This window comes from Kluyvera sp. Awk 3 (assembly GCF_028069715.1).
GTDB classification, from domain to species: Bacteria; Pseudomonadota; Gammaproteobacteria; order Enterobacterales; family Enterobacteriaceae; genus Kluyvera; species Kluyvera georgiana_A.
In genome coordinates, this window is the sequence record NZ_JANEWH010000017.1 from 1 (window position 1) to 53,623 (window position 53,623).

Here is a 53,623-nt window from a genome sequence, read left to right on the forward strand (position 1 = left end):
GGATTGTGGTGGGGGCCGGGGCGGCCGCCAGGCTGGTCACGCTGGAAACGGTGGCGCGCTGTATGCCTGCCGGGGTGTTGATTGGCGTGGTGGTGGCGATTTTCGCCCTTCAGCACGCGATTTTACCGGCTTATGTGCTGCTGTTTATCATCGGCATCTGCGGTGGCTTCTTTATCGTGCCGCTGAACGCGCTGTTGCAGGATCGCGGCAAGCATACCGTTGGGTCGGGCAATGCGATTGCAGTGCAAAATCTCGGTGAAAATAGCGCGATGCTGTTGATGCTGGGGCTGTACTCGCTGGCGGTGGCGGTGAATATTCCGGTTGTCGGCGTGGGCGTAGGCTTCGGTGTGTTGTTTGCGCTGGCGATTATCGTGCTGTGGCTGTGGGGTAAGCGGCGCTGATTTTCCCGGGGTCGCAAGCGACCCCGGAAGAGCACAATCTTAAGGTGCCGGGTAAGTATATACCTGATGCACCGCTTCAATTTCGGCTAATACCTCTTCACTCAATTCCAGGTGCAGACTTTCCACGTTAGTTTTCAACTGCTCCATCGTCGTCGCGCCCAGCAGCGTGCTGGCGACGAACGGCTGACGGCGGACGAACGCCAGCGCCATCTGCGCCGGGTCGAGGTTATGGCGTTTGGCAATCTCCACGTAGGCGGCGACCGCTTTTTGCGTCTGCTCACCGCTGTAGCGGGTAAAGCGGCTAAACAGCGTATTGCGCGCGCCAGCCGGTTTGGCACCGTTCAGGTATTTACCTGTCAGGGTGCCGAACGCCAGGCAGGAATAGGCCAGCAGCTCAACGCCTTCAAACTGGCTCACTTCTGAGAGCGCGACTTCGTAGCTGCGGTTGACCAGGCTATACGGGTTCTGAATGGTCACAATACGCGGCAGATCGTGTTTATCGGCCAGATGCAGGTAACGCATTACGCCAAACGCGGTTTCGTTCGAGACGCCGATATAGCGAATTTTCCCGGCGCGCTGATACTCGGTGAGCGCTTCCAGCGTTTCCAGCAGGGATACGACCGGTGCGGAATCAGCCCAGGTGTAGCCCAGCTTGCCGAAGCAGTTGGTTGGGCGCTGAGGCCAGTGCACCTGGTAGAGGTCGAGATAGTCGGTTTGCAGACGCGTCAGACTGTTGTGCAGCGCGTCGCGAATGTTCTTGCGGTCCAGCGCCTGATTGGGGCGGATGCCGCTGTCGTTATTGCGTGACGGGCCGCTAACCTTAGAGGCAATCACCAGTTTTTCACGGTTGCCGCGTTTCGTCAGCCAGTTGCCAACGTAGGTTTCAGTCAGACCCTGGGTTTCCGGGCGCGGCGGCACAGGATACATCTCCGCGACGTCGATCAGGTTGATACCCTGACTCACGGCGTAATCAAGCTGTGCATGGGCGTCGGCTTCGCTGTTCTGTTCACCAAACGTCATTGTGCCAAGCCCGAGGGTGCTTATCTCAAGAGAGCTGTGGGGGATACGGTGGTACTGCATAAGCCGGCTTCCTTTTATCAACAGCGTCGGGAAAGAGTCCCGACAAAGGAATATAAAAATGGCAGAGGGGAAGAAAAAGGGAAAGCAGAAAATGAAAAAAGGCCAGCAAGCGGCTGACCTCTCTGTCTTTATCGTTTAATAATCTGTGAGACGTCGTCGCGATTGATCTGCATTCTGTTGCCCTGCTGATCTTCGTAGCTGATAAGCCCGGTGTCGTCGTCGACTTCTGGTTTTCCGTCGGTAAGAATCATTCGGCCATCTTTGGTCGCCATGACGTAATCGCTGCTACAGCCGGAAACTGCAAAGGCTAAACCTACTGCGGAAATCAATACTGCCCATTTTGTCATCGTCATCCCCTTTATCGCCGCACTCTTAATAGTCTAGTAATAACCGACTCTTGCGTTAGCATAAAGCAGTAAAATCTGAAAAAAATCAGACATGGCCCTCAAAAGAGGGCCAAAAACGACAGATTAGAGCGGATTTTTTTTGTTTCTCAGCAGATTGAGGCTTTCTACTGCGATAGAGAAGAACATGGCGAAGTAGATGTAGCCTTTCGGCACGTGGACGTCAAAGCTCTCGAGGATCAGCGTAAAGCCGACCAGAATCAGGAATGACAGCGCCAGCATTTTCACCGATGGATGGCGATCGACAAATTCGCCGATTGAACGTGCGGCAAACATCATCACGCCCACCGCAATCACCACCGCCGCCATCATGATAAACAGATGGTCAGAGAGACCAACGGCAGTAATGACCGAGTCGAGGCTGAAGATAATATCCAGCAGCATGATCTGCACAATCGCGCCGAGGAACGAATGCACGTTGGTTTTCAGCCCTTCCTCATCGCCTTCGATCGACTCGTGAATTTCCTTACTGGCCTTCCAGATAAGGAACAGCCCGCCCAGCAGCAGGATAATATCGCGCAGCGAGATGGCCTGATCGAACACGGTGAACAGCGGGTTGGTGAGCTTCACCACCCAGGCGATAGAAGCCAGCAGCCCCAGACGCATCACCATCGCCCCCATCAGCCCTAAACGACGGGCATGGGCGCGTTGCGCGGTAGGAAGCTTAGCGACGACCAGAGAGAGAAAAATAATATTATCGATCCCCAGAACGATCTCCAGCAGCGTCAGCGTACCGAGCGCAAGCCAGGCGTTGGGGTCGGTGATCCATGCAAATAACATTAGATAAGTCCTGCCAAAAAAAGCGAAAGCGTCAATAGATGTACTTTGTGGGTGCTGTAGGGCAATCCTGCCGCCAGCAGCACGAGGAGTATAATCCCGGTGGGCGGCAGGGCAAAAAAATTAATGCGTTTGCAGCATAAAGTGGCGCGCCAGCAAGGCGGCGGTGAAGTTCTTTTTGAGATAGAAACCGCGCGGCAGCGTCATAATCGGTTCACCGTGCGCGCCGATGGCTTCGGTGAGCGCTTTGCTGTTGGCGGCCTTTGGGCGGAGCTGCAGCACTTCGCCGTGTCGGGCGGTAATGCGCTCGACCTGTCCCAGAACAATCAGATCCATTAACTCTTCCCAGTCCATTTGCAGCTGATGCTCTTCTTCCGGGCTCGGCGTCCACAGCAGCGGCGCGCCGACGCGGCGCTCGGCGAGCGGGATCGTTCTTTCGCCCTCTACCGGAATCCACAATACCCGCTTGAGCTTATGGCGAACGTGGCTGTTTTCCCAGGTGACGCCGGAATTGCCGGTCAGCGGGGCGACGCAGACGAACGTGGTCTCCAGCGGGCGTCCCTGGCGGTCAATGGGAATCGTTTTCAGCTCGACCCCCAGCGCGGCGAAATCCTGCTCTGGCTTACTGCCGGCGCTGGCGCCGAGCCAGATTTCCAGCAGCACGCCAATCCAGCCTTTATCACGCTTCAAATCTTTGGGCGGGACGATTCCGGCCATCGCCGCCAGTTCGCCCAGCGAATAGCCCGCCAGACGCTGCGCTTGCGCGAGCAGCTCGGCCTGGGTTTTGGGCGATTCGGGAAGCGGGGCGAGCATTGACATGATAAAGCGCCTTCTGGTGAAAAAATGTACGACTGTTTTGCCGGGTGTGGATAGAGTTTAACTTTTTCTGAGTAAATATATCAACGTGATGATTATAATGGATTTTTTAAGCTATTTTTCAGCGTAAAAAGGCCGCGAAAAAAGGTTTTCCAAATCTGGTCACTGACAATGAACAGGATCTTACACCATGTTATCCACAGAAAAATGGGATAACTGGGGAAAAGCCCCACTACTGTTTCAATTTACAGCCTTGACGTGCGACGAAAATCGAATTTTCGCACAAAAGATGTCTAAGATGTTGGCACAATCTGTGGATAAAATCGGCGTTGCTCGATCTTTCATCAGTTGGAGGATCCCCTATGTGATGATCATCACGTTATGCGCTAATGCAAGAGGATTAACTATAATAACTTAATGAAAAATATCATTTTACTGTGAACGGCTTGCATGCGATTATTCAGAGTAGTCTGGGTTTTCCCTGGGTAATTCCGTACTTCTTCACAACTCTATCCACAGAAAAAGTGAATAAAATCGCGGATGAACGCGGCTCTCTGTTTATAACTCTGATGATTACTGTGAGTTATTCAAATGTTATTCGATGGTCGTGCTGTAATAGAGTGGTTTACCGTTTCCAGCGAGTGTGAAACAATCATTCACATTGAAGCTTATTTTGAGGTAGTCCGGTGATTGATGACGATGGCTACCGCCCAAATGTTGGTATTGTAATTTGCAATCGTCAGGGCCAGGTTATGTGGGCCCGACGCTACGGTCAGCACTCCTGGCAATTCCCGCAAGGGGGTATAAACCCCGGTGAGACAGCAGAACAGGCGATGTATCGGGAACTGTTCGAAGAAGTTGGATTAAGCCGTAAGGATGTACGGATCCTCGCTTCGACCCGAAACTGGTTGCGTTACAAATTGCCTAAACGTTTGGTGCGTTGGGACACAAAGCCGGTTTGTATCGGCCAGAAACAAAAATGGTTTCTCTTGCAGTTGATCGGCAATGACGCGGATATCAATATGCAAACCAGCAGCACGCCGGAGTTCGACGGCTGGCGCTGGGTGAGTTACTGGTATCCGGTGCGTCAGGTCGTGTCGTTTAAACGTGACGTCTACCGCCGGGTGATGAAAGAGTTCGCCAGCGTAGTGATGGCGCTTGCGGAGAGCGCGCCAAAACCGCAAAGCGCGCCTGCTTATCGACGTAAAAGAGGTTAAGCCACGCATATTATGCTCACTCGCTTACGCGAAATTGTTGAGAAGGTCGCGAGTGCGCCTCGTCTGAACGAGGCGCTGGATATTCTGGTCACCGATGTCTGCCTGGCTATGGAGACCGAGGTTTGTTCCGTCTATCTCGCCGACAACGATCGACGCTGCTTCTATTTAATGGCGACCCGCGGCCTGAAAAAACCGCGCGGTCGTACCATTACGCTCGCCTTCGATGAAGGGATCGTCGGGCTGGTCGGCCGCCTGGCCGAACCGATTAACCTCGCCGACGCGCAAAAACACCCCAGCTATAAATACATTCCCTCAGTGAAAGAAGAGCGCTTCCGCGCGTTTCTGGGCGTGCCGATCATTCAGCGCCGCCAGCTGCTGGGCGTGCTGGTGGTGCAGCAGCGCGAGCTGAGGCAGTACGACGAAAGCGAAGAGTCATTCCTGGTCACGCTTGCCACTCAGATGGCGGCTATCCTCTCGCAGTCTCAGTTGACGGCGCTGTTCGGGCAGTATCGTCAGACGCGTATCCGCGCGCTGCCGGCTTCGCCAGGCGTGGCGATCGCCGAAGGCTGGATGGACGCCACCCTGCCGCTGATGGAGCAGGTGTATGAAGCGTCATCGCTGGATACGCAACTGGAGCGCGAGCGTTTAACCGGCGCGCTGGAAGAGGCGGCGAACGAATTTCGTCGTTACAGCAAACGCTATGCCGCTGGAGCGCAAAAAGAGACGGCGGCGATTTTTGACCTCTATTCGCACCTGCTCTCTGACGCCAGCCTGCGCCGCGCGCTGTTTGCTGCGGTGGATAATGGCTCGGTGGCCGAATGGGCGGTAAAAACGGTTATTGAGAAGTTCGCCGAACAGTTTGCCGCGCTCAGCGACGGCTACCTGAAAGAACGCGCGGGCGACCTGCGCGCGCTGGGGCAGCGTCTGCTGTTCCACCTTGATGACACCACCCAAGGCGCCAATGCCTGGCCGCCGCGCTTTGTGCTGGTGGCGGATGAACTCTCCGCCGCTACGCTCGCGGAAGTGCCGCAGGATCGTTTAGCCGGCGTGGTGGTACGCGACGGTGCCGCCAACTCTCATGCCGCGATCATGGTACGCGCGTTGGGGATCCCTACGGTGATGGGCGCCGATATTCAGCCGTCGATCCTCCATGGGCGTACGCTGGTGGTGGATGGCTACCGCGGCGAGCTGCTGGTGGATCCTGAACCGATCCTGCTACAAGAATACCAACGGCTTATCAGCGAAGAAAACGAACTCAGCCGCCTGGCGGAAGGAGACGTTGAGCGCCCGGCAGAGCTGAAAAGCGGCGAGCGCGTGAAGGTGATGCTCAATGCCGGTCTTAGTCCGGAGCATGAGCAGAAGCTGGGGCGGCGCATCGACGGCATTGGCCTGTATCGCACTGAAATTCCGTTTATGCTGCAAAGCGGTTTCCCTTCCGAAGAGGAGCAGGTGGCGCAGTATCAGGGCATGCTACAGATGTTCAACGACAAGCCGGTGACTCTACGTACGCTGGACGTCGGGGCAGACAAACAGCTGCCGTATATGCCGATCAGTGAAGAGAACCCCTGCCTGGGCTGGCGCGGGATCCGCATCACGCTCGATCAGCCGGAGATCTTCCTTATACAGGTGCGCGCGATGCTGCGCGCCAACGCGGCGACCGGCAATCTGAGCATTTTGCTGCCAATGGTCACCAGTCTGGAAGAGGTTGACGAAGCGCGCCGTCTCATCGACCGCGCCGGTCGCGAAGTGGAAGAGATGATCGGCTACGCCATTCCGAAACCGCGCATTGGCATTATGCTGGAAGTGCCGTCGATGGTCTTTATGCTGCCGCATCTGGCGAACCGCATCGACTTCATTTCCGTGGGCACCAACGATCTCACGCAATATGTGCTGGCGGTGGATCGTAACAATACCCGCGTTGCCAGCATCTACGATAGCCTGCATCCGGGGATGATTCGCGTGCTGTTGATGATTGTGCAGGAAGCGGAACGCTATGGCATCGATTTACGTCTGTGTGGCGAAATGGCGGGCGACCCGATGTGCGTCACCATCCTGATTGGCCTGGGATTCCGACATCTGTCGATGAACGGTCGTTCGGTACCGCGCGTGAAGTATCTGCTGCGTAATATCGATCTTGAAGACGCGCAAACGCTCGCCCAGCGCAGCCTTGAGGCGCAGATGGCCACCGAAGTGCGCCATCAGGTTGCGGCCTTTATGGAACGTCGTGGTCTCGGTGGCCTGATTCGCGGCGGCCTGTAGGCCGAATAAGCGCAGCGTCATCAGGCAACCCGATGCCCATTGCCGGATGTCAGTGTCGCCGGGAGTCTCCGGCGACCTTCGCTTATACATATCTTTTACATCTTCCCCGCATCACCTCTCAGCCCCCTTATGCTATCATTCGCACCTTTGGAGCGCCTGAAGCCTACGGCGCGCATCTCTACCGCTGTCCACTTTCGGCGGAATAACAAGCATTTGTGGTGACAGATGAATAGTGGTTATCTGCGTTTCCCGGACTTTGATCCGGTAATTTTCTCCATCGGACCGGTCTCCCTGCATTGGTACGGCATGATGTACCTGGTGGGCTTTATCTTTGCCATGTGGCTGGCGACGCGTCGCGCGAACCGCCCGAACAGCGGCTGGACGAAAAACGAAGTTGAAAACCTGCTGTATGCAGGCTTCCTCGGGGTCTTCCTCGGTGGGCGCATCGGCTACGTGATGTTCTACAACTTCGACTCTTTCCTGCAGGATCCGCTGTATCTGTTCCGCGTCTGGGACGGTGGGATGTCCTTCCACGGCGGCCTGATCGGCGTGATCGTGGTGATGATTATCTTCGCCAAACGCACCAAGCGGACCTTCTTCCAGGTGTCTGATTTCATTGCGCCGCTGATTCCGTTCGGCCTGGGGTGTGGTCGTCTGGGTAACTTTATCAACGGCGAACTGTGGGGCCGCGTTGATCCGAGCTTCCACTACACTATGCTGTTCCCGGGCTCCCGTGCGGAAGACCTGGCGCTGTTGCCGTCGCACCCGGAATGGCAAACGCTGTTTGATACTTACGGTTCCCTGCCGCGCCACGCGTCGCAGCTGTATGAACTGGCGCTGGAAGGGGTTGTCCTGTTCCTGATCCTGAACTGGTTTATCCGTAAGCCGCGTCCGGCAGGGTCAGTTTCCGGCCTGTTCCTGATTGGCTACGGTCTGTTCCGCATCATCTCTGAATTCTTCCGCCAGCCGGACGCGCAGTTCACCGGTGAATGGGTACAGTACATCAGCATGGGGCAGATTCTTTCGATTCCGATGGTGCTTGCGGGTATCATTATGATGGTCTGGGCGTTTCGCCGTCCGCAGAAACAGATCTCCTGAGGAAGCATGAAACAGTATCTCGAACTGATGCAGAAGGTGCTCGATGAGGGCACCCAGAAAAATGACCGCACCGGCACCGGTACGCTCTCTATTTTTGGCCACCAGATGCGCTTTAACCTGCAAGAAGGTTTCCCGCTGGTGACCACCAAGCGCTGCCATCTGCGCTCTATCATCCACGAACTGCTGTGGTTCCTGCAGGGCGACACCAATGTTGCCTACCTGCATGAAAATAACGTCAGCATCTGGGATGAGTGGGCCGATGAGAACGGCAACCTTGGCCCGGTCTACGGCAAACAGTGGCGCGCCTGGCCGACGCCGGATGGCCGTCATATCGACCAGATCACCACCGTCATGAACCAGCTGAAAAACGACCCGGACTCGCGCCGTATCATCGTTTCGGCGTGGAACGTCGGCGAGCTGGATAAGATGGCGCTGGCGCCGTGTCACGCCTTCTTCCAGTTCTACGTGGCAGACGGCAAACTCTCCTGTCAGCTCTACCAGCGCTCTTGCGATGTGTTCCTCGGCCTGCCGTTCAACATCGCCAGCTATGCGCTGCTGGTGCATATGATGGCGCAGCAGTGCGACCTGGAAGTGGGCGACTTCGTCTGGACTGGCGGGGATACCCACCTTTACAGCAACCACATGGAACAGACCGCGCTGCAGCTGACGCGCGAACCACGCGCGCTGCCGAAGCTGGTGATTAAACGCAAACCTGATTCTATTTTCGACTACCACTTTGAAGACTTCGAAATCGAAGGCTACGACCCGCATCCGGGTATCAAAGCGCCGGTGGCGATTTAATCTTCCTGACCGAAAAACGGCGCTGCTCTCAGCGCCGTTTTTTATTTTCTGAATGCTGCTTCCCGTATATTTGTAACCCGCTGCAACTCGTTCACCTTTTTCCGAAGCCCCACGTAAAACGCGTAATCCGCGCTCGCGCTTTGTTGCCCATCGCAGGAAACTGCCGCCATGAACAGAGAACAGGGTTACACCCTTATCGAAACCTTAATCGCCTTGACGCTGGTGCTCATTCTTGGCGCTTCTGGCCTGTATGGCTGGCGCAGCTGGCAGCAAGAACAGCGTTTGTGGCAAACCGCCAGTGCGCTACGGGACTATCTGCTTTATCTGCGTAACGATGCCAACTGGCATAACCGAGACCGTCGGCTACGGGTTAACCACGAAGCGGAGGGCTGGTGCCTCATCGCGGACGATGCGGTACTGGAAGGCTGCCCTACCGGAAACCCGGCTATTTTCAAGCCGCCGTGGACCGAGGTTTCACTCAGCAAAATGACGCCAAACCTGACTTTCTTTGGCCTGCGAAATACCGCGTGGGCGGGGAGCCTGATGGTGTCGGGCGAGGCGGGGAGCTGGACGATTGTTATCTCCAGTTGGGGGCGAATTCGCCTGTGTGAGGGGGCCACATGCTGATGCGAGGTTTCTCATTGCTGGAAGTATTGATCGCCATGGCTATCAGCAGCGTATTGCTGCTTGGCGCGTCACGCTTTCTCCCCGCGCTCCAGCGGGGCGTACTGGCGCAGACGCAGCAGCAAACGCTGGAAGACGATCTCTGGCAGCGAGTGTTCACGGTCGCGAAGCATTTGCAGCGCGCTGGGTACTGTGGGGATGACGACTGCGGCGGCGAAGCATTGCAGATTGCGCAGCAGGGGCAGTGCGTGATTGCCCGCTGGGATGGCGACAGCAATGGTCTCTGGCAAACGTCGCCCGCCGACGAGGCTGACAGCATCGGCTTCCGGCTACAGTCCGGCGTGCTGGAAACGCTACGTGGCGCGACCACCTGCGAAGGAAAAGGGTGGGACAAAATGACCGATCCCGCAGCGCTCACGGTGACGAGCTTTCAGGTGGTGCGCCATGCATTTAGCGGTTTTCCGCCCGAGCTTGCTATTACGTTGTCGGCAACCGGTACGCGCGGCGGCAGGGTCACCGCGCAGTACGGCGTGACGGGATACAACCAGTGAATGCCGAGCGCGGCGTTTCGTCGCTGGCCATGGTGCTGATGCTGCTGGTGCTCGGCAGCCTGATGCTACAGGGGCTGAATCAGGCGCAGCGCCAGCGGTTGGCGATGGTGAACGACGAAAGCCTGGCTATACGGCGCACGGCGCAGGCGCATTCGGCGTTGCAGTGGGGGATGCGCCAACCATGGGGAACTGAAGCGGGAACCCAGTGTATGACCTATGCCGCAGACACCCGCGTTTGCCTGCGCTTATTGACCGACGGCAGGTTGTTGCTGATAGCACAAAGCGACGGTTTCTCGCTATGGCAATCGGGACGTTGGGCCGCCGGTAGCCTTCAGTTTTCAGCCCATGGCTGGAGTGATTTTTGTCCCCTGAAGGAGGCGCTACTATGCCAGATACCCTGAAATCACGCGGTTTTAGCCTGCCGGAGGTGATGCTGGCCATGTTGTTAATGGTAATGGTGGTGACGGCGCTTGGCGGATACTACCGCGCGTTGGCCGCCGGTAACACTCAGCTTAATCAGTATCGTCAGATGTGGCGCTATGCATGGGCGCAAACGCAGCAACAGGCCGCGCCGCTGCCGGAAGGCTGGAACAGCCAGCGGGTACAGACATCGTCACAACGTTGTGTCAGCATCAATGCTACTATTACCACCCCCATGGGCAGGCAAGGGCGTTTAACGCGTCTGCATTGCCCGGTCAGTCAGTAGTCAGGAGCGAATATGTTAAGGGTCTACCACTCCAACCGTCTGGACGTGCTGGAAGCGTTAATGGAATTTATCGTGGAGCAGGACCGGCTGGCTGACCCCTTCGAGCCTGAAATGATCCTCGTGCAGAGTACCGGGATGGCGCAATGGCTACAGATGACGCTCTCCCAGCGATTTGGTATCGCCGCTAACATCGATTTCCCGCTGCCCGCGAGCTTTATCTGGGACATGTTTACCCGCGTTTTGCCCGAGATTCCCGGCGAGAGCGCCTTTAATAAGCAAAGCATGAGCTGGAAGCTGATGACGCTGCTGCCGGGCATGCTGGACGACGAGGCTTTTACGCCGCTGCGCCACTATCTGACTGACGATGCCGATAAACGCAAGCTGTTCCAGCTGGCCTCACGCGTGGCCGATCTGTACGACCAGTATCTGGTCTATCGCCCGCAGTGGCTCACGAAGTGGGAAGCCGGAGAGTTAGTGGATGACGTCGGTGAGGCGCAGCAGTGGCAGGCTCCGCTATGGAAAGCGCTGGTGGAGCACACCGCAGCGCTGGGGCAGCCGCAGTGGCACCGCGCCAATCTCTACCAACGCTTTATCGACACGCTGGAAAACAGCAGCGAGAAACCTGACGGGCTGCCGTCGCGGGTGTTTATCTGCGGAATCTCAGCGCTGCCGCCGGTGTATCTGCACGCGCTACAGGCGCTGGGCAAGCATGTGGATATCTACGTGCTGTTCACCAACCCGTGCCGCTATTACTGGGGTGACATTAAGGATCCGGCGTTCCTCGCCCGGCTGATGGCGCGCCAGCGCCGACACTATCGTGAGCAGCGTGAGCTGCCGTTGTTCCAGGACGCCAGCAGCGCGCCGGAGCTGTTTAACGATAACGGCGAACAGGACGTTGGTAACCCGATGCTGGCCTCCTGGGGCAAACTGGGGCGCGACTATATCTACCTCCTGGCAGGGCTGGAGCGCTATCAGGAGCTGGATGCGTTCGTCGATATCGAGCCGGATAACCTGCTGCACAATCTTCAATACGACGTGCTGGAGCTGAAAAACAGCGCAGTGGCCGGGCGAACTGCCGAAGAGTTTGCCTGGAGCGGCAACAAACGCACCCTAGCCCACGATGACTGCAGCCTGACCGTCCACGTCTGCCACAGCCCGCAGCGCGAGGTGGAAGTATTGCACGACCGTCTGCTGGCGATGCTGGAGGCCGACCCGACGCTGACGCCGCGCGATATCATCGTGATGGTGGCGGACATCGACAGCTACAGCCCGTTTATCCAGGCCGTGTTTGGCAGCGCCACCGGCGAGCGCTATCTGCCTTACGCCATTTCCGACCGCCGCGCCCGTCAGGCGCATCCTGCGATGCAGGCATTTATTACGCTGCTTTCCCTACCGGACAGCCGCTTTACCAGCGAAGACGTGCTGGCGCTGCTCGACGTCCCGGTACTGGCCGCGCGCTTCAACATTGATGAAGCCGGTTTGCAGCATCTGCGCCAATGGGTCAGCGAATCTGGCGTGCGTTGGGGGATGGACGACGACAACGTGCGCGAACTCGATCTCCCGGCGACCGGGCAGCATACCTGGCGCTTTGGTTTGACGCGCATGCTGCTGGGTTACGCCATGGAAAGCCGCCAGGGCGAGTGGCAGGACGTGCTGCCCTATGATGAATCCAGCGGGCTTATCGCCGAGCTGGTGGGGCATTTGGCTTCGCTGCTCATGCAGCTTAACCGCTGGCGACAGGTGCTGACGCAAGGGCGTTCACTCGAAGAGTGGCTACCGGTGTGTCGTGAAATGCTTAACGACTTCTTCCTGCCGGATCAGGATACCGAAGCGGCGCTAACGCTGATTGAGCAGCAGTGGCAGGGGATTATCGCTCAGGGTGTACAGTCGCATTACGCCGGTGAAGTGCCGCTGTCGCTGCTGCGCGATGAGCTGGCTCAGCGTCTGGACCAGGAGCGTATCAGCCAGCGCTTCCTGGCGGGCCCTATCAACATTTGTACCCTGATGCCGATGCGTTCTATTCCGTTCAAAGTGGTGTGCCTGCTGGGCATGAACGATGGTATCTACCCGCGCGCGCTGGCGCCGCTGGGCTTTGACCTGATGAGCCAGAAGCCGCTGCGCGGCGATCGTAGCCGTCGCGACGATGACCGTTACCTGTTCCTCGAAGCCATGATGTCGGCGGAAAAATCGCTTTATATCAGCTACATCGGTCGCTCTATTCAGGATAACAGCGAGCGCTACCCATCGGTGCTGGTGCAGGAACTGCTGGACTATATCGGCCAGAGCCACTGCCTGGAAGGCGATGAGGCGCTGAACTGCGATGAAAGCGAGCGACGGGTCAAGAGTCACATCATGCACCTGCATAGCCGCATGCCGTTCGACGCGGAGAATTACCAGCACGATGAGCGCCAAAGCTATGCTCAGGAATGGCTGGCGGCCGCCAGCCGTCAGGGGGAAGCGCACGGTGAATTTATTCAGCCGCTGGAACCTGTTGAACTGACAACGCTGCCGCTGGAGCAACTTCAGCGCTTCTGGCGTCATCCGGTTCGTGCCTTCTTCCAGATGCGCTTACAGGTCAATTTCCGTAGCGAAGAGAGTGATATTCCCGACACCGAGCCGTTTACCCTTGAGGGGCTGACCCGCTACCAGCTTAACCAACAGTTGCTCAATACCCTGATTGAAGAGCAGACGCCGGATGTGATGTATCGCCGCTATCGTGCGGCGGGAGAACTGCCCTACGGGCCGTTTGGCGAAATTGCCTGGGAGGCGCAGCGTCAGGAGATGGCCGCGCTGGCGAGCAGGGTTATTGAATATCGCCGGGAAGGAAAGAGTCTCGAAATAGACCTTGATTGCGACGGGGTTAACATAACCGGATGGTTACCGCAGGTTCAGGAGAATGGGCTGTTGCGCTGGCGGCCATCTTTGCTTAGCGTGGCACAAGGAATGCAACTTTGGCTGGAACACCTTGTCTACTGTGCTAGCGGCGGCAGCGGCGAAAGCCGGCTGTTGCTGCGCAAAGAGGGCGAGTGGTGCTTCCCACCCCTGGCGGCGGATGAAGCGAAAGCGTATCTGTCACAACTGGTCGCCGGGTACCGCGAGGGCATGTGCCAACCGCTGCTGTTCTTACCTGAAAGCGGAGGTGCGTGGATAAAAGCCTGTTACGATGCCCAAAATGATGCCATCTTAAGGGACGAGGAAACGCAGCAAAAAGCACGCAGCAAGTTTATGCAGGTGTATGAAGGCAATATGGTGGTGAGCGGCGAAGGGGCCGATGTCTGGTATCAGCGCCTGTGGCGTACCCTGGAACCCGCGCAGTATGAGGCGATTATCGAGCAAACGACGCCGTATCTGCTGCCGCTATTTCGCTTTCACCAGGCATAGTTGCTGTATAAAAATTGCGCAATCTGAGTTGTTCATTTACTATGCGCAACGCGTCACGGACCGATGAGTGGCAGCCGTCAGACCCATTTGTCTGGCCGGGAGCTGCCCGCACAAGCATTGAGATTCAGCAGTATTTGTTAATGGTGAGGTCCGTGAATGCCCCGCAGTATCTGGTTGAGTATTGTAGTTTTTGTCACCGCCTTTTGGGCGACCGTAGGTCAGGCAGACACCGGATGGCAACCGATTCAGGAAACCATCCGTAAAAGCGAAAAAGATAGCCGTCAGTATCAGGCGATTACGCTGGATAACAAGATGGTTGTGCTGTTGGTATCCGATCCTCAGGCGGTGAAATCACTGTCGGCGCTGGTGGTACCGGTTGGTTCGCTGGAAGATCCTGATTCGCATCCGGGCCTTGCGCATTTCCTTGAACATATGACGTTGATGGGCTCGAAGCACTACCCGCAGCCCGATAGCCTCTCGGAATTCCTCAAGCTGCACGGCGGCAGCCACAATGCCAGCACCGCGCCGTATCGCACCGCCTTCTACCTTGAAGTGGAAAACGATGCCTTGCAGGGGGCCGTTGACCGTCTGGCGGATGCCATTGCTGAACCGCTGCTGGATAAAAAATACGCCGACCGCGAACGTAACGCGGTAAACGCTGAGCTGACCATGGCGCGCTCCCGCGACGGTATGCGTATGGCGCAGGTTAGCGCTGAAACCATCAACCCGGCGCACCCCGGCGCGCGCTTCTCTGGCGGCAACCTCGAAACGCTGAGCGACAAGCCGAATAGCCCGGTGTATGAATCGCTGCTGGCCTTCCGCGACAAATACTACTCCGCTAACCTGATGAAGGCGGTGATTTACAGTAACAAACCGCTGCCGGAGCTGGCGCAGATTGCGGCACAAACCTATGGCCGCGTGCCGAATAAATCTATCGAGCGCCCGGACATTACCGTTCCGGTGGTCACCGACGCGCAGAAGGGCATCGTTATCCACTACGTACCCGCGCTGCCGCGTAAAGTGCTGCGCGTCGAGTTCCGTATTGATAACAACTCGGCCCAGTTCCGCAGCAAAACCGATGAGCTCATCACCTACCTTATCGGTAACCGCACGCCGGGCACGCTGTCCGACTGGCTGCAAAAGCAGGGGCTGGTTGAAGGTATTCGCGCCGATTCCGACCCGGTCGTAAACGGCAACAGCGGCGTGCTGGCGATTTCCGCCACCTTAACCGACAAGGGCCTTGCTAACCGGGATCAGGTGGTGGCGGCTATCTTTAGCTACCTCGACATGCTGCGCCAGAAGGGCGTCGACAAAAGCTACTTTGATGAACTGGCCCACGTGCTGGACCTCGACTTCCGCTACCCGTCGATTAACCGCGATATGGACTACGTCGAATGGCTGGCGGACACCATGATTCGCGTGCCGGTCGAACACACGCTCGATGCGGTGAACATTGCCGATCGTTACGATGCGCAGGCGATAAAAGATCGCCTGGCGATGATGACGCCGCAGAATGCGCGTATCTGGTACATCAGCCCGAAAGAGCCGCATAACAAGACGGCTTACTTTGTTGATGCGCCGTATCAGGTCGATAAAATCAGCGCGGAGACGTTCGCGAAGTGGCAGAAAGCGGCCGACGACATCACGCTGAATCTGCCGCAGTTGAACCCGTATATCCCCGATGACTTCACGCTGATCAAGAACGAAAAAAGCTACGCGCATCCGGAGCTGATTATCGACGAACCAAATCTGCGTCTGGTCTATATGCCGAGCCGCTATTTTGCGTCTGAACCGAAGGCCGATATCACCATGATCCTGCGTAACCCGCAGGCGATGGATAGCGCTAAAAATCAGGTGATGTTTGCCCTCAACGACTATCTGGCGGGCATTGCGCTCGACCAGCTCAGCAACCAGGCCGCCGTCGGCGGGATCAGCTTCTCGACCGGCGCCAACAACGGCCTGATGCTTAACGCCAACGGTTACACCCAGCGTCTGCCGCAGCTGTTTGGTGCGCTGTTAGAAGGTTATTTCAGCTATACGCCGACCGAAGATCAGCTTGAGCAGGCAAAATCCTGGTACAAGCAGATGATGGACTCGGCGGATAAAGGCAAAGCCTACGAACAGGCGATTATGCCGGTGCAGATGGTGTCGCAGGTGCCCTATTTCCAGCGCGAGGACCGCAAGGCGCTGCTGCCGTCGATCACGCTGAAAGAGGTGATGGCCTACCGCGATCAACTGAAAACCGGCGGACGTCCGGAGTTTATGGTAATTGGCAACCTGAGCGCCGAGCAGTCGACGACGCTGGCGCGCGGTATCCAGTCGCAGCTTGGCGCTAACGGTAACGAATGGTGCCGTAACAAAGATGTGCTGGTGGAAAAACAGCAGAACGTCATCTTCGAAAAAGCGGGCAACAGCACCGACTCGGCGCTGGCGGCGGTGTTTGTCCCGCCGAATGTGGATGAGTTCTCCAGCTCGGCGGCAAGCGCCATGCTGGCGCAGATTGTCCAGCCGTGGTTCTACAATCAGCTGCGTACTGAAGAACAGCTTGGCTACGCCGTGTTTGCCTTTTCGATGAACATTGGCCGTCAGTGGGGCATGGGCTTCCTGCTGCAAAGCAATGACAAACAGCCGGCGTTCCTGTGGCAACGTTTCAAAGCCTTCTTCCCGACCGCCGAGCAAAAGCTGCGGGCGATGAAGCCGGAAGAGTTCGCGCAGCTGCAGCAGGCGGTGATCGCCGACATGCTGCAAGCGCCGCAAACGCTCGGTGATGAAGCCTCACAGCTGAGCAAAGATTTCGATCGCGGTAATATGGCCTTTGATTCACGTGCTAAAGTAGTGGCCCAGATTAAGCTGTTAACGCCGCAAAAGCTGGCTGACTTCTTCCACCAGACCGTTGTTGCGCCACAGGGCATGACGGTGCTGTCGCAGGTTTCCGGCAGCCAGAATGGTAAGACGGACTATGCGCACCCGGAAGGCTGGAAGGTATGGGAGAGCATTAGCGCGTTGCAGCAAACCTTACCGATAAGACGAGAGAACGAATGACCGTAACTGCTGAGTCCCTTAATCCCCTGCGTTTGCCCCTCTACGGTGAGCGCCTGATTGAAGCCTCAGCGGGCACCGGAAAAACCTTCACCATCGCCGCACTCTACCTGCGGCTTCTGCTGGGGCTGGGCGGCGAGGCCGCCTTTCCCCGGCCGGTCAACGTCGAAGAGCTGCTGGTGGTGACCTTCACCGAGGCGGCAACTGAAGAACTGCGTGGGCGTATTCGCAGCAACATTCATGAACTGCGCGTCGCCTGTCTGCGTAACGCCACCGACAACCCGCTGTATGCCAGCCTGCTGGCGGAAATCGACGATCCTCAACAGGCGGCGAACGTTCTGCTGCTGGCCGAACGGCAGATGGATGATGCCGCGGTCTTTACCATCCACGGTTTCTGTCAGCGCATGCTTAGCCTCAACGCTTTTGAATCGGGGATGCTGTTCGAACAGCAGCTGATTGAAGATGAATCTCAGCTGCGCTATCAGGCCTGCGCCGACTTCTGGCGCCGCCACTGCTACCCGCTGAACCGCGAAATTGCGCAGGTGATCGTCGAGTCCTGGAAAGGGCCGCAGGATCTGCTGAAATCGATCGACCGTTATCTGCAAGGGGAAGCGCCGCAGCTGAAGATGCCGCTCAGTGCGACCGAGACGCTGGAATCACGTCATCAGCAGATCCTCGCGCAGATTGGCGACATCAAACAGCAGTGGCTGGCTGCGGTCGGCGATCTTGAACCGCTGCTGGAAAACTCGGGTATCGATCGTCGCAAATTCAACCGCGGCAACCAGGGCAAGTGGATCGACAAGATCAGCGCCTGGGCGCAGGAAGAGAGCAAAAACTACCAGCTCCCTGATGCGCTGGAAAAATTCAGCCAGTCGTTCCTGGCTGAACGCACCAAAGCGGGCGGAGAAGTGCCAACGCACCCGCTGTTCAGCGCCATTGAGCGTCTACTGGACTCGCCGCTCACGCTCAACGACCTGGTGATTGCCCAGGCGATGAAAGAGATTCGTGAGGCGGTAGCCCGCGAGAAGCGCCGTCGCGGCGAGTTGGGCTTTGACGATATGCTAAGCCGCCTTGATGAAGCGCTGGAGAGCGAAAGCGGCGAGGCGTTAGCCGCCGCCATTCGACAGCGTTTTCCGGTGGCGATGATCGATGAATTCCAGGATACCGACCCGCAGCAGTACCGTATTTTCCGCCGCATCTGGCGCCAACAGCCGGAGACCGCGTTGCTGCTGATTGGCGACCCGAAGCAGGCGATCTACGCCTTCCGCGGCGCCGATATCTTTACCTACATGCGTGCGCGCGGCGATGTGGCGGCGCACTATACGCTCGATACCAACTGGCGTTCCGCGCCGGGCATGGTGGCAAGCGTCAACCGCCTGTTTGGGCAGGTTGATAACCCCTTTATGTTCCGCGACATTCCGTTCCTGCCGGTCAAATCTGCCGAGAAAAATGCCTCGCTACGTTTTGAGGTTGATGGCGAAAATCAACCGGCAATGAACCTCTGGCTGATGCCCGGTGAGGGCGTTAGCGCGGGCGACTACCAGAACTTTATGGCCCAGCAGTGCGCGGCGCAGATTCGCGACTGGCTCACCGGCGGCCAACGCGGCACGGCGCTGCTGTGGCGCGGCAACAGCGCGCGTCCGGTGCAGGCCTCAGACATTACCGTACTGGTGCGTAACCGCCAGGAAGCCTCGTTGATTCGCGATGCGCTGAATGCGCTGGCCATTCCGTCGGTGTATCTTTCCAACCGCGACAGCGTATTCGAAACCCCGGAAGCGCAGGAGCTTCTGTGGGTGTTGCAGGCGGTGCTGACGCCGGAGCGGGAAAATACCCTGCGCAGCGCGCTGGCGACGGCGATGTTTGGCCTGAACGCGCGGGACATTGAGCAGCTGAATCAGGATGAGCACGCCTGGGATGCGCTGGTGGAGGAGTTCAGCGACTATCGGCTTATCTGGCAGCGCCGCGGTGTGATGCCGATGATTCGTGCCCTGATGAATGCGCGCTCCCTCGCGGAAAACCTGCTCGCCACTCACGGCGGCGAACGGCGTTTAACCGATATTCTGCATCTTAGCGAGCTGCTACAAGAAGCGGCCACCGGGCTTGAGAGCGAGCACGCGCTGGTACGCTGGCTGAACCAGCAAATCGCCGAGCCGGACACCAACGCTTCCAGCCAGCAAATGCGTCTGGAGAGCGACAAACACCTGGTGCAGATTGTCACCATTCACAAGTCGAAAGGGCTGGAATATCCGCTGGTCTGGCTGCCGTTTATCGCCCGTTTTCGTAAAGAGAAGCAGGCGTTCTATCACGATCGGGAATCCTTCGCGGCGGTGCTGGATCTTAACGAAAGCGATGAAAGCCTGGAGTTGGCGGAGGCCGAGCGTCTGGCAGAAGACCTGCGCCTGCTCTACGTCGCCTTAACCCGCGCCGTGTGGCACTGTAGCCTGGGGCTGGCGCCGCTCACCGCGCGGCGCAGCGATAAACCGACCGATACCGAACTCCATCACAGCGCGCCGGGAAGGTTGATGCAGAAAGGCGAGGTACTCGACGCCGCGGGTCTGGAAGCCTGTCTGCGTGCGCTGTGCGATGAGCACATTGCGCTGACGCTGGCGACAGCGCCCGACGACGCGCGTTGGCAGGCCACTCAGGCACAAATGCCTGAACTGGCGGCGCGTCAGGTGCTGCGTCGCGTCGTGGACGACTGGCGAGTCACCAGCTATTCCGGCCTGCAACAACGCGGCCACAGCGTGGCGCAGGATCTGCTGCCGCGTCTGGATATTGACGCCGCCGGCGCACAGGATACGCTGCCGGAACCGACGCTGACGCCGCATAATTTCCCGCGCGGCGCATCGCCGGGGACTTTCCTGCACAGTCTGTTTGAAGACCTCGACTTTACCCAGCCAGTGTCATCCGAGTGGATGCTGGAAAAGCTGCAAAGCAACGGCTTTGGCGAAGAATGGGAGCCGGTGCTGACGGCGTGGATTTCACAAGTGCTAGCCGCGCCGCTGGCGGATACCGGCATTGCGCTTAATCAGTTGAGCGCACAGCAAAAACAGGTGGAAATGGAGTTTTATTTACCCATCAACCGGCCGCTCGACCCGCTGGCGCTGGATGCCTTAACCCGCCGCTATGACCCGCTTTCGGCAGGCTGCCCTACGCTCGATTTCCGCCAGGTACGCGGCATGCTGAAAGGCTTTATCGACCTCGTTTTCCGCCACGATGGGCGCTACTACCTGCTCGACTACAAGTCCAACTGGCTGGGAGAGAACGGCGAGGCCTACACCCAACAGGCGATGGCCGAAGCGATGCAGTCGCACCGCTACGACTTGCAGTATCAGCTCTATAGCCTGGCGCTACACCGCTATCTGCGCCATCGCATTGCCGATTATGACTATCAACGCCACTTCGGCGGCGTGATTTACCTGTTCCTGCGCGGCGTTGACCGCGACGCGGGGCAGCAAGGGATATTCACTACCCGGCCAGACCCCGCGCTCATTGCGGCCATGGATGCACTGTTTGCCGGAGAAGGCGAGGAGATGGACGCATGAGTCTCGAACAACGTTTGCTGGATGCCGCCGAGCAGCGTCTGCTGCGCCCTCTGGACGTACAGTTTGCGCTGATGGTCGCGCACGACGAGCACCCGGCGGTGATGCTGGCGGCGGCGATGCTCAGCCGCGATACCGGCGAAGGGCACGTGTGCCTGCCTCTGTCGCACCTGAGTGCGACGATGCAGGCGAAAGGGCGCACGCGTGAATTCTGGCAGCAACTGTTCACCGATGCCGACGCGCCAGAAGACTGGGCTGAGCTGTTGCTGGCTTCTAAGGCCGTGAGTGCCGGTGAACGCCCGTCGCCGCTGATACTGAGCCGTGACCGGCTGTACCTCAACCGCATGTGGCATAACGAGCTGACGGTGGCGCGCTTCTTTAGCGACACCCAGGTTCCGCTGGCGGTAGACGAGGCGCAGCTCCAGCAGACACTGAGCGCGCTGTTCCCCACCAGTGACAACGTCGACTGGCAGAAAGTCGCTGCCGCCGTTGCGCTGACGCGGCGTATTTCGGTGATCTCCGGCGGCCCTGGCACCGGGAAAACCACCACCGTCGCCAAACTGCTGGCGGCGCTGGTACAGATGGCGAATGCCGAAAAACTCCGTATTCGTCTGGCGGCCCCGACGGGTAAAGCGGCTGCGCGCCTTACCGAATCTTTGGGCGCGGCGCTGCGTAAACTGACGCTAAGCGACGCGCATAAAGCGATGCTGCCGACCGAGGCCAGCACGCTGCACCGCCTACTGGGCGCGCAACCCGGCAGCCAGAAAATGCGCTACCACGCGGGCAACCCGCTGCACCTTGATGTGCTGGTGGTCGACGAAGCCTCAATGATCGACCTGCCGATGATGGCGCGGCTGATTGACGCGCTGCCGCCGCACGGGCGAATCATCTTCCTCGGCGACCGCGATCAGCTGGCGTCGGTTGAGGCGGGCGCGGTACTGGGGGATATCTGTAGCTGGGTGAACGCTGGCTATACGCCTGAACGCGCGGCGCAGCTAAGCCGCCTGGTAGGGGGCGACCTCCCGGCGGGTGAAGGCCAAACGGCGGGGGCGCTGCGCGACAGCCTCTGCCTGCTGCGCACCAGCTACCGTTTTGGCAGCGACTCGGGGATTGGGCAACTGGCGGGTGCGGTAAACCGGGGCGATAAAAAGGCCGTTGGCGAGGTCTTCGCCCGCGGCTTTAGCGATATCGAACTTAAACCGCTGCGCGCGACGGATGATTATGCCGCCATGCTCGACGATGCGCGGATGGGCTACGGTCATTATTTACAGCTTTTACGCGAGCAGGCCGAGCCCGCGGAGGTGCTGGCGGCGTTCGGTGAATATCAACTGTTGTGCGCGCTGCGGGAAGGGCCGTGGGGCGTCGGCGGGCTGAATACGCAGTTCGAACAGCTGTTGGCGCGTCATCGCCTGATTCAGCCGCAGCGCCATTCGCGCTGGTACGAAGGTCGCCCGGTGATGATTAGCCGTAACGACAGCGCGCTGGGGCTGTTTAACGGTGATATCGGCGTGGCATTAGATCGCGGGCAGGGGATGCGCGTCTGGTTCCCGATGCCGGACGGGACGATTAAATCGGTGCAGCCAAGCCGTCTGCCGGATCACGATACCGCCTGGGCGATGACGGTGCATAAATCGCAGGGTTCCGAGTTTACTCACGCCGCACTGGTACTGCCGACGCAGCTGGTGCCGGTGGTGAGCCGTGAGCTGGTCTACACCGCGATTACTCGCGCGAAGTCACGCCTGTCGATGTATGCCGATGAAAATCTGCTGGCTGCGGCGATTGCCACGCGTACAGAACGGCGCAGCGGATTGTCGGTGATATTTGCGGAGATGGCATAGTGCGTTAAGGGGGCACAATGTGCTCCCTTTACCTTTAAAGCTGTCTGTTATACACAAATTCGTGCGATAGGACCGAATATCTGTCAGTAAGGAGAGGGATTCCGTTCACTTTACGTAGGGTGGAATATGACGTTCTATCACCGGTGAACGGGCCAAGGGGGGCGGCCGCGCCCCCCTTGACAATCCCCGCGGCCCCGCGGGGAAATCGGTGCTTCGCACTACGCTCACCTACGAACTCCAGCCTGCGGCACGGCGAAACTCGACGTCCTGTCTCGGTTCGCCTCAGTCCGCCATCCATGGCGTCCTGACCTTGTCTTCCATTCTCCGGCTCGCCGATTTCCAGCGGGGACTCATCGGTTTCAGTGGCTCTGGTTTTTGCTGTTAACTAAAAGACCGCACTGGTGTTGGTGGCGTCTAAATCGCCGAAGCGTTCCCTGAAGGCCGGGGCAGCCCACAGGGATGTAGGCTGAGGGGACCGCGAAGCGGCGATTGGCCGCCCCTTGCGCGCTCTCTGCGCCCGTACAATTTATGTGGCGAGAGCTGAAAAGGAGCGCAACGGAGTGATCAATCCAAATACACCTCCCCCCTTTCTGATAACTGTCGCCAAGGATTATAAGAGACAGCTTCAAAAGGGAAGAGGGCGCGGGGACCGATCGGCGCAGCTAGACTAAATCCGCCATCAGCACCTTCGAACGACGCTGATAGTTATAAAGCTGCTTCTTACTCTCCGGCAGCAACTCGACATCAACCGGTTTAAACCCACGCTCCTGGAACCAGTGAATACTGCGGGTGGTCAGCACGAACAGATGATTCAGCCCCATTTGCTTCGCCTGCGCGGTAATGCGCTCAAGGAGCACTTCGCCGCGCGAGGAGCTGCGATAGTCCGGATGCACCGCCACGCAGGCCATTTCGCCAATCTTCTCTTCCGGGAACGGATAGAGTGCGGCACAGGCGATGGTGGTGTTATCGCGTTGAATAATCGTGAACTTGTCGATCTCCATCTCCAGTTGCTCGCGGGAGCGACGCACCAGAATCCCTTGCTGCTCCAGCGGCGCAATCAGGTCGAGGATACCGCCGATATCGTTAATGGTGGCGCGGCGGATCTGCTCGGCGCTCTCCATCACAATTTGCGTACCGATACCGTCGCGTGAGAACAATTCCTGTAACAGCGCGCCGTCTTCCTGATAGCTGATCAGGTGGCTGCGACGCACGCCGCTGCGGCAGGCTTTCACCGCGCCGCGCAGGAAGCGCGCGGTACCGGAGAGGTAGTCGCCTTCCTGCTCCAGCTCTTCGATGCGCGCCTGCGCTTCGTTCGGGAACAGCTCAGGAACGATTTCACCGGCTTCGTTGTAAACGCCCTGCGACGAGCAGAAGCCAATCATCTTCTCGGCCTTCAGCTTAATCGCCAGCTGAGTGGCAATTTCTTCCGAAGTCAGGTTAAAACTTTCGCCGGTGACGGAGACGGCTACCGGCCCCATCAGCACAATGGCGCCGCTGTCGAGCTGGCGGTGGATCGCCTCTTCATCAATACGACGAATACGCCCGCTGTGACAGTAGTCGATACCGTCATCCACGCCCAGCGGCTGGGCGATGATAAAGTTACCGCTGACCACATTGATGTGCGCGCCCTGGAGCGGCGTATTGTTCAGGCTCATCGACAGACGCGCGGTGATATCCAGCTGCAGTTGGCCCGCTGCCTGCTTAACCAGTTCAAGGGTTTTGCTATCGGTGACACGAATGTGTTTATGATAGGTTGGCTGATGCTGATGTTCGGCCAGATTGGCGTCGATTTGCGGACGCGCGCCGTAGACCAGCACCAGGCGGATGCCCAGGCTGTGCAGCAGACCTATGTCATTGACAATGCTTGAAAAGTTCTCATGCTCAATGGCTTCGCCGCCAAGCATGATGACAAACGTCTTGCCCCGATGAGCGTTAATATAGGGGACTGAATGACGAAACCCCTCGACCAGTTCGGTTCTACGTTCCTTCACCACGGCACAACCCTCAATGCATGATTATTCGTAATAAGTGTATTTTTATTCTGTTTTTGCGCTAAACGCAAGCCGGAATTTGCCTAAACATGGGAAAAATCTCCGCCAAATTTCGCTTAACCAACGAATGTTTACCCTTTTATAGATGACAGTTTATTCGCCTTTGGTTAAAGTTTTCGGTCAATCATATTTTGCTTAATTTGAAATCGTCTTTTTTTGCCTGGGATAGAGCATGTCAGGAAGTCAGTCTTTGAGTCGTCGCCGCCTGTTAAAAGGGGCGGGCGCCATGTGGTTGCTAAGTGTCAGTCAGGTTGGTTTCGCTGCCGTCAGTCAGGTGGTGGCCGTCCGCATCTGGCCTGCGTCCAGCTACACGCGCGTTACGGTGGAGTCCAACCGCGTGCTCAAGTATCGGCAGTTTGCGTTGAGCAATCCCGACCGCCTGGTGGTTGATCTTGAAGGGGTGAACCTCAACTCGGTGCTGAAAGGGATGGCGGCGCAGATTCGCGGTGACGATCCGTTCATTAAATCCGCGCGTGTCGGCCAGTTCGACCCGCAGACCGTGCGCATGGTGTTTGAACTGAAGCAGGACGTCAAACCGCAGCTGTTTGCCCTCGCGCCGGTTGCCAACTTTAAAGAACGTCTGGTGATGGATCTCTACCCCGCTAACGCGAACGATGTGCAGGATCCGCTGCTGGCGCTGCTGGAAGAGTACAACAAAGACGGCCTCGAAAAGCAGGTGCCGCCGGCTCAGAGCGGGCCGCAGCCGGGGAAAGCCGGTCGCGATCGACCAATTGTCATTATGCTTGACCCCGGACACGGCGGTGAAGACTCCGGGGCGGTGGGGCTGTATAAGACGCGAGAAAAAGACGTGGTGCTGCAAATCGCCCGTCGCCTGCGCGCGCTGATTGAGAAAGAAGGCAACATGAAAGCCTACATGACGCGCAACGAAGATATCTTTATTCCGCTGAAGGTGCGGGTGGCCAAAGCCCAGAAACAGCGCGCCGACCTGTTTGTTTCTATTCACGCGGATGCCTTTACCAGCCGTCAGCCGAGCGGCTCATCGGTGTTTGCGCTTTCCACCAAAGGAGCCACCAGTACGGCGGCGAAATACCTCGCGCAGACCCAGAACGCCTCGGACTTGATCGGTGGCGTCAGCAAAAGTGGCGACCGCTACGTCGACCACACCATGTTCGATATGGTGCAATCGCTGACCATCGCCGACAGCCTGAAGTTTGGGAAAGCGGTGCTCAAGAAGATGGGGCAGATTAACAACCTGCATAAAAATCAGGTTGAGCAGGCCGGATTTGCGGTGCTGAAAGCGCCGGATATTCCGTCGATCCTCGTCGAAACGGCGTTTATCAGTAACGTTGAAGAAGAACGCAAGCTGAAAACCGCGAAGTTCCAGCAGGAAGTGGCCGAGTCGATCCTCGCTGGCATTAAGGCCTACTTCGCCGACGGCGCAACGCTGGCGCGGCGCGGGTAACCGGGCGTGTCGCGTCTGAAAAGCGCCCACGGCGGCAATATCCGCGAAGCGGCGGCGCTGATGGGAGTTGCCGCCGACCAACTGCTGGATTTCAGCGCCAACATTAACCCGCTGGGTATGCCTGAAAGCTTAAAACGCGCGATTGTCGCCCAGCTCAGCTGCGCCGAACGTTACCCTGACGTCGAGTATCAGCAGCTGCATCAGGCGCTGGCGGCGCACCATAACGTTCCGCCGACATGGATTCTGGCGGGCAACGGCGAAACTGAATCCATCTTTACGCTCGTCCAGGGGCTGCGCCCACGCCGGGCGATGGTGGTTGCGCCCGGGTTTGCCGAATATCGCCGGGCGCTGGAAACCGTTGATTGCGCCATCGAGACCTTTTTCCTGCGTGAAGAGGACGACTGGCAGCTGACTGACCGTATTCTCCCGGCGCTGACCGCCGAGCTGGACTGCCTGTTTCTTTGCACGCCAAATAACCCTACCGGCCTGCTGCCGGATGGCGCGCTGCTGACGGCAATCGCCGAACGCTGTCGCGCGCTGGAAATCGCGCTGGTCCTCGACGAAGCCTTTCTCGATTTTATTCCCGATGAAGCGGGCTTTATCCCACGGTTGGCGCAGTATCCGCACGTCTGGGTGCTGCGATCGCTCACCAAATTCTATGCCATTCCCGGCCTTCGGCTGGGCTATTTGCTGAACAGCGATGAACGAGCGGTAGCCTGGCTGCGTCAGCGGCAGATGCCGTGGTCAATCAACGCTTTTGCCGCGCTGGCCGGCGAGGTGGTGCTCAACGATCATGATTATCAACAGGCGACGTTTCGCTGGTTAGCTGACGAAGGCACGCGCTTTTACCGGGCACTGGGTGAGATTGAGGGGCTGAAGGTGTATCCGGGGCGGGCGAACTATCTTTTCCTGTGCTGCGAGCGAGCGGAGGTTGATCTGCAGTATGCGCTGCTGGAAAAACAGATTCTGATTCGCAGCTGCGCCAACTATCCGGGGCTGGACGGGCGCTACTTCCGCGTGGCGATTCGCAGTTGCGAAGAAAACCAGCGGTTATTGACGGCGCTGCGTCAGGCGCTGGCCTGAACCCCGCCATTCACTGACGCGAGCAGATGCCGCTGCGGCCAGTGCGCCGCCAGGTCGCGCTGTGCCAGTGCCCAGTGCAGATAATCCACATCATGATAGCGACGGTCGAGCATCAGCCCGACCACGCTGCCGCTGTGCGCCACCGTCAGGCCGTACAGGCCACACCGCTCGACAAGTGAAAGCAGCGCCGTAAAACCCGGCTTTGGCAGCAGAGTCTGGCTCGCAACAGCGCTGAGCGTCGCCGCTTCGCCGAGCAGGCTGGGATTGCTGCCTGTGCAGGCGGTTTGTACCTTATCCCATGCCTGTTGCAGCACCTCAGCGTTGGCCTCCAGCGCCGTGCGTCGCGGCAGGCGGTGATAGTCGGCGGTGCGAAGCTGAACCGGGCTCTCCAGCACCAGCAGGTCAAAATGGGGGGCGGGGGCGCAGGCAATCTGGGTTTGGGCATGGTGGTGATCGAAAAGCGTCAGCGCATGAAACAGGGTGCTGTCCGTCGGCTCCAGCGATACGCACAGCGCCGCCAGTTCAGATTCACTGAGTGAATGTCCTAAATGATGCGCAGTGGCAACGGCAGTGGCGGCAATATCAGCGGTGCTGCTGGCCATCCCTTTCGCCACGGGAATGGTCGAGTCAAGCTCAATGCGTAGCGTCTGGCTCAGCGTTAGCGGATAGCCCCAGCGCGCCAGCAGCGTATTGACCATCGCCCGCGCTAGCGGTCGCTCATTGACGAGCGGCACGCCCTCGCGCACTTCCACGGTGCTATACCAGTCTATCGGGCAGGAGACGAGCTTTTCGCTGCCGAGAATCCAGCCCTGAATCAGTTCCCCACCGGAGGCGGGACAGCGCGCCACGCTCATGATTTTCCTTGCCTTGCCAAACGAAATATAACTACCGTAAATAAATATGCCGGTATTGTCATAGCGCAACGAAATCCTTCTTTCGCGGCGCTAGAGTAACCTGCTTTTTATTTTATGCGGGCCGATGTGCCGGCATAAATCTGCAACCAACAGGTTTGGCATAGTATGTGCCAGGGAAGAGGGTGTAAATCCCTCGCAGCCCCCGCTGCTGTAATGCTGACGACCCCGTGAAGACCACTGATCCTGAGGATCGGGAAGGGCGGGTGAGGATGACGCTAAGCCAGAAGACCTGCCTGTTGGCCATTCACAACAACTTCGGTGGGAAGTGGGTTGCTTTGAGTCGCACAGTCTTCGGACTGGGCGTGCGCACGGCTATACCCGAGAACCACCCTGAATAGGGTCAGGGTATGGCAGCCAGACAGCACGCATTTATCCTCGCAGGCACCGGCAGCGGCTGTGGTAAAACCACGGTGACGCTCGGCCTGCTGAGGCTGCTCCAGCAGCGCGGCCTGCGCGTTCAGCCCTACAAAGTCGGCCCGGACTACCTCGATACCGGCTGGCACACCGCACTGTGTGGCGTCGCGTCCCGCAATCTCGACAGTTTTATGCTGCCCCCTTCTACGCTCAATGCGCTGTTCGGCGAACAGATGCAGCAGGCCGATATTGCCGTTATTGAAGGCGTGATGGGCCTCTATGATGGTTACGGTACCGACCCCAACTATTGCAGCAGCGCGGCGATGGCGAAACAGCTGGGCTGCCCGGTGATTCTGCTGGTGGACGGCAAGGCGGTCTCTACCTCCATTGCCGCCACGGTGATGGGGTTTCAGCACTTCGACCCGAGCCTGAATATCGCGGGCGTCATCGTCAACCGCGTCAACAGCGATAGCCACTTCCAACTGCTGAAAAACGCCATTGAGCGTTACTGCGACCTGCCGGTGCTCGGCTACGTGCCGCGCGCGGAAGGGGTATCACTGCCGGAACGTCACCTTGGTCTGGTCACCGCCCGAGAATCGCTCATCGATGCGCAGCCGTGGCAGGATTTCGCCGCGACGCTGGAACGGACGCTGGATGTTGATCGCCTGCTGGAACTGAGCGTATTGAACACGTTACCGCCGGGCGAGTGGCCACCGATGCCGGCCAGCGGCGAGGGGCTTACCCTCGCGGTCGCGGATGATGAAGCGTTCAATTTCTACTACCCGGATAATCTCGCGCTGCTGGAACGCGCGGGCGTGACCCTTGTCCGCTTTAGCCCATTGCATGACACGGCACTTCCCGATTGCCAGATGATCTGGCTCGGCGGCGGCTACCCGGAACTGCACGCCCGAGCGCTTGCCGCCAACGCGCCGATGCTGGCCCAGCTGCGGGCGGCGCATGAGCGCGGCGTGGCGATTTACGCCGAATGCGGCGGCCTGATGTATCTCGGCACCACGCTGGAGGATGCGCAGGGCGAGGTATACGCCATGGCAAACATTCTCCCCGGCGACAGCAAAATGGGCAAACGTCTCACCCGTTTTGGTTACTGTGAAGCGCAGGCTGAGCAGCAAACGCTGCTTGCCGCGCCCGGCGAAGTGCTGCGTGGTCACGAGTTCCACTACTCTGATTTCACCGCTCGACTCCCGGCGGCGATGGCCTGCCGAAAAACTCGCGATGGCGTCGTGCTTCAGCGATGGCAGGGGGGCTGGCAGCTTGGCAACACGTTTGCCAGCTATCTCCACGTTCACTTTGCCCAGCGCCCTGACATGCTGAATCACTGGTTTACTGCCGCAAGGAGCGTTCTATGACGCTGCTCGCCTGGTGCTGTGCATGGCTGCTCGACTTTCTTATCGGCGATCCGCAGAGCTGGCCGCATCCCGTGCGCTGGATAGGTAACCTGATTCATTTCGTTCAGCGCGTCGTGCGCCGTATTTGTCGCAGAGATCGCGCCCTGCGTATCGGCGGCGGCGTGATGTGGCTGGCGGTGGTAGGGCTGACCTACGGCATCGCCTGGGGCGTGCTGCACCTGGCGACGTTGATTCACCCGTGGCTGGGCTGGGGCGTTGAGGTCTGGATGATTTTCACCGTGCTGGCCGGACGCTGCTTGGCCCGCTCTGCACAGGATGTTGAGCGCCCGCTACGCGCGGGCGACCTGGCCGAGAGCCGAATTAAACTCTCATGGATTGTCGGCCGTGATACTTCACAGCTCCAGCCGGAGCAGATTAACCGTGCGGTGGTGGAGACAGTGGCGGAAAACACCGTTGATGGCATTATCGCGCCGCTCTTCTTCCTGCTGCTCGGCGGCGCGCCGCTGGCCATGGCCTACAAAGCCGTCAACACCCTTGATTCGATGGTGGGTTACAAACATGAAAAGTACCGCGCTATCGGCATGGTCAGCGCCCGGCTGGATGATGTCGCCAATTTTATTCCCGCTCGCTTGAGCTGGCTGCTGATAAGCGTAGCCGCATTTCTTTGCCGTTTTGACGGCCCGCGCGCGCTGCGCATCGGCTGGCGTGACCGTTACAACCACAGCAGCCCGAACTGCGCGTGGTCAGAGGCCGCCGTCGCCGGGGCGCTGGGCGTGCGGCTCGGCGGCCCGAACGACTATTTTGGTCAGCGTGTGGAGAAGCCGTGGATCGGCGATGCCCGACGCGCTATCGCCATCGATGACATTTCCCGAACGATACGACTGATGTGGGTGGCCTCCACGCTGGCCCTGCTGCTGTTTATGGCGGTCAGGTACGGATTGATGGGCGCGGCCTGAGGAGAACAGCATGAACTATATCCAGCAACCGCAAGCGATTGAGCGCAAGAGCTTCGAAATCATCAGCGACATTATCACGCAAACCCGCCCGGCGTATCGTTTCGAAAGCCCGCTGCACGAGGCGATTATCAAACGGGTGATCCACACCACCGCCGATTTTGAGTGGCTGGATATTCTGTGGTTCGCGCCCGATGCCTTAACCCGGCTGAGTGCAGCGCTCAGCCGCCCATGCACGCTGTACACCGATACCACCATGGCGCTCTCCGGCATCAATAAAAATCTGCTGGCGACCTTCGGCGGCGAGTGCCGCTGTTACATCAGCGACCCGCGCGTGGTGCGCGAAGCCAAAGCGCAGGGCATTACCCGCTCGATGGCGGCGGTGGATATTGCCGCCAAAGAAGAGGGCGACAAAGTGTTCGTCTTTGGCAATGCGCCCACCGCGCTGTTCCGCCTGATGGAGCATGAAGATCTGGACGTCAGCGGCGTGATTGGCGTGCCGGTCGGGTTTGTCGGCGCGGCGGAATCGAAAGAGGCGCTGAGTAAAAGCAGCCTGCCGGGCATCGCCGCGCTGGGGCGCAAAGGCGGCAGCAACGTCGCGGCGGCGATCGTTAACGCCATTCTCTACCATCTGCAGGCCGCGCAATGAACGACGCTGCCTTCGACGCCCCGGTCTGGCATAACGGCAAGGCGCTGCGCAAGGGCTACACCACCGGTTCGTGCGCCACGGCGGCGGCGAAGGTTGCCGCGCTAATGGTGATGCGTCAGCACCTGATTCACCAGGTATCGATCGTCACGCCGTCGGGCGTCACGCTGAACCTGAACGTAGAGTCGCCGCACGTGGAAGGTCAGCAGGGGATTGCCGCCATTCGCAAGGACGGCGGCGATGACATTGATGCTACTCATGGGATGCTGATTTTCGCCCGCGTGACCCTTAACGACAGCGGCGAGATTATCCTGCACGGTGGTGAAGGCGTTGGCACGGTCACCCGCAAAGGCATCGGCTTGCCCATCGGCAGCGCGGCGATTAACCGTACCCCGCGCCACACTATTGAAATCGCCGTCCGTGAGGCCATCGGCCCGGCGCGCGGCGCTGAGGTGGAGATTTTTGCCCCGGAGGGCGAGGAGCGGGCGAAGAAAACCTATAACTCGCGGCTGGGTATTCTGGGCGGGATCTCGATTATCGGCACCACCGGCATTGTGACGCCGATGTCGGAAGAGAGCTGGAAGCGCTCGCTGGCGCTGGAGCTGGAAATGAAGCGCGCCGCCGGGCTGGAACGGGTGGTGCTGGTGCCGGGCAACCACGGCGAGCGCTTCGTGCGTGAACAGATGGGCATTGACTCACAGGTGGTGGTCACCATGAGCAACTTCGTCGGCTACATGATTGAAGAGTCGGTGCGCCTTGGCTTCCGCCAGATTGTGCTGATTGGTCACCCCGGTAAGCTGGTTAAAATCGCCGCCGGGATTTTCCACACCCACAGCCATATCGCCGACGGGCGCATGGAGACGCTGGTGGCGCATCTGGCGCTGCTCGGCGCGCCGCTTGAACTGCTCACCCTGGTGAGTGAATGCGACACCACCGAGGCGGCGATGGAGCATATCGAGGCCTATGGCTTCCAGTCTCTCTACAACCACCTTGCCGGACGTATCTGTCAGCGCGTGCTGCAACGTCTGCGCTTTACGCAAAATCCCCCCATCTGCGACGCCATTATGTTCTCGTTTGATAACCAGCTCCTCGGTAGCAACCGTCCGGTCGGCGATATCGTGAGGGACATGCAATGTTAACCGTTGTGGGGATGGGGCCGGCGGGCATGCAGTTGATGACGCCGCTGGCGCAAGCAGCCGTTGCGCGCGCTGACGCGCTGGTCGGTGGCACGCGGCACCTGGCGCAGTTCCCGGACTTTACCGGCGAGCGCTGCCCGCTGGGGGCCAATATTGCGCAGGTACTGACATGGATTAGCCAACGTGCGACACAGAACGTGGTAGTGCTGGCCTCCGGCGACCCGCTGTTTTACGGCATCGGCACGCGGCTGATTGCTCACTTCGGCCGTGAAAACGTGCAGGTGGTCCCCGGCGTCAGCGCGGTGCAGTACCTGTGCGCGCGGGCGGGCATTGATATGAACGACATGTGGCTAACCAGCAGCCACGGGCGCGACGTGTGCTTCGACACGCTCGCCGCGCATCGCAAGGTGGCGATGGTCACCGATAAACGCTGCGGGCCGAAAGAGATTGCCGCCGCGCTGGTTGCTCGCGGTAAGGGCCATCGTTGGATGGTGATTGGCGAAAATCTGGCGCTGGACAACGAGCGCATTCACTGGCTGCCGGTGAGCGCAGTCCACAACGACTATGAGATGAACACGGTGGTGATCCTCGATGAAAGATGAGCTGTTTCTGCGCGGCGAAAAGGTGCCGATGACCAAGGAAGCGGTGCGGGCGCTGGCGCTCTCAAAGCTGGAGCTGCACTGGGCCAGCCACCTGATTGATATCGGCGCGGGGACCGGCAGCGTGTCGATTGAAGCCGCGCTGCAAAATCCGACGCTGGCGGTCACGGCGATTGAACGCAACCCGGCGGCGCTGCGTTTGCTGGCGGAAAACTGCCAGCGCTTTGCCTGCGGGAACGTGTCGATTATTGCCGCTGAAGCCCCTGACGTCAGCGTCGAACGCGCCGACGCGATCTTTATGGGCGGCAGCGGCGGTCACCTTACCGCGCTGATTGACTGGTCGCTGCGCCATCTGCGCCCCGGTGGGCGGCTGGTGATGACCTTTATTTTGCAGGAAAACCTGCATTGCGCCCTCGAACACCTCCAGCTGGCGGGCGTGACGGCGGTGGACTGCCAGCAGCTGAACGTCTCGGCGTTTACCGCGCTGGGCAGCGGCCACTATTTCAAACCGCATAACCCCGTTTTTGTGATTGCCTGTCAGAAGGAAGAAATCCATGAGTGATGCCTTTGATTCACGCTGTGTCTGGTTTGTCGGCGCAGGCCCCGGCGACCGCGACCTGATCACCCTGAAGGGCTACCGTTTGTTACAACAGGCGCAGGTGGTGATTTACGCCGGTTCGCTGATTAACCCCGAACTGCTGAGCTACTGCCCGGCTGAGGCCGAGTGTCACGACAGCGCCGAGCTGCACCTTGAGCAAATTCTCGACCTGATGGAAGCGGGCGTGAAGGCCGGAAAAATGGTGGTACGCCTGCAAACCGGCGACGTGTCGCTATACGGTTCGGTGCGTGAGCAGGGCGAAGAGCTGACCCGTCGCGGCATTGCCTGGCAGGTGGTTCCGGGGGTCAGCGCGTTTCTCGGCGCGGCGGCGGAGCTGGGTGTCGAGTACACGGTACCGGAAGTGTCGCAGAGCCTTATCATCACTCGCCTCGAAGGGCGCACCCCGGTGCCGGAGCGCGAACAGCTGGAGTCCTTTGCGCAACATCGCACCTCGATGGCGATTTACCTCTCCGTGCAGCGCATTAACAAAGTCGCCGAGCGGCTGATGGAGGGCGGCTACCCGGCAACTACGCCGGTGGCGGTGATTTACAAAGCTACCTGGCCTGAGAGCCAGACCGTACGCGGCACGCTTTTGGATATCGCCGACAAGGTGCGCGATGCCGATATACGCAAAACCGCGCTGATCCTGGTCGGTGACTTCCTCGGCGAGGAGTACCACTACTCGCGTCTCTACGCCGCAGACTTTAGCCATGAATACCGCAAAGCCTGAGCGCATTGCGCTCTTTTGCCTGACCCCCGGCGGCGTGGCGTTGGCAAAACGGCTGAGCGCCGCGCTGCCGATGGCCTGTTACACCCGCGAAGGGCTGGTGGAACCGGGATTCCTGCCGTTTGATGGCGGCTTCGCGGCGAGCGTTGGGCAGGCATTTCATCGCGATACGGCGCTGATTTTTATCGGCGCGACCGGGATTGCGGTGCGCACGCTTGCGCCGCTGCTGGTCGATAAATTCCACGACCCGGCGGTGGTGGTGATTGATGAACGCGGTCAGCACGTCATCAGCTTGCTCTCCGGGCATATCGGCGGGGCGAACAATCTCGCCCGGCATCTGGCGGGCATTCTCGGCGTCGACCCGGTTATCACTACCGCTACCGACGTTAACGACGTGGCGGCGCTGGATACGCTGGCCTGCCAGCTTAACGCGTGGATGCACGACTTCCGCACGGCGGTGAAAACCGTTAACCAGATGCTGGTTAGCCAGCAGCGCGTGGGGCTGTGGTGGGACGACATGTTTGCCGATGAGGTCAGCCGCTGCGACCGACGCGGGTTTATTACCGTCAGCGACCTGAACGCGCTGCCTGAGCTGGATGCGCTGGTGTGCATCACCCTGCGCACTGCGCTGCCCGAACTGGCGTTGCCGCACTGGAAACTGGTGCCACGACGCATTGTGGCAGGCATTGGCTGCCGACGCGGCACGCCTTGCACGCTGCTTGGCGAGTTGTTGCATCGTCAGCTTGCGTGCCAGGAGGTAGACCCGCTGGCGCTGAAGGCTATCGGCAGCATCGCCCTCAAGCAGGACGAGCTGGGGCTGATTCAGCTGGCAAGCGACCTTGACGTGCCATTTAACGTGTTCAGCGTGGACGCCCTTCGCGAACACGAACACCGTTTTCCCTCGTCGCTGTTTGTGAAGCAAACGGTCGGCGTCGGCAGCGTTTCCGGCCCGGCGGCGTGGCTGCTGAGCAATGGGCATCTACTCGGTGAGACCCTGCGCGAACAGGGCATCACCATTACTTTGGGAGTAACACACTGATGTTAAGCGTTATTGGAATTGGCCCTGGCTCGCAGGCGATGATGACCATGGAGGCCGTCGACGCGCTGCAGGCGGCGGAAATCGTCGTCGGTTATAAAACTTACACCCATCTGGTGAAGGCTTTTACCGGCGACAAGCAGGTGATCAAAACCGGGATGTGCAAAGAGATTGAACGCTGTCAGGCGGCGATTGAACTGGCGCAGGCCGGGCACAACGTGGCGCTAATCAGCAGCGGCGACGCGGGCATCTACGGCATGGCGGGGCTGGTGCTTGAACTGGTCAGTAAACAGAAGCTCGACGTGGAAGTGCGGCTGATTCCGGGGATGACCGCCAGCATTGCCGCCGCCTCGCTGCTGGGCGCGCCGCTGATGCATGACTTCTGCCATATCAGCCTGAGCGACCTGCTGACGCCGTGGCCGGTGATTGAAAAACGCATTATCGCCGCCGGGGAAGCCGACTTTGTTATCTGCTTCTATAACCCGCGCAGTCGGGGCCGCGAAGGGCATCTGGCGCGCGCCTTTGAACTACTTTCCGCCGTTAAAAGCGCCGACACCCCGGTGGGCGTGGTGAAATCTGCCGGACGTAAAAAGCAGGAAAAATGGCTCACGACCCTCGGCGCGATGGATTTTGAACCGGTGGATATGACCAGCCTGGTCATCGTCGGCAACAAAACCACTTACGTGCAGGACGGGCTGATGATTACCCCGCGAGGCTACGTGCTGTGAGTTTCGGGAAGGTTCTGGTGGTGGGCGGCACCAGCGATGCGCGGGCAATTTGCCAGCTATTGGATGCGGCAAATGTGCAATACACCGTCTCGGTCGCCACGCCTACCGGCGAGGCGTTGGCCGGGGATATTCAGGGACAGGTGCGCTGCGGGCGGTTGGATTGTGCGGAGATGGTGGCCTGGCTTCAGGCGCACGGTACCCGCTGGGTGATCGATGCCTCGCACCCGTATGCCGAAGCCGTCAGCCGTAACGTACTCGACGCCTGCTCACAGGCGGGCGTTTTGCTGAGCCGCTATCAGCGCCCGGATCAGCTTGATGCGCTAGCGCAACCACTGCTGCATTACGTCGCCAGCATCGAGGAGGCCTGCGCGCTGATACGCCCGCTGGGCCAGCGCGTGCTGCTGACCACCGGCAGCAAGGACCTGGCGCAGTGGCGCGCGGGTCTGCCGGAAAAAACGCTGCTTGCCCGCGTGTTGCCCGTCCCTGAGGTGGTACAGCAGTGCGTCAGCCTGGGCTTTGGCGTTGGCGACATTTTCGCGATCTGCGCACCGTTCAGCGCTGAGTTTAACGCCGCGTTTTACCGCCATTGTCGCGCCGACGTGGTGGTCACCAAAGCTTCCGGCGCAGAAGGCGGCTATCAGGAAAAGGTGCAGCCGTGCCTTGATGCCGGCATTCCCTGCGTGGTCATTACCCGCCCGATGCCGCTGGTCGGCGGCGATGAGCTACTCGACAGTTTACCGGCCTTTGCCGAGCGCCTGGCGCGCTGGCAGGCTTCGGCATAAGGAATTCAACATGAAAAAAGCCCTATTGGTGGTGAGTTTTGGTACCAGCTACCACGACACCTGCGAGAAAAATATTGTCGCCTGCGAACAGGCGCTGGCGGCCAGCTGCCCGGACCGCGAACTGTTTCGCGCCTTTACCTCCGGGATGATTATCCGCAAGCTCAAACAGCGCGATGGGATTGATACCGACACGCCGCTGGAAGCGCTGCAAAAGCTCGCCGAACTGGGCTATGACGATGTGGCCGTCCAGTCGCTGCATATTATCAACGGCGACGAATATGAAAAAATCGCCCGCGAAGTGCAGAGTCAGCGTCCACGGTTTAAACGTCTGACGCTGGGCACGCCGTTGCTGAGCAGCCACAACGACTACCAACGTTTAATGCAGGCGCTGGAACATCAGATGCCAGCGCTCAACGCCAACGAAAAGGTGGTGTTTATGGGCCACGGCGCCAGCCACCACGCCTTTGCCGCTTACGCCTGCCTCGACCATATGATGACCGCCCAGCGTTTCCCGGCGCGGGTTGGCGCGGTGGAGAGCTACCCGGAAGTGGAGGTGTTGATCGACAGCATGAGCAAAGAGGGCGTACGTGCCGTGCACCTGATGCCGCTGATGCTGGTGGCGGGCGACCATGCGATTAACGACATGGCCTCCGACGAAGACGATTCGTGGAAAACGCTGTTTAATGCCGCCGGTATTCCCGCCACGCCGTGGCTGCGTGGACTGGGGGAAAACCCGGTGGTACGGGCGATGTTTGTTGAGCATCTAAAGCAGTCTCTGGAGGCGGCATGAGCGGCAAACTGTATGCCCTGAGCACCGGGCCGGGTGCATCTGACCTGATTACCGTACGCGCGGCGCGCATTCTGGGCTCGCTGGATATTCTCTATGCCCCGGCAGGGCGCAAAGGCGGTGACAGCCTGGCGCTCTCTATCGTGCGTGAGTATCTCGGCGAGCAGACGGAAGTGCGCTGCTGTCACTTCCCGATGAGCGCCGACAACGCCGAAAAAGAGGCGGTGTGGGATGACGTGTCGGCGGCGCTGGTGCGTGAAGTGGAGGCCGGAAAAAACGTCGGCTTCATTACCCTTGGCGATGCGATGCTGTTCAGCACCTGGGTCTTTTTACTCCAGCGCATCGGACACCCGGCGTGGCTGGAGATTGTGCCCGGCGTGACCTCGTTTGCCGCTATTGCCGCTGGTGCGCAAATGCCGCTGGCGATGGAGCAGCAGTCGCTGGCGGTGGTCGCCTGCACCGCGCCGGAAGAAGAGATTGAGCGCGCGCTGGCGCAGCACGACAGCCTGGTGCTGATGAAGGTCTACGGGCGTTTCCCGCGGATCAAAGCGCTGCTGGCGAAAGCCGGGTTGCTGAACCACGCGCTGCTGATGGCCGAAGCGACGCTGCCCGGCGAGCAGTGCTGGCGCAATCTGGCCGAGGTTCATGACGATCAGCCGCTGCCCTATTTCTCGACCATCCTGGTGAACAAGCAGTGGGAGGCGAAACGATGAAAGCGGATCAACAATTGAAAAAGCTGTCGTTGAGCGGTCTGGCAGCGGCGCTGTTGCTGCTGGTGGTGCCGGAGCAGGCGTTCGCCATGCACATTATGGAAGGCTTTCTGCCGCCGATGTGGGCGCTGGCCTGGTGGCTGCTGTTCTTGCCGTGCCTGTGGTACGGGCTGGTGCGCCTGCGCCGCATCGTGCAGGACGATAGCAACCAGAAGGTGCTGCTGGCGCTGTGCGGGGCGTTTATCTTTGTACTCTCAGCGTTGAAGATCCCGTCGGTAACCGGGAGCTGCTCACACCCGACAGGCGTCGGGCTGGCGGTGATCCTGTTCGGGCCGGGCGTCGTGGCCATTCTTGGCGCGATCGTGCTGTTGTTCCAGGCGCTATTGCTGGCGCACGGCGGGCTGACAACGCTCGGCGCGAACGGCATATCGATGGCGGTGATTGGCCCCATCGTCGGCTATCTGGTGTGGAAAATGGCCTGTAAGGCGGGGTTCCGTCGCGATGTATCGGTCTTTCTCTGCGCCATGTTTGCGGATCTGGCGACCTACTTTGTCACCTCGCTACAGCTGGGCGTCGCTTTTCCGGATCCGCAGGCGGGCGCTATCGGATCGAGCCTGAAGTTTATGGCGATCTTCTGTTTGACGCAGATTCCGATCGCCATTGCTGAAGGATTGTTAACGGTGATGATCTACGACCAACTGACCAAACGGCAGTTGATCCCGGCGCGAGGGCATTAAGATGAAAAAAACGTTGAGCCTGTTGGCGCTGGTTATTGCGCTGATGATCCTGCCGTTCTTCATTAACCACGGCGGTGAATACGGTGGTTCCGACGGCGAGGCTGAAAGCCAGATTCAGGCCATTGCGCCGGATTATCAGCCGTGGTTCCAGCCGCTGTATGAACCGGCGAGCGGTGAAATAGAAAGCCTGCTGTTTACCTTACAGGGCTCCCTCGGTGCGGCGGTGATTTTCTATATTCTCGGCTATTACAAAGGGCGTCAGCGTCGTGATGACCGGTCTTGACAGACTAAGCTACCAGAGCCGTTGGTTTCACATCGCCCCCGAGCGTAAGTTTCTGTTCTGGCTGTTGTTGATGGGGCTGGCCTTCAGCCTGCCGCCGTTGTGGCAGGCGCTGCTGATGGTGATAACGGCGGCGTTCACCTGCTGGCTGCTGCGCATCTCGCTGTGGCGCTGGTGCCGCTGGATGGCGCTGCCGCTGGGATTCCTCGTGGTAGGTGTGCTGACGATTGTCTTTAGCGTCAGCCGCGATCCACAGACGCTGCTGGCGGGCGCGCCGATTGGGCCGTACTGGCTGGGCGTTACCGCACAGGGAATCGCGACCGCCAATGCGACCTTCTGGCGCAGCCTCGCCGCACTCTCAGCCACTTTCTGGCTGGTGCTGAACCTGCCGTTCCCACAGCTGATTGTGCTACTCAAGCGGGCGCGGGTGCCGCGTCTGCTCACCGAGCAGATTCTGCTGACCTGGCGCTTTATCTTTATCCTGATTGACGAAGCCATGGCCATTCACCGGGCGCAGACGCTGCGCTTTGGTTACCGCAATGTGCGTCTCGGCTATCGCTCGCTGGCGATGCTGGTGAGCCTGCTGTTTACGCGGGTGCTGATGCGTTATCAGCAGATGAGCACCGCGCTGGATATCAAACTGTATCAGGGTGATTTTCATCTTTAAGGAACGCCATGCTTGCCACCTCTGACCTGGAGTTTCGCTACCAGGATGCGCCCATTCTTAAAGGGTTAACGCTGGATTTTTCTCGCCAGGCCGTCACCGGGCTGGTGGGCGCCAACGGGTGCGGGAAATCGACGCTGTTTATGAACCTCAGCGGGCTGCTGCGTCCGCAGCAGGGGGCGGTGCTGTGGCAGGGTAAACCGCTGGACTACAGCAAACGCGGGCTGCTGGCGCTGCGCCAGCAGGTGACCACCGTCTTTCAGGACCCGGACCAGCAGATTTTCTATACCGATATCGACAGCGATATTGCCTTCAGCCTGCGCAATATCGGCGTGGCGGAGACGGAGATTGCGCGGCGTATCGACGATGCGCTCACGCTTGTCGACGCTCAGCATTTTCGCCAACAGCCGATCCAATGCCTGAGCCACGGGCAGAAAAAGCGCGTGGCGATTGCCGGCGCGCTGGTGCTGAACGCGCGCTACCTGCTGCTGGATGAACCGACAGCCGGGCTGGACCCATTGGGACGCGCGCAGATGATAGACATCATCAAGCGTATCGTCGCGCAGGGCAATCATGTGGTAATTTCCAGCCACGATATTGATTTGATTTATGAAGTCAGCGACGCGGTATATGTACTGCGCCAGGGGGAAGTGCTGGCGCAGGGCGCTCCCGGCGAGGTATTCGCCCAGCGTGAGTTGATGGAACAGGCGGGGTTGAGCCAGCCGTGGCTGGTGAAGCTGCATGCGGAGCTTGGGCTGCCGCTGTGCAAAACCGAGGCGGAGTTTTTCCGCCGAATGCGAGAAAAAGGAACGATATGACCCAGGCCATTATGTTACAAGGCACGGCTTCCGACGTCGGTAAAAGTATGTTGGTGGCGGGACTATGCCGGATTTTTTATCAGGATGGCCTGCGCACCGCGCCGTTCAAATCGCAGAATATGGCGCTCAATTCCGGGATTACCCCGGACGGCAAAGAGATGGGGCGGGCGCAGATTTTTCAGGCGGAAGCCGCAGGTATTGCCCCGGACGTGCGGATGAATCCCATTCTGCTCAAGCCAACCAGCGACCGCAAAGCGCAGATTGTGCTGATGGGAGAAGTGGCGAGCAATATGGACAATATGGACGCCGTCAGCTATCACGACTACAAACCGCGTCTGCGCGAGCAAATCCTCAGCGTCTATCGCAGTCTGGCGAGCGAGTATGACGTGCTGGTGCTGGAAGGGGCGGGTAGCCCGGCGGAGATCAACCTGCGCGACCGCGATATCGTCAATATGGGCATGGCGGAGATGGCGCAGTGCCCGGTGATTCTGGTGGCGGATATCGATCGCGGCGGCGTTTTCGCGGCGATTTACGGCACGCTGGCGCTGCTGCGCGACCACGAACGGGCGCGGGTGAAGGGGGTGATCATCAATAAGTTTCGCGGCGATGTGGCGCTGCTGCATTCCGGGATTTCACAAATTGAAGCGCTGACGAACGTGCCGGTATTGGGCGTGATGCCGTGGCTGGAGGTTGAGCTGGAAGATGAGGACGGCGTCGCGTTGCAAAATGGCAAGTACCGCAGCGCGGGCGAGCGTGATGTGGATATTGCCGTGGTGCAACTGCCGCATATCTCTAACTTTACCGACTTCAACGCGCTGGCCGCCCAGCCGGACGTCCGAGTACGCTACGTGCGCCATGCGCAAGAGCTGGCGGACGCGGACCTGATTATTCTGCCGGGCAGTAAAAACACGTTGGGCGATCTGTTGTGGCTGCAGGATAGCGGGCTGGCGCACGGGATTCTCCAGGCGCAACATCAGCGTGTGCCGGTACTGGGCATTTGCGGTGGCTATCAGATGCTCGGCGATATGCTGATAGATGAAGTGGAATCCGGATTGGGGACGCTGCCGGGATTGGGGCTGCTCAATACCGTCACGCGTTTTGCACCGCAGAAAACCACCACGCGGGCCACGGCAACGCTCAGCACCGCCCTGCCGGGCTGGCTGGCGGGGGTGTCCGGTATGGCGCTGCAAGGCTATGAAATTCATATGGGCGAGACGGTGCTGGCGGACAACGCGCTGTCGTTAATGCAGCTGTGTAAAAACGGCCAGCATCAAGCGGATGGCGCGGTTAGCGCGGACGGACTGGCGTTTGGCACCTATCTGCACGGGCTGTTCGATAGCGACGCCTTTACGCGTGCGCTGGTCAACGGGCTGCGTGAACGCAAAGGCTTACCGGCACGGGATAACGATTTTCACTATGCGGAGTATAAGGCGCAGCAGTTCGATATCCTGGCGGAATCAATGCGTCAGCATATTGATATTGAAAAGATTTATACGATTATGCGCGAGCATAAAGAAGGGTAGGGAAGCGGCGCGCCATTCGTGAGGATGGCGTACTTTCGCTGGATAACAGGCAAAAAAAAACACCCTGATGGGTGTCATTTTAATTGGTTGCGGGGGCCGGATTTGAACCGACGACCTTCGGGTTATGAGCCCGACGAGCTACCAGGCTGCTCCACCCCGCGTCCGTCTTTACTCTTCATCGAGTAAACTTGCATCAGATTTTAATTGGTTGCGGGGGCCGGATTTGAACCGACGACCTTCGGGTTATGAGCCCGACGAGCTACCAGGCTGCTCCACCCCGCGTCCGTCATTACTCTTCCATCGAGTAACGTTACTGCTTCTGATTTTAATTGGTTGCGGGGGCCAGATTTGAACTGACGACCTTCGGGTTATGAGCCCGACGAGCTACCAGGCTGCTCCACCCCGCGTCCGTGGATGCGCACTATACTCTGCTGAGCATTTGTTGCAACCCATTTTTGATATAAAGCTCTCATTTTTTTATGAGTTGTGCGTATTAGGCACAATCTGAACGTTTTTTGTTCGAAATTATGACAGGGCTGCGCAATCGCATTTCAATACCCCTGGCGGTTTGTTATCTTCAGCGGGCACTTTCGATTATGCGGAATACAAAACACCATGAAAGGACGTTGGGTAAAATATGTGGCAACGGGGGCAATGCTGGCAATGCTGGCCGCCTGTTCGTCAAAACCGACCGATCGCGGTCAACAGTATAAAGACGGGAAATTCACCCAGCCTTTCTCTTTAGTCAATCATCCTGATGCCGTCGGCGCGCCGATCAACGCGGGCGACTTCGCGCAGCAGGTGGGCCATATCCGTAGCGCTTCGCCGCGTCTGTATGGCAATCAGAGCAACGTATACAACGCCGTGCAGCAGTGGCTGCTTTCCGGCGGCGATACCCGTACCCTGCGCCAGTATGGTATCGATGCCTGGCAGATGGAAGGGACCGACAACTACGGCAACGTGCAGTTTACCGGCTACTACACCCCGGTGGTGGAAGCGCGCCATACGCGTCAGGGCGAATTCCAGTATCCGATTTACCGTATGCCGCCGAAGCGCGGCAAGCTGCCGTCTCGCGCCGGGATTTACGCTGGCCAACTGAGCGATGCTTATATTCTTGCCTACAGCAATTCGCTGATGGATAACTTCATCATGGACGTGCAGGGCAGCGGTTATATCGATTTCGGCGACGGCTCGCCGCTGAACTTCTTCAGCTATGCCGGCAAAAACGGCTGGGCCTATAAGAGCATCGGCAAGGTACTGATCGATCGCGGGGAAGTGAAGCGCGAAGATATGTCGATGCAGGCCATCCGTCACTGGGGCGAAACCCACAGCGAAGCGGAGGTTCGCGAACTGCTGGAACAGAACCCGTCGTTCGTCTTCTTTAAACCGCAGTCTTTCGCCCCGGTGAAAGGTGCCAGCGCCGTGCCGCTGGTAGGGCGTGCGTCGGTGGCGGCTGACCGTAACGTGATCCCGCCGGGTACCACGCTGCTGGCGGAAGTGCCGCAGCTGGACAACAACGGCAAATTTAACGGTCAGTACGAGCTGCGCCTGATGGTGGCGCTGGATGTCGGCGGCGCGATTAAAGGCCAGCACTTCGACATCTATCAGGGCATCGGCCCGGATGCCGGACATCGTGCAGGCTGGTATAATCACTACGGACGCGTGTGGGTGCTGAAGTCATCCGGCAGCGCGGGTAACGTATTCAGCGGCTAATGGCCCGATGGCGTATCCGGTCTACACATTAGCGCGTAGGCTGGATAAACGAAGCGCCATCCGGCAGTGGAATGGCGCTCAGGGCGGCATTGTCCGCTCTTTTTGTTTTTAACTCTGAGGTTCTATGTCTGTGGTTATCAGTGACGCCTGGCGCCAGCGTTTTGGCGGCACGGCACGTTTATACGGTGAAAAGGCGCTGCAGGTGTTTGCCGATGCGCACGTTTGCGTGGTTGGGATTGGCGGCGTTGGCAGTTGGGCGGCGGAAGCGCTGGCCCGCACCGGTATCGGCGCTATCACGCTGATTGATATGGATGACGTGTGCGTGACCAACACCAATCGCCAGATCCATGCGCTGGGCGGCAACGTTGGCCTGGCAAAGGCTGAGGTGATGGCTGAACGTATTCGCCTGATTAATCCCGAATGCCGTGTGACCGTCATTGACGACTTTGTGACTCCGGATAACGTCGCGGAATATCTGGGCGTGGGCTACAGCTATGTGGTGGACGCTATCGATAGCGTGCGCCCAAAGGCGGCGTTGATTGCTTATTGCCGTCGCTATAAAGTGCCGTTGATCACCACCGGCGGCGCGGGCGGGCAAATCGACCCGACGCAGATCCAGGTGAGCGATTTGGCGAAAACCATCCAGGATCCGCTGGCGGCCAAGCTGCGCGAGCGGCTGAAAAACGATTTTGGCGTGGTGAAGAACAGCAAAGGTAAGCTGGGCGTGGACTGCGTCTTTTCCACCGAAGCGCTGGTATACCCGCAGTCCGACGGTTCTGTGTGTGCGATGAAAAGTACCGCTGAAGGGCCAAAACGGATGGACTGCGCCTCAGGCTTTGGCGCGGCGACGATGGTCACCGCGACCTTCGGTTTTGTCGCGGTATCCCATGCGTTGAAAAAGATGCTCGCGAAAGCGGAGCGTCAGGCCAGCGCCTGACGCGCGGCATCAATCATTGCGTCATTCAGGGCCGTCAGGCCCTGACTGCGTGAGGCGCTCAACTGGCCGCGTAACCCGAGCTCATCGAAAAAGTCGAGCGGGCTGGTAGCCAGAATCGCTTCCGGGCGTTTGCCTTCCGCGGCGGTCAGCAGCACCGCCAGCAGGCCGCGCACGATCCTGCCTTCGCTATCGCCAAAGAAATGCAGCGTTCCATCAGCCTCCAGCGAGTAGCCCAGCCAGACGCGGTTTTCACAGCCGGGAATCTCTTTGGCCTGCGCTTTGAGATCGTCCGTCAGCGAGGGGAGCTGTTTGCCCAGCAGAATCAGCTGCCGGTACTTCTCTTCCCATTGGCTAAGTGCGCCAAACTGTTGCCGTAATGCCTCAGGCGTTACGGTGGTGCCGAACGGGTGTTCGGCGAGCAAAGGAGTCGTCATTAATCCACCAGAAGTTCGAGCGCACGGTCAACGGCGTTGACCAGCGCGTGTACATCGTCTTGCGTATTATAGGGGGCGAACGAGGCGCGCAGCGTGCCGCTGACGCCCAGTGCCGCCAGCAGCGGCTGTGCGCAGTGCTGGCCGGCGCGCAGGGCGATCCCGTATTCCGCCAGCAGCGTCACCATGTCACTGTGATGAACACCCGCAAAATCAAAGGCTAACAGGCTGGAATCCTGGCAGCGGAAGGAGCGGAACCCCGGGCGTTTTGCCAGCTCATCTTCCGCCAGCGTCGCTAAGCCCCGACTCCAGGATTCGGCCTGCACGATATCCACCTCAGACAGCCATTCCAGCGCCGCGCTCAGGCCAATGACGCCCGCTACGTTCGGCGTGCCTGCCTCCAGGCGGTACGGCACCGGCTGGGTGGTAAAGCCGTTGAAGGTCACTTCGCTAATCATTTTGCCGCCGCCCAGCCACGGGGCCATGGCATCCAGCAGTTCGCTCTTGCCATAGAGTACGCCGATGCCGGTCGGCCCGTAGAGCTTATGGCCGGAAAAGGCATAGAAATCGATATCCAGCGCCTGCACGTCTGCCGGGAAGTGCACCGCGCCCTGTGCGCCGTCAACCATCACCACCATACCCGCCTGATGGGCGAGAGTAATCGCGCGCGCCAGATCCGGACAGCCGCCGGTGACGTTCGACATTTGCCCCAGCGCCAGAATGCGGCTGCGCGAGGTGATCAGCGTGGTGAGTTGTTCGACGTCCGGCAGGCGGTTAGCGCCAAGAGGCAGTTGCACCACCTTCGCGCCAGTTTGCTCCGCGACCATCAGCCAGGGCACCAGGTTCGCGTGGTGCTCGGCGGTGCTGACGATAATTTCGTCGCCCGGCTGCAGGCGCGGGCGCGCGTAGCACTGGGCCACCATATTGATGGCTTCCGTCGTGCCGCGTGTCCAGACAATGTCTTTGCCTCGAGGGGCGTTTAGCCAGCGGGCGACCTGATCGCGCGCGGCTTCGTAGCGCGCGGTCAGGCGCTGGGCTTCGGCGAACTGGCTGCGATGGACGTTCCCCGCGCTCAGCGAGTAGAACTGGTTTGTCGCCTCGATCACCGCCTGGGGTTTTAACGCGGTGGCGGCGCTATCAAGGTAAACCCCGGCATCGTGCAGGGCGGGAAATTGCGCGCGAAACTGCGCGGGGTTGAAAGCGTTCATGGTATTCCTCGGTTCAATCAACCGATCGTGGCGCAAAATGAGCATTGATACAAGGTTTGTGCCAATCCTCGGAATCGTCTGGTTCTGCTGGCACTATCCGACCAGTGTCTTATGCTAAATAACGTTAGGCAAATATTTTCGCCTGTTATGAAATGAGCTTTAGATAGCATAAATCGCTAAAGGAGAAGAAGATGAAAAAGACTGCCGCAATGATTTCTGCCTGTATGCTGACGTTTGCCCTGAGTGCCTGTTCTGGCCCAAACTACGTGATGCACACCAACGATGGTCGTAGCATTGTTTCCGAGGGCAAACCGCAGACCGATAAAGACACTGGTATGATTTCTTACACCGATGCCAACGGCGTGAAACAGCAAATCAACCATAGCGATGTGAAAGAGATGGTGGCGCTGGAGAAATAGCGCGCCGAATCGCAGGCAAAAAAAAGCACCGCAATTAGGCGGTGCTACATTAATCACTATGGACAGACAGGGTAAATGTACAGGAAGTGAAAAAGGGTAGCCTTGCTACCGTGATCTGAATTGCAGACCAATTGCAAACACAACAACACAACATCACAACCGTAAGCCAAAAGCCCTTCAGAACACGCATTCCAAAAAAGGCTTCTCGTTCCGGCTCAGGAAGTGCCGCCATCATAGGTATTTGCTGGTAGAAGCTCAACGGACAAATTATAATGTCTCAGATAAAAAAAACTAATAGGTTAACTGTTGTTTCCTATTTGTTAAATTCAATTAACAATTGGGTTCTGGGACCATGTCAAAGCGTTTGCCACCTCTTAATGCATTACGTGTATTTGATGCAGCCGCGCGCCATTTAAGTTTCACCCGCGCGGCCGATGAGCTTTTTGTGACGCAGGCCGCAGTAAGCCACCAAATCAAGTCTCTTGAGGATTTTTTGGGGCTGAAGCTGTTCCGTCGGCGCAATCGTTCGTTGCTGCTGACTGAAGAGGGGCAGAGCTATTTTCAGGATATCAAAGAGATCTTTTCGCAATTAACAGAGGCAACGCGTAAACTACAGGCACGCAGCGCGAAAGGGGCGCTTACCGTCAGTTTATTGCCCAGTTTTGCGATTCAATGGCTGGTGCCGCGCCTCTCAAGCTTTAACTCAGCTTATCCGGGAATCGACGTCAGAATCCAGGCGGTAGACCGTCAGGAAGACAAGCTGGCGGACGATGTCGACGTGGCGATTTTCTACGGTCGCGGCAACTGGCCGGGGTTACGCGTCGAAAAACTGTACGCGGAGTATTTACTCCCGGTTTGCTCTCCTCTGCTGCTGACCGGCGATAAGGCGCTGAAAACCCCCGCCGATTTAGCCAAACATACGCTGCTGCACGATGCTTCCCGCCGCGACTGGCAAACGTATACGCGCCAGCTGGGGCTCAACCATATCAACGTACAACAGGGACCGATCTTCAGCCATAGCGCCATGGTGCTACAGGCTGCCATCCACGGACAGGGGATTGCGCTCGCCAACAACGTGATGGCGCAGTCAGAGATTGAGGCAGGCCGTCTGGTATGCCCGTTTAATGATGTTCTGGTCAGTAAGAATGCGTTTTATCTGGTTTGTCATGACAGTCAGGCAGAACTGGGTAAAATAGCGGCCTTTCGTCAGTGGATTCTGGCGAAAGCGGCCCATGAGCAAGAAACTTTTCGTTTTCGTTACGAACAATAAATGAATTTAGGGTAATACCATCATGACCAGCCGTTTTATGCTGATTTTTGCCGCTATCAGCGGTTTTGTCTTTGTCGCACTGGGCGCGTTTGGCGCACACGTGCTGAGCAAATCGCTCGGCGTTGTTGAAATGGGCTGGATCCAGACCGGTCTGGAGTACCAGGCGTTTCATACGCTGGCGATTTTTGGCCTGGCGGTGGCGATGCAGCGCCGCATTAGTATCTGGTTCTACTGGAGTAGCGTATTTCTGGCGCTGGGTACTGTGCTGTTCAGCGGTAGCCTGTACTGCCTGGCGCTCTCTCATTTACGCCTGTGGGCGTTTGTTACCCCGGTGGGCGGCGTCAGCTTCCTCGCCGGTTGGGTGTTGATGTTAATTGGTGCCATTCGACTTAAGCGTAAGGGTGTTGTTCATGAATAAGGTTGTGCTGTATTGCCGCCCTGGGTTTGAGAAAGAGTGTGCTGCGGAAATCACCGACAAGGCCGGGCGTCGTGAGGTGTTTGGCTTCGCGCGCGTAAAAGATAACTCGGGCTATGTGATTTTCGAATGCTATCAGGATGGTGACGCCGATAAGCTGGCGCGCGAGCTGCCGTTTAGCTCGCTCATCTTTGCTCGCCAGATGATCGTCGTCGGCGAGCTGTTAAAAGATTTACCGCCAGAAGACCGCGTCACGCCGATCGTCGGCATGCTGCAAGGTGTGGTGGAGAAGGGCGGCGACCTGCGCGTAGAGGTGGCTGACACCAACGAAAGCAAAGAGCTGATGAAGTTCTGCCGTAAGCTCACCGTGCCGCTTCGCGCGGCGCTGCGAGAGGCGAAAGTGCTGGCGCCGTACGAGACCACCAAACGTCCGGTGGTACACGTGTTCTTTATCGCGCCAGGTTGTTGCTATACCGGGTACTCCTATAGCACCAACAATTCACCGTTCTATATGGGCATTCCGCGTCTGAAGTTCCCGGCCGATGCGCCGAGCCGTTCTACGCTGAAGCTGGAAGAGGCGTTCCACGTCTTTATTCCCGCCGACGAGTGGGACGAGCGTCTGGCAAACGGCATGTACGCGGTTGACCTGGGCGCTTGCCCCGGCGGCTGGACCTATCAGCTGGTGAAGCGCAACATGTGGGTTTCCTCAGTGGATAACGGCCCGATGGCGCAGAGCCTGATGGACACCGGTCAGGTGACCTGGCTGCGCGAAGACGGTTTCCGCTATCGCCCGAACCGCAACAACATCTCGTGGATGGTGTGCGACATGGTGGAGAAACCGGCGAAGGTGGCCGCGCTGATGGCGGAATGGCTGGTTAACGGCTGGTGCCGTGAGACCATCTTCAACCTGAAGCTGCCGATGAAAAAGCGTTATGAAGAGCTGTCGCAGAATCTGGCGCACATCCAGGCAAAGCTGGACGAGCACGGTATTAACGCGCAGATTCAGGCGCGTCAGTTGTATCACGATCGCGAGGAAGTGACCGTACACGTGCGTCGCCTGTGGGCTGCCGTGGGTGGGCGTCGCGACGAGCGTTAATAACGCATAACCCGGTCGAATGTGATTTGCAGGCCGGATAAGGCGAAGCCTTATCCGGCCTGCGTCTTTACGCTATCTGTTGAGCCTGAGCTGCTGCAAATTGCCATCGATATGCAAATCGGTTTGCAGGCGCGCGATATCCCGGCACAAGAACGCCATTTCCCGATGCTCTTCCAGTTTCTTTCGCCATTTCTCCGGCACCTCATCCAGATGTTCGTACAGCGCTTCCAGCGTGGGGAACTGCGTTAGCAGTTGAGTGGCGCTCTTCGGGCCAATACCCGCGACCCCAGGTACTTTCGAGCTGCTAATTCCCGCTAGCCCCCAGTAGTCGGGCAGTTGTTGAGGCTGCACGCCAAACTCTTTTTCGATAAACGGCACGTCGAGCCAGCGCTTCTGGAAATAGTCGCGAATGCGCAGGTTGGGTGAGAGCAGCTGGCAGTAGCCTTTATCGGTGGAGACGATGGTGGCCTGATGTCCCGCGCCAGCAACTTTCACCGCCAGCGTGGCGGCTAAATCGTCGGCCTCGTTACCGCGAGATTCCCAGCAGCGTACGCCGCGAAGCTCAAAAGCGGCGCGCAGGGCGGGCATTTCGGCATGCAGATCGTCCGGCATAGGAGGACGACCGGCCTTGTAGTCAGGAAGTCGCTGATGCCGCCAGCCGCTGTTACGCGCTTCATCATCAAATACCGCTACCGCATGCGTCGGCTGGCTGTGCGCAATCAGCAGATCCAGCGCGTGCTGACAGGTTTCTACGCAGGGGGAGCCCTGAACGGCATGAATACGACGAATTAAGTTGAGTGCGTCAACGATAAGCAAATGGACGGCCACGGGCGTTCTCCCTAACAGATTGGGCGCTAAGGGTAACATTCAGGGGCGGGTGAGGCTATTGGCGGGAGATAAAACGGGAAGAGGCCTCGCAAAACGAGGCCTCTGGGGGACGTTAGTCGCAGGCTACCACTTTCATCGCCAGCCCGCCGCGAGAGGTTTCGCGGTATTTGGCGTTCATGTCTTTGCCGGTTTCGTACATGGTCTCGATAACTTTATCGAGACACACGCGCGGCACGCTGGTACGGCGCAGGGCCATACGCGCGGCGTTGACCGCTTTCACCGACGCAATAGCGTTACGCTCGATGCACGGCACCTGAACCTGACCGGCAACCGGGTCGCAGGTCAAACCGAGGTTATGTTCCATGCCGATTTCCGCGGCAATGCACACCTGCGCCGGGCTACCGCCAAGCAGCTCAGCCAGACCTGCCGCCGCCATGGAGCAGGCGACACCCACTTCACCCTGGCAACCCACTTCAGCGCCGGAGATGGAGGCGTTCATCTTGTAGAGCGAGCCAATCGCGCTGGCAACCAGCATATAGCGCGCCAGCGAGTTGGCGTTCACTTCACGGATAAACTTGTCGTAGTAAGCCAGCACTGCCGGAACGATACCGCAGGCACCGTTGGTCGGCGCGGTGACGACGCGGCCACCGGCAGCGTTTTCCTCGTTCACCGCCAGGGCAAACATGTTAATCCAGTCAACCACCGCCATCGGGTCGCTGCTGATTTTGTCCTGGCTGACCAGCATACGGCGCAGCGCGGCAGCACGACGCGGAACGCGCAGTTTGCCCGGCAATACGCCTTCGGTCGTGGTGCCGTGCTCGATTCCGCCTTTCATTACCGCCCAGACGTCAGCGAAGTGCTTTTCCAGCTCTTCTTTGCTGTGCAGCGCGAGTTCGTTCTGCATCATCAGGCCAGACAGCGACAGGCCGGTTTCCTGGCAGTGACGCTGTAAATCCGCGGCGCTTTTATACGGGTATGGCACGGCAACAGGCGCTTCAGTCTGTTGGCCGAAGTGCTCTTCGTCGACGATAAAACCGCCGCCGATGGAATAGTAGGTTTTGCTGTAAACGGCTTTGTCACCTGACAACGCGGTAATACGCATGCCGTTTTCGTGCAGCGAGAGGTTGTCGGCATGGAAGTTCATGCACTGATCAACCGGGAATTCCACTTCGTGCTGACCGTTAGCCAGCATCAGGCGGCCATGGGTATTCACGTCCTGGATAAACGCCGGAATGGCATCGATATCCACCGTATCCGGCAGATTCCCTGCCAGACCCATAATAATGGCGATATCGGTATGGTGGCCTTTACCGGTCAGAGAGAGTGAGCCGTAAACATCGACGACTACGCGAGTGATATCAGTCAGAATCCCACGCGCAATCAAGTCGTCCGTGAATTGTTTGCCTGCTTTCATTGGCCCGACGGTGTGTGAGCTGGAAGGACCAATGCCGATTTTGAAAATATCGAATACGCTAATCATGAGGCGTCCATTGTGTATCGAGGTGCGCCGCCCCGAAAGGCGGCGCAGGGGGATTAACTAAACAGAGAGTAGGAGATTGCGGAGATAGCGATGAGACCTACCAGCACAACGAAGACGTTGCTGATGTGACCGCTGTACTTACGCATTGCCGGTACTTTCTGAATCGCATACATCGGCATCAGGAACAGAATCATCGCGATGATCGGGCCGCCCAGGGTTTCAATCATGCCCAGGATGCTTGGGTTCAGGGTCGCCACAATCCAGGTGGTAACCAGCATGAACAGCGCAGTGATTTTGTTCAGTTTGTTGATTTCGATGGATTTGCCTTTGCTACGCAGAGACTTAATCACCATCCCGTTAAAGCCTTCACGTGCGCCCAGGTAGTGCCCCAGGAAGGATTTGGTGATAGCGATAATCGCGATAATCGGTGCCATCCAGGCGATAACCGGCGCGTTAAAGTGGTTCGCCAGGTAAGACAGGATAGAGATGTTCTGCTCTTTCGCCGCCGCCAGGTCCGCCGGGGACAGGCTCAGTACGCAGCTGAAGACGAAGAACATAACGGTCAGCACCATCATGATGTGGGCACGTGCCAGGATAGAGGAACACTTCTTCTCTGCGCCCTGACCGTACTCTTCACGCTTCGCCACCGCGAAGGAAGAGATGATCGGCGAGTGGTTGAAGGAGAATACCATTACCGGAATCGCCAGCCACAGGGTCATCCACAGGCCGTTGCCGGTAGAGGCCGCGCTGCTGAAGGACAGGGTTTCCAGTGCTGCGCCGCTCCACTGCGGGATCAGGTACAGCGCCAGCACCATCAGGGCTGCAACGAACGGGAACACCAGGATGCTCATCGCTTTAACGATCATCTGCTCACCGAAACGCACGATAGTCATCATACCGACGATCAGAATCAGCGACAGGATAGCGCGCGGCGGCGGCGTCATGTGCAGCTGGTGCGCCAGGAAGCTTTCCACGGTGTTCGTGATTGCTACGCTGTATACCAACAGGATTGGGTAGATAGCGAAGAAGTAGAGCAGGGTAATCAGTTTACCTGCGCCTACGCCGAAGTGCTCTTCAACGACTTCGGTGATGTCTTCGCCCGGGTTTTTACCGGACAGCACGAAGCGGGTCAGGCCGCGGTGTGCGAAGAAGGTCATCGGGAAGGCGAGGATAGCCATGATGATCAGCGGGATCATGCCGCCGACGCCGGCGTTGATCGGCAGGAACAGTACGCCCGCGCCGATCGCGGTGCCGTAAAGACCCAGCATCCACATCGTATCTGTTTTGCGCCATCCGCTAGCAGATTCTGCTGTGACGACCGTGCTGGTTTGAGTGTTTTCCATCTGTATCTCCTGGAGGAAGGAAAAATGCTAATT

The 53,623-nt window shown here is 58.6% G+C and carries 49 protein-coding genes, 3 tRNA genes, 1 pseudogene and 1 riboswitch; of the genes and pseudogenes, 38 read left to right on the top strand and 15 right to left on the bottom strand.

Annotated elements, in window-relative coordinates; genetic code table 11:
- Positions 1–401, top strand: a pseudogene (locus NNN71_RS05775) (lysophospholipid transporter LplT); the annotation flags it as partial.
- A 39-nt stretch (positions 402–440) separates the two neighbouring features.
- Here NNN71_RS05775 and NNN71_RS05780 read toward each other — a convergent pair.
- From NNN71_RS05780 to NNN71_RS25240, 5 genes are all read right to left on the bottom strand, one after another.
- The gene (locus NNN71_RS05780) at positions 441–1,481 is read right to left on the bottom strand and encodes an NADP(H)-dependent aldo-keto reductase (RefSeq protein WP_163446352.1); all 1,041 of its coding nucleotides are present in this window, start codon (positions 1,479–1,481) and stop codon (positions 441–443) included.
- Positions 1,482–1,609: 128 nt separating this feature from the next.
- Positions 1,610–1,828, bottom strand: a complete 219-nt coding sequence (locus NNN71_RS05785; protein WP_097162008.1) for a YgdI/YgdR family lipoprotein — start codon at positions 1,826–1,828, stop codon at positions 1,610–1,612.
- A 123-nt stretch (positions 1,829–1,951) separates the two neighbouring features.
- A complete protein-coding gene (locus NNN71_RS05790; RefSeq protein ID WP_065358153.1) occupies positions 1,952–2,665 on the bottom strand; it encodes a TerC family protein in 714 nt (237 codons plus the stop codon).
- A 120-nt stretch (positions 2,666–2,785) separates the two neighbouring features.
- Entirely contained in the window at positions 2,786–3,481 is a 696-nt protein-coding gene (gene mutH, locus NNN71_RS05795; protein ID WP_167575093.1) for a DNA mismatch repair endonuclease MutH, read from the bottom strand.
- Between the two features lie 92 nt (positions 3,482–3,573).
- Entirely contained in the window at positions 3,574–3,723 is a 150-nt protein-coding gene (locus NNN71_RS25240; RefSeq protein ID WP_411908121.1) for a hypothetical protein, read from the bottom strand.
- 441 nt (positions 3,724–4,164) lie between these two features.
- Here NNN71_RS25240 and rppH point away from each other — a divergent pair, with 441 nt between their 5' ends.
- The 12 genes from rppH (at position 4,165) to recD (ending at position 22,534) form a co-directional block, all read left to right on the top strand.
- Entirely contained in the window at positions 4,165–4,695 is a 531-nt protein-coding gene (rppH, locus tag NNN71_RS05805) for an RNA pyrophosphohydrolase (protein ID WP_035893962.1), read from the top strand.
- A 12-nt stretch (positions 4,696–4,707) separates the two neighbouring features.
- Positions 4,708–6,954 carry a phosphoenolpyruvate--protein phosphotransferase gene (ptsP, locus tag NNN71_RS05810; RefSeq protein ID WP_271458057.1) on the top strand — a complete coding sequence of 749 codons (2,247 nt, stop codon included), beginning with the start codon at positions 4,708–4,710 and terminating at the stop codon, positions 6,952–6,954.
- A 225-nt stretch (positions 6,955–7,179) separates the two neighbouring features.
- Positions 7,180–8,052 (top strand): prolipoprotein diacylglyceryl transferase, encoded by an 873-nt coding sequence (gene lgt / locus NNN71_RS05815; RefSeq protein WP_064542984.1) that lies wholly within the window; start codon positions 7,180–7,182, stop codon positions 8,050–8,052.
- Positions 8,053–8,058: 6 nt separating this feature from the next.
- Positions 8,059–8,853 carry a thymidylate synthase gene (gene thyA, locus NNN71_RS05820; protein ID WP_271458058.1) on the top strand — a complete coding sequence of 265 codons (795 nt, stop codon included), beginning with the start codon at positions 8,059–8,061 and terminating at the stop codon, positions 8,851–8,853.
- A 168-nt stretch (positions 8,854–9,021) separates the two neighbouring features.
- Positions 9,022–9,480: a prepilin peptidase-dependent protein gene (locus NNN71_RS05825; RefSeq protein WP_271458059.1), complete on the top strand. Its 459-nt coding sequence runs from the start codon at positions 9,022–9,024 to the stop codon at positions 9,478–9,480.
- Positions 9,474–10,028, top strand: a complete 555-nt coding sequence (locus NNN71_RS05830) for a prepilin peptidase-dependent protein (RefSeq protein ID WP_271458060.1) — start codon at positions 9,474–9,476, stop codon at positions 10,026–10,028. Before NNN71_RS05825 ends, NNN71_RS05830 begins: the two co-directional genes overlap by 7 nt.
- Positions 10,025–10,429 carry a DUF2509 family protein gene (locus NNN71_RS05835; protein ID WP_271458061.1) on the top strand — a complete coding sequence of 135 codons (405 nt, stop codon included), beginning with the start codon at positions 10,025–10,027 and terminating at the stop codon, positions 10,427–10,429. The genes NNN71_RS05830 and NNN71_RS05835 overlap by 4 nt, the downstream gene beginning before the upstream one ends.
- Positions 10,414–10,734 carry a prepilin-type N-terminal cleavage/methylation domain-containing protein gene (locus NNN71_RS05840; protein WP_271458062.1) on the top strand — a complete coding sequence of 107 codons (321 nt, stop codon included), beginning with the start codon at positions 10,414–10,416 and terminating at the stop codon, positions 10,732–10,734. The genes NNN71_RS05835 and NNN71_RS05840 overlap by 16 nt, the downstream gene beginning before the upstream one ends.
- Positions 10,735–10,746: 12 nt before the next feature.
- Entirely contained in the window at positions 10,747–14,115 is a 3,369-nt protein-coding gene (gene recC, locus NNN71_RS05845) for an exodeoxyribonuclease V subunit gamma (protein ID WP_271458063.1), read from the top strand.
- A 156-nt stretch (positions 14,116–14,271) separates the two neighbouring features.
- Positions 14,272–17,157: a pitrilysin gene (gene ptrA / locus NNN71_RS05850; RefSeq protein WP_271458064.1), complete on the top strand. Its 2,886-nt coding sequence runs from the start codon at positions 14,272–14,274 to the stop codon at positions 17,155–17,157.
- The gene (gene recB / locus NNN71_RS05855; protein WP_271458065.1) at positions 17,154–20,699 is read left to right on the top strand and encodes an exodeoxyribonuclease V subunit beta; all 3,546 of its coding nucleotides are present in this window, start codon (positions 17,154–17,156) and stop codon (positions 20,697–20,699) included. Before ptrA ends, recB begins: the two co-directional genes overlap by 4 nt.
- Complete coding sequence (gene recD, locus NNN71_RS05860) at positions 20,696–22,534, top strand: exodeoxyribonuclease V subunit alpha (protein ID WP_271458066.1); 1,839 nt, start codon at positions 20,696–20,698, stop codon at positions 22,532–22,534. Before recB ends, recD begins: the two co-directional genes overlap by 4 nt.
- Before the next feature lie 662 nt (positions 22,535–23,196).
- On the opposite strand, the gene argA is transcribed toward recD, so the two are convergent.
- Complete coding sequence (gene argA / locus NNN71_RS05865) at positions 23,197–24,528, bottom strand: amino-acid N-acetyltransferase (RefSeq protein WP_064543002.1); 1,332 nt, start codon at positions 24,526–24,528, stop codon at positions 23,197–23,199.
- A gap of 229 nt (positions 24,529–24,757) precedes the next feature.
- On the opposite strand from argA, the gene amiC reads away from it, so the two are divergent.
- Positions 24,758–26,008: an N-acetylmuramoyl-L-alanine amidase AmiC gene (amiC, locus tag NNN71_RS05870; protein ID WP_064543004.1), complete on the top strand. Its 1,251-nt coding sequence runs from the start codon at positions 24,758–24,760 to the stop codon at positions 26,006–26,008.
- 6 nt (positions 26,009–26,014) lie between these two features.
- The gene (cobD, locus tag NNN71_RS05875; protein ID WP_271458067.1) at positions 26,015–27,091 is read left to right on the top strand and encodes a threonine-phosphate decarboxylase CobD; all 1,077 of its coding nucleotides are present in this window, start codon (positions 26,015–26,017) and stop codon (positions 27,089–27,091) included.
- On the opposite strand, the gene NNN71_RS05880 is transcribed toward cobD, so the two are convergent.
- Positions 27,076–27,945, bottom strand: a complete 870-nt coding sequence (locus NNN71_RS05880) for an L-threonine kinase (RefSeq protein WP_271458068.1) — start codon at positions 27,943–27,945, stop codon at positions 27,076–27,078. The two genes, cobD and NNN71_RS05880, sit on opposite strands and share 16 nt — an antisense overlap.
- 134 nt (positions 27,946–28,079) lie before the next feature.
- Positions 28,080–28,256, top strand: a riboswitch (cobalamin riboswitch).
- Positions 28,257–28,352: 96 nt separating this feature from the next.
- Here NNN71_RS05880 and NNN71_RS05885 point away from each other — a divergent pair.
- The 17 genes from NNN71_RS05885 to NNN71_RS05965 are packed head-to-tail and all read left to right on the top strand — an operon-like array spanning position 28,353 to position 42,450.
- On the top strand, positions 28,353–29,726 hold the full coding sequence (locus NNN71_RS05885) for a cobyrinate a,c-diamide synthase (protein WP_271458069.1): 1,374 nt from the start codon (positions 28,353–28,355) through the stop codon (positions 29,724–29,726).
- The gene (gene cbiB, locus NNN71_RS05890; RefSeq protein ID WP_223803910.1) at positions 29,723–30,682 is read left to right on the top strand and encodes an adenosylcobinamide-phosphate synthase CbiB; all 960 of its coding nucleotides are present in this window, start codon (positions 29,723–29,725) and stop codon (positions 30,680–30,682) included. Before NNN71_RS05885 ends, cbiB begins: the two co-directional genes overlap by 4 nt.
- Before the next feature lie 10 nt (positions 30,683–30,692).
- Positions 30,693–31,328, top strand: coding sequence for a cobalt-precorrin-8 methylmutase (locus tag NNN71_RS05895; RefSeq protein ID WP_271458070.1), 636 nt, complete (start codon positions 30,693–30,695; stop codon positions 31,326–31,328).
- Positions 31,325–32,464, top strand: coding sequence for a cobalt-precorrin-5B (C(1))-methyltransferase CbiD (gene cbiD / locus NNN71_RS05900; RefSeq protein ID WP_271458071.1), 1,140 nt, complete (start codon positions 31,325–31,327; stop codon positions 32,462–32,464). The genes NNN71_RS05895 and cbiD overlap by 4 nt, the downstream gene beginning before the upstream one ends.
- Positions 32,458–33,063 (top strand): cobalt-precorrin-7 (C(5))-methyltransferase, encoded by a 606-nt coding sequence (locus tag NNN71_RS05905; protein WP_167575109.1) that lies wholly within the window; start codon positions 32,458–32,460, stop codon positions 33,061–33,063. Before cbiD ends, NNN71_RS05905 begins: the two co-directional genes overlap by 7 nt.
- Positions 33,053–33,622 carry a decarboxylating cobalt-precorrin-6B (C(15))-methyltransferase gene (locus NNN71_RS05910; protein WP_271458072.1) on the top strand — a complete coding sequence of 190 codons (570 nt, stop codon included), beginning with the start codon at positions 33,053–33,055 and terminating at the stop codon, positions 33,620–33,622. Before NNN71_RS05905 ends, NNN71_RS05910 begins: the two co-directional genes overlap by 11 nt.
- Complete coding sequence (locus tag NNN71_RS05915; protein WP_271458073.1) at positions 33,615–34,388, top strand: cobalt-precorrin-4 methyltransferase; 774 nt, start codon at positions 33,615–33,617, stop codon at positions 34,386–34,388. The genes NNN71_RS05910 and NNN71_RS05915 overlap by 8 nt, the downstream gene beginning before the upstream one ends.
- Positions 34,369–35,424: a cobalt-precorrin 5A hydrolase gene (gene cbiG, locus NNN71_RS05920; RefSeq protein ID WP_271458074.1), complete on the top strand. Its 1,056-nt coding sequence runs from the start codon at positions 34,369–34,371 to the stop codon at positions 35,422–35,424. The genes NNN71_RS05915 and cbiG overlap by 20 nt, the downstream gene beginning before the upstream one ends.
- Positions 35,424–36,149: a precorrin-3B C(17)-methyltransferase gene (locus NNN71_RS05925; RefSeq protein WP_167575113.1), complete on the top strand. Its 726-nt coding sequence runs from the start codon at positions 35,424–35,426 to the stop codon at positions 36,147–36,149. Before cbiG ends, NNN71_RS05925 begins: the two co-directional genes overlap by 1 nt.
- Positions 36,146–36,931 (top strand): cobalt-precorrin-6A reductase, encoded by a 786-nt coding sequence (locus NNN71_RS05930; RefSeq protein ID WP_271458075.1) that lies wholly within the window; start codon positions 36,146–36,148, stop codon positions 36,929–36,931. The genes NNN71_RS05925 and NNN71_RS05930 overlap by 4 nt, the downstream gene beginning before the upstream one ends.
- A 10-nt stretch (positions 36,932–36,941) precedes the next feature.
- Positions 36,942–37,721: a sirohydrochlorin cobaltochelatase gene (gene cbiK, locus NNN71_RS05935; RefSeq protein WP_271458076.1), complete on the top strand. Its 780-nt coding sequence runs from the start codon at positions 36,942–36,944 to the stop codon at positions 37,719–37,721.
- Positions 37,718–38,431: a cobalt-factor II C(20)-methyltransferase gene (locus NNN71_RS05940; RefSeq protein ID WP_271458077.1), complete on the top strand. Its 714-nt coding sequence runs from the start codon at positions 37,718–37,720 to the stop codon at positions 38,429–38,431. The genes cbiK and NNN71_RS05940 overlap by 4 nt, the downstream gene beginning before the upstream one ends.
- The gene (gene cbiM, locus NNN71_RS05945) at positions 38,428–39,165 is read left to right on the top strand and encodes a cobalt ECF transporter S component CbiM (RefSeq protein WP_271458078.1); all 738 of its coding nucleotides are present in this window, start codon (positions 38,428–38,430) and stop codon (positions 39,163–39,165) included. Before NNN71_RS05940 ends, cbiM begins: the two co-directional genes overlap by 4 nt.
- 1 nt (position 39,166) lies before the next feature.
- Complete coding sequence (locus tag NNN71_RS05950; protein WP_271458079.1) at positions 39,167–39,448, top strand: energy-coupling factor ABC transporter substrate-binding protein; 282 nt, start codon at positions 39,167–39,169, stop codon at positions 39,446–39,448.
- Complete coding sequence (locus NNN71_RS05955) at positions 39,435–40,112, top strand: energy-coupling factor ABC transporter transmembrane protein (protein ID WP_271448192.1); 678 nt, start codon at positions 39,435–39,437, stop codon at positions 40,110–40,112. Before NNN71_RS05950 ends, NNN71_RS05955 begins: the two co-directional genes overlap by 14 nt.
- An 8-nt stretch (positions 40,113–40,120) precedes the next feature.
- Positions 40,121–40,927, top strand: coding sequence for an energy-coupling factor ABC transporter ATP-binding protein (locus NNN71_RS05960; protein ID WP_271458080.1), 807 nt, complete (start codon positions 40,121–40,123; stop codon positions 40,925–40,927).
- The gene (locus NNN71_RS05965) at positions 40,924–42,450 is read left to right on the top strand and encodes a cobyric acid synthase (protein ID WP_271458081.1); all 1,527 of its coding nucleotides are present in this window, start codon (positions 40,924–40,926) and stop codon (positions 42,448–42,450) included. The genes NNN71_RS05960 and NNN71_RS05965 overlap by 4 nt, the downstream gene beginning before the upstream one ends.
- An 84-nt stretch (positions 42,451–42,534) precedes the next feature.
- Here NNN71_RS05965 and NNN71_RS05970 read toward each other — a convergent pair.
- The 3 genes from NNN71_RS05970 to NNN71_RS05980 form a co-directional block, all read right to left on the bottom strand.
- Positions 42,535–42,611 (bottom strand) — tRNA-Met (locus NNN71_RS05970).
- 44 nt (positions 42,612–42,655) lie between these two features.
- Positions 42,656–42,732: transfer RNA gene (locus tag NNN71_RS05975), tRNA-Met, on the bottom strand.
- A 48-nt stretch (positions 42,733–42,780) separates the two neighbouring features.
- Positions 42,781–42,857, bottom strand: a tRNA-Met gene (locus tag NNN71_RS05980).
- A gap of 208 nt (positions 42,858–43,065) precedes the next feature.
- Between NNN71_RS05980 and mltA the strand changes: the two genes are divergently transcribed.
- Together mltA and tcdA are read left to right on the top strand one after the other, a co-directional pair.
- Entirely contained in the window at positions 43,066–44,163 is a 1,098-nt protein-coding gene (gene mltA / locus NNN71_RS05985; RefSeq protein ID WP_271458082.1) for a murein transglycosylase A, read from the top strand.
- Positions 44,164–44,287: 124 nt separating this feature from the next.
- A complete protein-coding gene (tcdA, locus tag NNN71_RS05990) occupies positions 44,288–45,100 on the top strand; it encodes a tRNA cyclic N6-threonylcarbamoyladenosine(37) synthase TcdA (protein ID WP_271458083.1) in 813 nt (270 codons plus the stop codon).
- Here the strand turns inward: tcdA and csdE are convergent.
- Together csdE and csdA are read right to left on the bottom strand one after the other, a co-directional pair.
- Entirely contained in the window at positions 45,085–45,534 is a 450-nt protein-coding gene (csdE, locus tag NNN71_RS05995; protein ID WP_249022821.1) for a cysteine desulfurase sulfur acceptor subunit CsdE, read from the bottom strand. The genes tcdA and csdE overlap by 16 nt on opposite strands.
- On the bottom strand, positions 45,534–46,739 hold the full coding sequence (gene csdA / locus NNN71_RS06000; RefSeq protein ID WP_249022822.1) for a cysteine desulfurase CsdA: 1,206 nt from the start codon (positions 46,737–46,739) through the stop codon (positions 45,534–45,536). The genes csdE and csdA overlap by 1 nt, the downstream gene beginning before the upstream one ends.
- Before the next feature lie 191 nt (positions 46,740–46,930).
- On the opposite strand from csdA, the gene NNN71_RS06005 reads away from it, so the two are divergent.
- From NNN71_RS06005 to rlmM, 4 genes are all read left to right on the top strand, one after another.
- Positions 46,931–47,158, top strand: a complete 228-nt coding sequence (locus NNN71_RS06005; RefSeq protein ID WP_163446322.1) for a YgdI/YgdR family lipoprotein — start codon at positions 46,931–46,933, stop codon at positions 47,156–47,158.
- Positions 47,159–47,510: 352 nt separating this feature from the next.
- Positions 47,511–48,428 carry a glycine cleavage system transcriptional regulator GcvA gene (gene gcvA / locus NNN71_RS06010; protein ID WP_167575123.1) on the top strand — a complete coding sequence of 306 codons (918 nt, stop codon included), beginning with the start codon at positions 47,511–47,513 and terminating at the stop codon, positions 48,426–48,428.
- A gap of 22 nt (positions 48,429–48,450) precedes the next feature.
- Positions 48,451–48,846, top strand: a complete 396-nt coding sequence (locus NNN71_RS06015; RefSeq protein WP_163446320.1) for a DUF423 domain-containing protein — start codon at positions 48,451–48,453, stop codon at positions 48,844–48,846.
- The gene (gene rlmM, locus NNN71_RS06020; RefSeq protein ID WP_163446319.1) at positions 48,839–49,939 is read left to right on the top strand and encodes a 23S rRNA (cytidine(2498)-2'-O)-methyltransferase RlmM; all 1,101 of its coding nucleotides are present in this window, start codon (positions 48,839–48,841) and stop codon (positions 49,937–49,939) included. Before NNN71_RS06015 ends, rlmM begins: the two co-directional genes overlap by 8 nt.
- Before the next feature lie 72 nt (positions 49,940–50,011).
- Here rlmM and xni read toward each other — a convergent pair whose 3' ends face one another.
- The 3 genes from xni to NNN71_RS06035 all read right to left on the bottom strand — a co-directional run bounded on the left by xni (position 50,012) and on the right by NNN71_RS06035 (position 53,590).
- Positions 50,012–50,767 carry a flap endonuclease Xni gene (xni, locus tag NNN71_RS06025; protein ID WP_167575124.1) on the bottom strand — a complete coding sequence of 252 codons (756 nt, stop codon included), beginning with the start codon at positions 50,765–50,767 and terminating at the stop codon, positions 50,012–50,014.
- 112 nt (positions 50,768–50,879) lie between these two features.
- Positions 50,880–52,247 carry an L-serine ammonia-lyase gene (locus NNN71_RS06030; RefSeq protein ID WP_065358092.1) on the bottom strand — a complete coding sequence of 456 codons (1,368 nt, stop codon included), beginning with the start codon at positions 52,245–52,247 and terminating at the stop codon, positions 50,880–50,882.
- A gap of 53 nt (positions 52,248–52,300) precedes the next feature.
- Positions 52,301–53,590 (bottom strand): HAAAP family serine/threonine permease, encoded by a 1,290-nt coding sequence (locus tag NNN71_RS06035; RefSeq protein WP_065358091.1) that lies wholly within the window; start codon positions 53,588–53,590, stop codon positions 52,301–52,303.
- Positions 53,591–53,623: the final 33 nt, after the last annotated feature.

Coding starts and splice junctions, on each gene's coding strand:
- recB (WP_271458065.1), top strand. CDS start 17,154: ATGACCGTAACTGCTGAGTCCCTTAATCCCCTGCGTTTGCCCCTCTAC.
- NNN71_RS05830 (WP_271458060.1), top strand. CDS start 9,474: ATGCTGATGCGAGGTTTCTCATTGCTGGAAGTATTGATCGCCATGGCT.
- NNN71_RS05940 (WP_271458077.1), top strand. CDS start 37,718: ATGAGCGGCAAACTGTATGCCCTGAGCACCGGGCCGGGTGCATCTGAC.
- ptrA (WP_271458064.1), top strand. CDS start 14,272: ATGCCCCGCAGTATCTGGTTGAGTATTGTAGTTTTTGTCACCGCCTTT.
- thyA (WP_271458058.1), top strand. CDS start 8,059: ATGAAACAGTATCTCGAACTGATGCAGAAGGTGCTCGATGAGGGCACC.
- cbiB (WP_223803910.1), top strand. CDS start 29,723: ATGACGCTGCTCGCCTGGTGCTGTGCATGGCTGCTCGACTTTCTTATC.
- NNN71_RS05895 (WP_271458070.1), top strand. CDS start 30,693: ATGAACTATATCCAGCAACCGCAAGCGATTGAGCGCAAGAGCTTCGAA.
- NNN71_RS06015 (WP_163446320.1), top strand. CDS start 48,451: ATGACCAGCCGTTTTATGCTGATTTTTGCCGCTATCAGCGGTTTTGTC.
- recD (WP_271458066.1), top strand. CDS start 20,696: ATGAGTCTCGAACAACGTTTGCTGGATGCCGCCGAGCAGCGTCTGCTG.
- NNN71_RS05965 (WP_271458081.1), top strand. CDS start 40,924: ATGACCCAGGCCATTATGTTACAAGGCACGGCTTCCGACGTCGGTAAA.
- NNN71_RS05825 (WP_271458059.1), top strand. CDS start 9,022: ATGAACAGAGAACAGGGTTACACCCTTATCGAAACCTTAATCGCCTTG.
- NNN71_RS05840 (WP_271458062.1), top strand. CDS start 10,414: ATGCCAGATACCCTGAAATCACGCGGTTTTAGCCTGCCGGAGGTGATG.
- NNN71_RS05790 (WP_065358153.1), bottom strand. CDS start 2,665: ATGTTATTTGCATGGATCACCGACCCCAACGCCTGGCTTGCGCTCGGT.
- NNN71_RS05885 (WP_271458069.1), top strand. CDS start 28,353: ATGGCAGCCAGACAGCACGCATTTATCCTCGCAGGCACCGGCAGCGGC.
- NNN71_RS05905 (WP_167575109.1), top strand. CDS start 32,458: ATGTTAACCGTTGTGGGGATGGGGCCGGCGGGCATGCAGTTGATGACG.
- lgt (WP_064542984.1), top strand. CDS start 7,180: ATGAATAGTGGTTATCTGCGTTTCCCGGACTTTGATCCGGTAATTTTC.
- NNN71_RS05785 (WP_097162008.1), bottom strand. CDS start 1,828: ATGACAAAATGGGCAGTATTGATTTCCGCAGTAGGTTTAGCCTTTGCA.
- amiC (WP_064543004.1), top strand. CDS start 24,758: ATGTCAGGAAGTCAGTCTTTGAGTCGTCGCCGCCTGTTAAAAGGGGCG.
- csdA (WP_249022822.1), bottom strand. CDS start 46,739: ATGAACGCTTTCAACCCCGCGCAGTTTCGCGCGCAATTTCCCGCCCTG.
- cbiK (WP_271458076.1), top strand. CDS start 36,942: ATGAAAAAAGCCCTATTGGTGGTGAGTTTTGGTACCAGCTACCACGAC.
- NNN71_RS05780 (WP_163446352.1), bottom strand. CDS start 1,481: ATGCAGTACCACCGTATCCCCCACAGCTCTCTTGAGATAAGCACCCTC.
- NNN71_RS05880 (WP_271458068.1), bottom strand. CDS start 27,945: ATGAGCGTGGCGCGCTGTCCCGCCTCCGGTGGGGAACTGATTCAGGGC.
- mutH (WP_167575093.1), bottom strand. CDS start 3,481: ATGTCAATGCTCGCCCCGCTTCCCGAATCGCCCAAAACCCAGGCCGAG.
- NNN71_RS06005 (WP_163446322.1), top strand. CDS start 46,931: ATGAAAAAGACTGCCGCAATGATTTCTGCCTGTATGCTGACGTTTGCC.
- mltA (WP_271458082.1), top strand. CDS start 43,066: ATGAAAGGACGTTGGGTAAAATATGTGGCAACGGGGGCAATGCTGGCA.
- NNN71_RS05925 (WP_167575113.1), top strand. CDS start 35,424: ATGTTAAGCGTTATTGGAATTGGCCCTGGCTCGCAGGCGATGATGACC.
- tcdA (WP_271458083.1), top strand. CDS start 44,288: ATGTCTGTGGTTATCAGTGACGCCTGGCGCCAGCGTTTTGGCGGCACG.
- cbiM (WP_271458078.1), top strand. CDS start 38,428: ATGAAAGCGGATCAACAATTGAAAAAGCTGTCGTTGAGCGGTCTGGCA.
- rlmM (WP_163446319.1), top strand. CDS start 48,839: ATGAATAAGGTTGTGCTGTATTGCCGCCCTGGGTTTGAGAAAGAGTGT.
- NNN71_RS05955 (WP_271448192.1), top strand. CDS start 39,435: ATGACCGGTCTTGACAGACTAAGCTACCAGAGCCGTTGGTTTCACATC.
- NNN71_RS05950 (WP_271458079.1), top strand. CDS start 39,167: ATGAAAAAAACGTTGAGCCTGTTGGCGCTGGTTATTGCGCTGATGATC.
- gcvA (WP_167575123.1), top strand. CDS start 47,511: ATGTCAAAGCGTTTGCCACCTCTTAATGCATTACGTGTATTTGATGCA.
- csdE (WP_249022821.1), bottom strand. CDS start 45,534: ATGACGACTCCTTTGCTCGCCGAACACCCGTTCGGCACCACCGTAACG.
- NNN71_RS06035 (WP_065358091.1), bottom strand. CDS start 53,590: ATGGAAAACACTCAAACCAGCACGGTCGTCACAGCAGAATCTGCTAGC.
- cbiD (WP_271458071.1), top strand. CDS start 31,325: ATGAACGACGCTGCCTTCGACGCCCCGGTCTGGCATAACGGCAAGGCG.
- NNN71_RS06030 (WP_065358092.1), bottom strand. CDS start 52,247: ATGATTAGCGTATTCGATATTTTCAAAATCGGCATTGGTCCTTCCAGC.
- ptsP (WP_271458057.1), top strand. CDS start 4,708: ATGCTCACTCGCTTACGCGAAATTGTTGAGAAGGTCGCGAGTGCGCCT.
- recC (WP_271458063.1), top strand. CDS start 10,747: ATGTTAAGGGTCTACCACTCCAACCGTCTGGACGTGCTGGAAGCGTTA.
- NNN71_RS05915 (WP_271458073.1), top strand. CDS start 33,615: ATGAGTGATGCCTTTGATTCACGCTGTGTCTGGTTTGTCGGCGCAGGC.
- NNN71_RS05910 (WP_271458072.1), top strand. CDS start 33,053: ATGAAAGATGAGCTGTTTCTGCGCGGCGAAAAGGTGCCGATGACCAAG.
- cbiG (WP_271458074.1), top strand. CDS start 34,369: ATGAATACCGCAAAGCCTGAGCGCATTGCGCTCTTTTGCCTGACCCCC.
- NNN71_RS05960 (WP_271458080.1), top strand. CDS start 40,121: ATGCTTGCCACCTCTGACCTGGAGTTTCGCTACCAGGATGCGCCCATT.